The sequence below is a fragment of the Stenotrophomonas beteli genome (assembly GCF_001431665.1).
In the GTDB taxonomy this organism is placed as follows: Bacteria; Pseudomonadota; Gammaproteobacteria; order Xanthomonadales; family Xanthomonadaceae; genus Stenotrophomonas; species Stenotrophomonas beteli.
In genome coordinates this window covers 1-43,187 of record NZ_LLXV01000084.1, presented here as the reverse complement: position 1 = coordinate 43,187, position 43,187 = coordinate 1, and the positions used below count along the sequence as shown (strand labels likewise).

General features: G+C 67.2%; 44 protein-coding genes, 1 tRNA gene and 2 pseudogenes. 22 read left to right on the top strand and 25 right to left on the bottom strand.

The features are described from left to right. Nucleotides 1–199: 199 nt before the first annotated feature. A complete protein-coding gene (locus ARC23_RS19055) occupies nucleotides 200–1,093 on the bottom strand; it encodes a hypothetical protein (RefSeq protein ID WP_057498643.1) in 894 nt (297 codons plus the stop codon). A 492-nt stretch (nucleotides 1,094–1,585) separates the two neighbouring features. Here ARC23_RS19055 and ARC23_RS19050 point away from each other — a divergent pair, with 492 nt between their 5' ends. The 9 genes from ARC23_RS19050 (at nucleotide 1,586) to ARC23_RS19010 (ending at nucleotide 9,496) form a co-directional block, all read left to right on the top strand. Then, the gene (locus ARC23_RS19050; protein ID WP_057498642.1) at nucleotides 1,586–3,019 is read left to right on the top strand and encodes a Do family serine endopeptidase; all 1,434 of its coding nucleotides are present in this window, start codon (nucleotides 1,586–1,588) and stop codon (nucleotides 3,017–3,019) included. 101 nt (nucleotides 3,020–3,120) lie between these two features. Further along, nucleotides 3,121–3,486 carry a hypothetical protein gene (locus tag ARC23_RS19045; RefSeq protein ID WP_010486932.1) on the top strand — a complete coding sequence of 122 codons (366 nt, stop codon included), beginning with the start codon at nucleotides 3,121–3,123 and terminating at the stop codon, nucleotides 3,484–3,486. 8 nt (nucleotides 3,487–3,494) lie between these two features. Continuing rightward, nucleotides 3,495–3,965 (top strand): phage holin family protein, encoded by a 471-nt coding sequence (locus ARC23_RS19040; RefSeq protein WP_057498641.1) that lies wholly within the window; start codon nucleotides 3,495–3,497, stop codon nucleotides 3,963–3,965. Beyond that, nucleotides 3,962–4,417 (top strand): hypothetical protein, encoded by a 456-nt coding sequence (locus ARC23_RS19035; RefSeq protein ID WP_057498640.1) that lies wholly within the window; start codon nucleotides 3,962–3,964, stop codon nucleotides 4,415–4,417. The genes ARC23_RS19040 and ARC23_RS19035 overlap by 4 nt, the downstream gene beginning before the upstream one ends. A gap of 67 nt (nucleotides 4,418–4,484) precedes the next feature. Further along, the gene (locus ARC23_RS19030; RefSeq protein ID WP_057498639.1) at nucleotides 4,485–5,594 is read left to right on the top strand and encodes an AI-2E family transporter; all 1,110 of its coding nucleotides are present in this window, start codon (nucleotides 4,485–4,487) and stop codon (nucleotides 5,592–5,594) included. Nucleotides 5,595–5,625: 31 nt separating this feature from the next. Then, nucleotides 5,626–6,345, top strand: coding sequence for an HAD family hydrolase (locus ARC23_RS19025; protein ID WP_057498638.1), 720 nt, complete (start codon nucleotides 5,626–5,628; stop codon nucleotides 6,343–6,345). Nucleotides 6,346–6,348: 3 nt separating this feature from the next. Beyond that, a complete protein-coding gene (locus tag ARC23_RS19020; RefSeq protein ID WP_057498637.1) occupies nucleotides 6,349–7,716 on the top strand; it encodes a leucyl aminopeptidase family protein in 1,368 nt (455 codons plus the stop codon). A gap of 143 nt (nucleotides 7,717–7,859) precedes the next feature. Further along, a complete protein-coding gene (locus ARC23_RS19015) occupies nucleotides 7,860–8,963 on the top strand; it encodes a catalase family peroxidase (protein WP_057498636.1) in 1,104 nt (367 codons plus the stop codon). Next, nucleotides 8,960–9,496, top strand: a complete 537-nt coding sequence (locus ARC23_RS19010; RefSeq protein WP_057498635.1) for a cytochrome b — start codon at nucleotides 8,960–8,962, stop codon at nucleotides 9,494–9,496. Before ARC23_RS19015 ends, ARC23_RS19010 begins: the two co-directional genes overlap by 4 nt. Before the next feature lie 583 nt (nucleotides 9,497–10,079). Here ARC23_RS19010 and ARC23_RS19005 read toward each other — a convergent pair. From ARC23_RS19005 to ARC23_RS21330, 3 genes are read right to left on the bottom strand one after another with little or no spacing between them, the layout of a single operon-like run. Beyond that, nucleotides 10,080–10,682 carry a response regulator transcription factor gene (locus ARC23_RS19005; protein ID WP_025878350.1) on the bottom strand — a complete coding sequence of 201 codons (603 nt, stop codon included), beginning with the start codon at nucleotides 10,680–10,682 and terminating at the stop codon, nucleotides 10,080–10,082. Then, nucleotides 10,679–11,902 carry a sensor histidine kinase gene (locus tag ARC23_RS19000; RefSeq protein WP_057498634.1) on the bottom strand — a complete coding sequence of 408 codons (1,224 nt, stop codon included), beginning with the start codon at nucleotides 11,900–11,902 and terminating at the stop codon, nucleotides 10,679–10,681. The genes ARC23_RS19005 and ARC23_RS19000 overlap by 4 nt, the downstream gene beginning before the upstream one ends. After that, on the bottom strand, nucleotides 11,899–12,027 hold the full coding sequence (locus tag ARC23_RS21330; RefSeq protein WP_275044136.1) for a hypothetical protein: 129 nt from the start codon (nucleotides 12,025–12,027) through the stop codon (nucleotides 11,899–11,901). Before ARC23_RS21330 ends, ARC23_RS19000 begins: the two co-directional genes overlap by 4 nt. Before the next feature lie 202 nt (nucleotides 12,028–12,229). Between ARC23_RS21330 and ARC23_RS18995 the strand changes: the two genes are divergently transcribed. The 4 genes from ARC23_RS18995 to ARC23_RS18980 all read left to right on the top strand — a co-directional run bounded on the left by ARC23_RS18995 (nucleotide 12,230) and on the right by ARC23_RS18980 (nucleotide 16,770). After that, nucleotides 12,230–13,477: an efflux RND transporter periplasmic adaptor subunit gene (locus tag ARC23_RS18995; RefSeq protein WP_057498633.1), complete on the top strand. Its 1,248-nt coding sequence runs from the start codon at nucleotides 12,230–12,232 to the stop codon at nucleotides 13,475–13,477. A 102-nt stretch (nucleotides 13,478–13,579) separates the two neighbouring features. After that, the gene (locus ARC23_RS18990) at nucleotides 13,580–14,269 is read left to right on the top strand and encodes an ABC transporter ATP-binding protein (RefSeq protein ID WP_049435531.1); all 690 of its coding nucleotides are present in this window, start codon (nucleotides 13,580–13,582) and stop codon (nucleotides 14,267–14,269) included. Between the two features lie 14 nt (nucleotides 14,270–14,283). Further along, the gene (locus tag ARC23_RS18985) at nucleotides 14,284–15,441 is read left to right on the top strand and encodes an ABC transporter permease (RefSeq protein WP_057498632.1); all 1,158 of its coding nucleotides are present in this window, start codon (nucleotides 14,284–14,286) and stop codon (nucleotides 15,439–15,441) included. Nucleotides 15,442–15,453: 12 nt separating this feature from the next. Beyond that, nucleotides 15,454–16,770, top strand: a complete 1,317-nt coding sequence (locus ARC23_RS18980; RefSeq protein ID WP_057498631.1) for an ABC transporter permease — start codon at nucleotides 15,454–15,456, stop codon at nucleotides 16,768–16,770. A gap of 252 nt (nucleotides 16,771–17,022) precedes the next feature. Here ARC23_RS18980 and rarD read toward each other — a convergent pair whose 3' ends face one another. Both rarD and yedA read right to left on the bottom strand, forming a co-directional pair. Next, nucleotides 17,023–17,922, bottom strand: coding sequence for an EamA family transporter RarD (gene rarD, locus ARC23_RS18975; RefSeq protein WP_057498630.1), 900 nt, complete (start codon nucleotides 17,920–17,922; stop codon nucleotides 17,023–17,025). Beyond that, entirely contained in the window at nucleotides 17,919–18,824 is a 906-nt protein-coding gene (gene yedA / locus ARC23_RS18970; RefSeq protein ID WP_057498629.1) for a drug/metabolite exporter YedA, read from the bottom strand. The genes rarD and yedA overlap by 4 nt, the downstream gene beginning before the upstream one ends. Nucleotides 18,825–19,123: 299 nt before the next feature. On the opposite strand from yedA, the gene ARC23_RS18965 reads away from it, so the two are divergent. Further along, on the top strand, nucleotides 19,124–20,458 hold the full coding sequence (locus tag ARC23_RS18965) for an MFS transporter (RefSeq protein ID WP_057498628.1): 1,335 nt from the start codon (nucleotides 19,124–19,126) through the stop codon (nucleotides 20,456–20,458). Between the two features lie 67 nt (nucleotides 20,459–20,525). After that, nucleotides 20,526–20,825, top strand: coding sequence for a hypothetical protein (locus ARC23_RS18960; RefSeq protein WP_057498645.1), 300 nt, complete (start codon nucleotides 20,526–20,528; stop codon nucleotides 20,823–20,825). Between the two features lie 174 nt (nucleotides 20,826–20,999). Here ARC23_RS18960 and ARC23_RS18955 read toward each other — a convergent pair whose 3' ends face one another. The 4 genes from ARC23_RS18955 to ARC23_RS18940 form a co-directional block, all read right to left on the bottom strand. Next, nucleotides 21,000–22,652, bottom strand: a complete 1,653-nt coding sequence (locus ARC23_RS18955) for a M28 family metallopeptidase (protein WP_057498627.1) — start codon at nucleotides 22,650–22,652, stop codon at nucleotides 21,000–21,002. Between the two features lie 105 nt (nucleotides 22,653–22,757). Continuing rightward, nucleotides 22,758–23,690, bottom strand: coding sequence for an MBL fold metallo-hydrolase (locus ARC23_RS18950; RefSeq protein ID WP_057498626.1), 933 nt, complete (start codon nucleotides 23,688–23,690; stop codon nucleotides 22,758–22,760). 167 nt (nucleotides 23,691–23,857) lie between these two features. After that, a complete protein-coding gene (locus ARC23_RS18945) occupies nucleotides 23,858–24,154 on the bottom strand; it encodes a hypothetical protein (RefSeq protein WP_057498625.1) in 297 nt (98 codons plus the stop codon). Nucleotides 24,155–24,321: 167 nt separating this feature from the next. Continuing rightward, the gene (locus ARC23_RS18940) at nucleotides 24,322–25,617 is read right to left on the bottom strand and encodes a tryptophan--tRNA ligase (RefSeq protein WP_057498624.1); all 1,296 of its coding nucleotides are present in this window, start codon (nucleotides 25,615–25,617) and stop codon (nucleotides 24,322–24,324) included. 108 nt (nucleotides 25,618–25,725) lie between these two features. On the opposite strand from ARC23_RS18940, the gene ARC23_RS18935 reads away from it, so the two are divergent. Beyond that, nucleotides 25,726–26,523, top strand: a complete 798-nt coding sequence (locus ARC23_RS18935; RefSeq protein ID WP_057498623.1) for a hypothetical protein — start codon at nucleotides 25,726–25,728, stop codon at nucleotides 26,521–26,523. A gap of 86 nt (nucleotides 26,524–26,609) precedes the next feature. Here the strand turns inward: ARC23_RS18935 and ARC23_RS18930 are convergent, their stop codons facing one another. The 3 genes from ARC23_RS18930 to rocF form a co-directional block, all read right to left on the bottom strand. Then, nucleotides 26,610–26,831 (bottom strand): CsbD family protein, encoded by a 222-nt coding sequence (locus ARC23_RS18930; protein ID WP_004153772.1) that lies wholly within the window; start codon nucleotides 26,829–26,831, stop codon nucleotides 26,610–26,612. A 202-nt stretch (nucleotides 26,832–27,033) separates the two neighbouring features. Next, entirely contained in the window at nucleotides 27,034–27,171 is a 138-nt protein-coding gene (locus tag ARC23_RS18925; RefSeq protein ID WP_019661832.1) for an entericidin A/B family lipoprotein, read from the bottom strand. 162 nt (nucleotides 27,172–27,333) lie between these two features. Next, nucleotides 27,334–28,254: an arginase gene (rocF, locus tag ARC23_RS18920; protein ID WP_057498622.1), complete on the bottom strand. Its 921-nt coding sequence runs from the start codon at nucleotides 28,252–28,254 to the stop codon at nucleotides 27,334–27,336. A 273-nt stretch (nucleotides 28,255–28,527) separates the two neighbouring features. Here rocF and ARC23_RS18915 point away from each other — a divergent pair, with 273 nt between their 5' ends. Further along, nucleotides 28,528–28,977: a hypothetical protein gene (locus tag ARC23_RS18915; protein ID WP_057498621.1), complete on the top strand. Its 450-nt coding sequence runs from the start codon at nucleotides 28,528–28,530 to the stop codon at nucleotides 28,975–28,977. 72 nt (nucleotides 28,978–29,049) lie between these two features. Here ARC23_RS18915 and ARC23_RS18910 read toward each other — a convergent pair whose 3' ends face one another. Further along, the gene (locus ARC23_RS18910) at nucleotides 29,050–29,820 is read right to left on the bottom strand and encodes a DUF3011 domain-containing protein (protein ID WP_057498620.1); all 771 of its coding nucleotides are present in this window, start codon (nucleotides 29,818–29,820) and stop codon (nucleotides 29,050–29,052) included. A 597-nt stretch (nucleotides 29,821–30,417) separates the two neighbouring features. Here ARC23_RS18910 and ARC23_RS18905 point away from each other — a divergent pair. Continuing rightward, a pseudogene (locus tag ARC23_RS18905) lies at nucleotides 30,418–30,813 on the top strand (hypothetical protein); the annotation flags it as partial. A gap of 650 nt (nucleotides 30,814–31,463) precedes the next feature. On the opposite strand, the pseudogene ARC23_RS21260 reads toward ARC23_RS18905, so the two are convergent. From ARC23_RS21260 to birA, 7 genes and pseudogenes are all read right to left on the bottom strand, one after another. After that, a pseudogene (locus ARC23_RS21260) lies at nucleotides 31,464–31,697 on the bottom strand (addiction module antidote protein). 66 nt (nucleotides 31,698–31,763) lie between these two features. Continuing rightward, nucleotides 31,764–32,678 (bottom strand): hypothetical protein, encoded by a 915-nt coding sequence (locus ARC23_RS18895; protein ID WP_057498619.1) that lies wholly within the window; start codon nucleotides 32,676–32,678, stop codon nucleotides 31,764–31,766. Beyond that, entirely contained in the window at nucleotides 32,675–33,136 is a 462-nt protein-coding gene (locus tag ARC23_RS20935) for a DUF6932 family protein (protein WP_152985305.1), read from the bottom strand. The genes ARC23_RS18895 and ARC23_RS20935 overlap by 4 nt, the downstream gene beginning before the upstream one ends. A 301-nt stretch (nucleotides 33,137–33,437) precedes the next feature. Further along, nucleotides 33,438–33,513, bottom strand: a tRNA-Thr gene (locus ARC23_RS18890). 39 nt (nucleotides 33,514–33,552) lie between these two features. Continuing rightward, entirely contained in the window at nucleotides 33,553–34,413 is an 861-nt protein-coding gene (locus ARC23_RS18885) for an SPOR domain-containing protein (protein WP_057498618.1), read from the bottom strand. Between the two features lie 9 nt (nucleotides 34,414–34,422). Beyond that, nucleotides 34,423–35,154: a type III pantothenate kinase gene (locus ARC23_RS18880; RefSeq protein WP_057498617.1), complete on the bottom strand. Its 732-nt coding sequence runs from the start codon at nucleotides 35,152–35,154 to the stop codon at nucleotides 34,423–34,425. Further along, nucleotides 35,151–36,119, bottom strand: coding sequence for a bifunctional biotin--[acetyl-CoA-carboxylase] ligase/biotin operon repressor BirA (gene birA / locus ARC23_RS18875; RefSeq protein ID WP_057498616.1), 969 nt, complete (start codon nucleotides 36,117–36,119; stop codon nucleotides 35,151–35,153). The genes ARC23_RS18880 and birA overlap by 4 nt, the downstream gene beginning before the upstream one ends. A 144-nt stretch (nucleotides 36,120–36,263) precedes the next feature. Here birA and ARC23_RS18870 point away from each other — a divergent pair, with 144 nt between their 5' ends. After that, on the top strand, nucleotides 36,264–36,542 hold the full coding sequence (locus tag ARC23_RS18870; protein WP_057498615.1) for a hypothetical protein: 279 nt from the start codon (nucleotides 36,264–36,266) through the stop codon (nucleotides 36,540–36,542). After that, nucleotides 36,509–37,297 (top strand): M90 family metallopeptidase, encoded by a 789-nt coding sequence (locus ARC23_RS18865; RefSeq protein WP_203226380.1) that lies wholly within the window; start codon nucleotides 36,509–36,511, stop codon nucleotides 37,295–37,297. Before ARC23_RS18870 ends, ARC23_RS18865 begins: the two co-directional genes overlap by 34 nt. Before the next feature lie 145 nt (nucleotides 37,298–37,442). Here ARC23_RS18865 and ARC23_RS18860 read toward each other — a convergent pair whose 3' ends face one another. The 4 genes from ARC23_RS18860 to dusA all read right to left on the bottom strand — a co-directional run bounded on the left by ARC23_RS18860 (nucleotide 37,443) and on the right by dusA (nucleotide 41,268). After that, nucleotides 37,443–38,867: an ATP-binding protein gene (locus tag ARC23_RS18860; RefSeq protein WP_057498644.1), complete on the bottom strand. Its 1,425-nt coding sequence runs from the start codon at nucleotides 38,865–38,867 to the stop codon at nucleotides 37,443–37,445. 25 nt (nucleotides 38,868–38,892) lie between these two features. Further along, entirely contained in the window at nucleotides 38,893–39,576 is a 684-nt protein-coding gene (locus ARC23_RS18855; RefSeq protein ID WP_004136763.1) for a response regulator transcription factor, read from the bottom strand. A 73-nt stretch (nucleotides 39,577–39,649) separates the two neighbouring features. Continuing rightward, a complete protein-coding gene (locus ARC23_RS18850; RefSeq protein WP_057498613.1) occupies nucleotides 39,650–40,024 on the bottom strand; it encodes a hypothetical protein in 375 nt (124 codons plus the stop codon). Nucleotides 40,025–40,236: 212 nt separating this feature from the next. Then, nucleotides 40,237–41,268: a tRNA dihydrouridine(20/20a) synthase DusA gene (dusA, locus tag ARC23_RS18845; protein ID WP_057498612.1), complete on the bottom strand. Its 1,032-nt coding sequence runs from the start codon at nucleotides 41,266–41,268 to the stop codon at nucleotides 40,237–40,239. 333 nt (nucleotides 41,269–41,601) lie between these two features. Here dusA and ARC23_RS18840 point away from each other — a divergent pair, with 333 nt between their 5' ends. Both ARC23_RS18840 and ARC23_RS18835 read left to right on the top strand, forming a co-directional pair. After that, on the top strand, nucleotides 41,602–42,558 hold the full coding sequence (locus ARC23_RS18840) for a cation diffusion facilitator family transporter (protein ID WP_057498611.1): 957 nt from the start codon (nucleotides 41,602–41,604) through the stop codon (nucleotides 42,556–42,558). 111 nt (nucleotides 42,559–42,669) lie between these two features. Beyond that, complete coding sequence (locus tag ARC23_RS18835) at nucleotides 42,670–43,095, top strand: organic hydroperoxide resistance protein (protein ID WP_005411948.1); 426 nt, start codon at nucleotides 42,670–42,672, stop codon at nucleotides 43,093–43,095. Nucleotides 43,096–43,187 lie beyond the last annotated feature (92 nt).

Below are 43,187 nucleotides of genomic sequence, written 5' to 3'. Positions count from 1 at the left end.
AGGCGGATGCCCACGCCCAGCAGGGTGATCAGGGCCAGGCCGGCCAATGTGGACAGCACGCCCTGCCAGGAACTGAAGTCGATACCGCGCATGCCTGGGGCTCCGGCGGGAAGAACCTGCATCTTGCCCCAGACCACGCCCCAGAAATGCGAAAGGCCCCACCACCCGGTGGGTGGCAGGGCCTTCGGTCACGACGCGATTACTTGCGCTTGGCGACCTTGCGCACGGCCTTCTTGGCCGGCGCCTTCTTGGCGGCGACCTTCTTCAGCGGCGCAGCCTTCTTGGCGACCGTCTTGCGGGTGGCGGCAACCTTCTTGCCAACGGCCTTCTTGGCAACGGCGGTCTTCTTGCCGACAACCTTCTTGGCAGCGGCGGTCTTCTTGCCGACAACCTTCTTGGCGACGGTAGCCTTCTTGCCGACAACCTTCTTGGCAGCGGCAGTCTTCTTGGTGGCGACCTTCCTGGTGGCGGCAACCTTCTTGCCGACGACCTTCTTCGCAGCCACGGTCTTCTTGCCGGCGACCTTCTTGGCGGCGACGGCCTTCTTGGCCACGGCCTTCTTGGCGGTGGCGACCTTCTTGCCGACCACCTTCTTGGCGGCGGCGGCCTTCTTGGCAACGGTCTTCTTGGCGACGGCGGCCTTCTTGGTGGCAGCCTTCTTCACGGTGGCGACCTTCTTGCCGGCAGCCTTGGCAGCGCCCTTGGTGGTCTTCTTGGCAGCGGCGGCCTTCTTGGTCACGGCCTTGCCTGCAGCGGCCTTCTTCTTGGCCACTTCCTTCTTCAGGGCAGCGGCTTCAGCCTTGGCATTCTTCTTGGCGGTTTCCAGCTTCTTCTTCGCCGAGGCAACGGTCTTGCCGACCGACTTGGCAGCCTTCTCGGCCTTCTTGGCAACGGTCTTCTCGACCTTGGCCACGGCCTTCTTGGCCTTGGCAACGCGGGTACCGGCAGCCTTGGTGGCGCGCTTGACGGTCTTCTTGACCGACTTCACGGCGTCTTCGGCGGCGTGGGCGATGGTCTCGCCAACGTTGGTGGCGGCTTCTTTGACGTTCTCGACGGCGTCGGTCACGACCGACACACCATTACCGTTGCTCATGTTGCCCTCCTGGGGGCCTTAGGTATCAAAACGGGGCGATGCTATACCGACATTGACGATCGTGGAACGGGGCGTGCGCCGTCAATCGCATCTGTTGCGACGGCAATGGTGTAGCCGATTGCCTTCAGCGCGCTTGCAGGTGCGCAGGAAACCCCTTTTTTTCAGTGCTGCGCCGCACGCCAGGCACGACGGCAAAGGAGTGCCGCGTGCATCGGTACGGATATGGCCGCAGGTGCGCGTGGTGGTGTCCTGCGGCACCCGGTTGCGCGGAACTGCGCAAGTATCGGCCGATGCCGGCTGCGTTGGCGGCGTACCTGGACACTGCACGTCTGTCCTCCGCCGCTGTCGCCACCGGCGTTCGCGACGGCGCTTGGTGCCGGTGTCACGCATCCGACTTTCATGGCGCATTTATCCAGATCGCGACAGACTCATTCAGCTTGTTTTACCGTAGGGCCGATAGGCCCCTCCTTTCCCCCCTGCGAAACGACGCCCATGCGACCGCTACCCACCCTGCTCACGCTCGCAATCGCCGCCGCCTTCGGTGGCTTCGTTGCCACCGGCATCAATGCCCACCTGGACAATCGCGCCGATGCGGCGCCCCTGCCCGCGGTGCTGCCCACCACGGCGGCGCTGCCGGCCTCGGTAGCCGGGCAGGCGGTGCCGTCGCTGGCGCCGATGCTGGAAAAGGCGATGCCGGCGGTGGTCAGCGTCAACACCAAGCAGGTGGTGCGCGTGCGCAATCCGTTCTTCAACGACCCGTTCTTCCGCCGCCTGTTCCCGGATATCCCGCAGGAGCGCATCAACGAATCGCTTGGCTCGGGCGTGATCATCGATGCCCGCGAAGGCCTGGTGCTGACCAACCACCATGTCATCGACAACGCCGATGACGTGCAGGTGACGCTGGCCGACGGGCGCACGGTCAAGGCCGAGTTCCTCGGTTCGGACCGCGACACCGACATCGCGCTGATCCGCATCCCGGCGCAGAACCTGACCGACATCAAGCTCGGCAACAGCGACCAGCTGCGGGTAGGCGACTTCGTGGTGGCCATCGGCAACCCGTTCGGCTTCAGCCAGACGGTCACCTCGGGCATTGTCTCGGCAGTGGGCCGCAGCGGCATCCGCGGCCTGGGCTACCAGAACTTCATCCAGACCGATGCGTCGATCAACCCGGGCAACTCCGGTGGCGCGCTGGTCGACCTGCAGGGCCAGCTGGTGGGCATCAACACCGCCAGCTTCAATCCGCAGGGCAGCATGGCCGGCAACATCGGCCTGGGCCTGGCCATTCCCTCCAACCTGGCACGCAGCGTGGTCGACCAGCTGGTCAAGCACGGCGTGGTGGTGCGCGGCACGCTGGGCGTGGAAAGCCAGAACCTGACCGCGCAGATCGCGCAGGGCCTGGGCCTGGGCGAAACCCGTGGTGCACTGATCACCCGCGTGCTGGCCGGCTCGGCCGCCGCCGCCGCCGGCTTGAAGCCGGGCGACGTGGTGGTTGCGGCCAACGGCCAGCGCGTGGACAGCGCCGAGGCCCTGCACAACGTGGAAGGCCTGGCCGCGGTGGGCAGCGCGATGACGCTGGACGTACGCCGTGAAGGCAAGCCACTGCAGATCAAGGCGACACTGAAGGAGCAGGCGCGCGCGGTCAGCGGCGACAGCCTGGACCCGCGCCTGGGCGGCGCCACCTTCGTCGACCTGCCCGAGTCGCTCCGCCAGTCCGGCGCGGGCGGGGTGATGGTCAGCGAGGTCAAGCGCGGCAGCCGCGCGGCCAGCAACGGCCTGCAGCCGGGCGACATCATCACCGATGCCACCGTGGGTGAATTCGCTGATCTGGCCAGCTGGCGCGCCAACTTCCAGCAGCGCCCACCGACCCTGGTGCTGCGCATCCTGCGCAACAACGGCCAACAGCAGGGCCAGCTCGTGATGCGCTGATCGCTCTGCCGTAACACCCCCTATACCCCGGCAATGCTATTGCTGTCAGTCCAGGTCGGCACCGCCGACACCCGATCCCCCATCGCAACAGGAGTGATTCGATGAGCCCCACCAATACCGAGAACCTGAAGGAACACCTGGGTGAAGCCGGTTCCCACCTGAAGCAGGCTGCCAGTGCCGCCGGCGGTGCGATCAAGGGTGCGACCGGTGCAGCGACCGACGAGCTGCGCATCGGCAAGGCCAACGTCAAGGCTGAACTGTCCGACAGCGCCCTGTCCGGCCTGGCCGCCGCCGAGTTCGGCGGTGCCGCCGCCAAGGAACAGGTCGATGCTCTGATGGACAAGGGCAAGGACCTGATCGACAGCGCCGCCGAGCTGATCCGCGAGCGTCCGCTGGCGTCATTCGGTGTGGCCTTCGCTGCCGGCTGGATCATCGCCAAGCTGGCCCGCGGCAGCAGCGACAAGTAAGCGGCAGCGTGAGCGAAAACACCACGCAGGCACCTGATCCAGCGGCGACCCCGCCGCTGGATGAGAGCATCCGCCAGGTTGGCGCGGCCGGTCGTGCCGCCGCTGATTCGGCCAAGCACACCGTGCGTTCGCTGCGCCGGCTGGCATCTGCCGACTTCGCGCTGGCACGCAGTGCCTTCGGCCGTGCGCTGGCCTGGGCCGGTGTGGCCATCGTGTTCGGCGCCTCGGCCTGGCTGCTGATGGCCGCCACGCTCATCGCCCTGCTGCAGAGCTGGGGCCTGAGCTGGCTGCAGGCGCTGCTGATCACCTCCCTGCTGAGCCTGGCGGTCACCGGCTACGCGATCTGGCGGGTGTCCTACTTCTTCCACCACACCGGCATGCACGCCACCCGGCGGCAGCTGTCGCGCCTGGGCCTGTTCGACGAGCCCAGCGAAGACGATCCCGATGCCGAGGTGCAGCTGCCGGAGGGCAAGCCATGAAGTTCGGCGCGCTGCAACGGCGGGTGAAACGCTGCGAACAGGTGGTGACGGTTCGCCTGGGCGAAACCCAGGACCACTGGTCCACGCTCAGCCAGGTCTGGCGCCAGGGCTGGTCGCCGCTGCGCATCGTGGTGGTCGGCCTGGCCGGCGGCTTCATCGCCGGCAAGCTGGAAGTGCCGGGCAAGGTCAACGGTGCGCGCTGGCTGCAGATGGTCGGTTCGGTCTCCAACCTGTTCGCCAGCGCACAGGCGGCGTTTGCCACGGCGATGGCGGCACAGGCTGCGGCCACCGCCGACGATGCGGCCGAAGAAGCCGGCGATGCCAGCGAACAGGCGCAGGCGGCCGCATCGGCTTCGGCCGCACGCCCCGCGCCGGCAGCACAGCCCGCCGCGGAGCCGGAACTGCGCGAACCGCGGCCGGCCGAAGCGGCCACCGAGCTGTCCGAACGTTGATCCATGGAATCCGCCGCGCCGATCACGGCCGGCGGATAATGCGTTCCCCTTCCTGGTTGCCGCATCGATGAGCGAGTCCCTTCTGTCCCCCTCACCGGGCACCCCGGACGCACCCGAGGCGCCGCTACCGCCACCGTCGCGCCCGCGCGGGCCGATGTCGCTGGTGGTGCTGGCCACCCTTGCAGTGGGCTTCACCCTGTGGGCCGCACAGGACATCATCCTGCCGGTGCTGCTGGCGATGTTCTTTGCGCTGGTCGGCAACCCGATTCTTCGCCTGTTGCAGAAGCTGTGGATTCCACGGGCACTGGGCGCGCTGCTCATCCTGGGCGCCGGCCTGGGCGTGACCGGTGCGCTGGCGGTGCAGCTGATCGGCCCGGCAATGGACTGGGCACAGGAGGCACCGCAGCAGCTGCGCAAGGTGGCCCGCCAGGTGCAGGACCTGACCAAGCCGGTGCAGCAGGCCAACCAGGCCGCGGAGAACTTTGCCCGCGTGGCCGGCGGTGACAGCAACCGCAAGGTGCAGGTGATCCGTACCCAGCTGGACGATCCCTACCGCATGCTGACCCGTGCGCCACGGCTGGCCGCCTCGGTACTGGCCGTGGTACTGCTCACGCTGTTCTTCATGATCTACGGCCAGAGCCTGCAGCGCGCGGCGATCGCGTTGTTCCCGAATCGCCAGCAGCAGCGCTTCACCAGTGACATCCTGCGTTCGATCGAGCGCGAGGTCTCGCGCTATGTGCTGACCATCAGCGTGATCAACACGCTGGTGGGACTGGTGTTCTCCGGCGTGCTGATGCTGCTCGGCATCGGCCTGCAGGAGGCGTTGCTGTGGGGCACGGTGGCCGCGCTGCTGAACTTCGCGCCGTACGTGGGCCCGCTGATCGGCGTGGCGCTGATGCTGTTGATGGGCTTCGTCGAGTTCCGCGACCCGTTGCAGGCGCTGCTGCCAGCGGCCGCCTACCTGGGCCTGCACACCCTGGAAGGGCAGATGGTGACCCCGATCGTGCTGGGCCGGCGCATGAAGCTGTCGCCGCTGGTGCTGATCCTGGCGCTGATGGTGTTCGGCTGGGCCTGGGGCATGATCGGCCTGCTGCTGGCGGTACCCCTGCTGGTCTGCATCAAGCTGGTGCTGGCACGGCTGGACGGCATGCAGGGTTGGGCACGCCTGCTGGAATGAAAGCCCGCGCGGGCAGGGGTAGAATGGCGGGGTGAATTTCCCCGTCCAAGCCATCACCCTCGACCTTGACGACACGCTGTGGCCGTTCGCACCCATCGGCGCCCGCATCGAACAGGTCCTGCACGCCTGGATGTGCGAACACAGCCCCGCTACCGCCGCGATGTATCCGGTGGAGGCGATGCGCGAACTGCGCGAGCGGCTGTACCACGCCCATCCGCACCTCCACCACGACCTGAGCGCACTGCGCCGGTTGACCCTGCACGAAGCGCTGCACAGCAGTGGCGCCAGCCTCGATCTGCTGGAGCCTGCGTATGAAGTGTTCTACGCCGCGCGTAACCAGGTGGAGTGCTATCCCGATGCGATCGACGCGCTGGCGCGCATTGCCGCACGGGTACCGGTGGCGGCGCTGAGCAACGGCAACGCCGACCTGGAGCGGATCGGCCTGGCCCATCATTTCGCCTTCCAGCTGGGTTCGCGCGAACACGGCGCCGCCAAGCCCGAAGCCAGCATCTTCCACGCCGCATGCACCCGCCTGGGTGTGGCGCCGGCACAGGTGCTGCACGTCGGCGACCATGCCGACATGGACGTGGCCGGGGCGATTGCCGCCGGCCTGCGCGGCTGCTGGATCAACCGCGACGCCGCCACCTGGACCCATCCGCAGCTGCAGCCGGACCTGCAGTTCGACACCCTTACCGGCCTGGCCGACTGGTTGGATGCCAACCTCGACGCCGCCGCACCCCGGAGTACCTGACGCATGAGCGAGATCACTGGTTTCACCGCCGACGCCGCTGCGGCGCTGCCGTTGTACGTGCTGGACCGCGAGCAGTTCGCCGCCTGGAAGGACAGCCAGCCGGCTGCCACGCAGGCGTGGCTGGCATCGCAGGGCTTCAACGCCGGCGCCCACAGCGTGGCCCTGCTGCCGGGCGCCGATGGCCTGGCCGGTGCGGTGATGGGCGTGGGTGATCGTGCCGATGCCTACAGCTATGCGCATGCGCCGCACGCGCTGCCGGAAGGCAGCGTCTGGCAGCTGGCCAATGACCTGCCGGCCGCCGAACTGGCGCTGCTGCAGCTGGGCTGGGGCCTGGGCAGCTACCGCTTTGACCGCTATCGCAAGCGCAACCGCGCACCGGCGCAGCTGGTGGCCTCGCCGACCGGCGAAGTGGCCGACCTGATCGCCGCCAGCCTGCGCGTGCGCGACTGGGTCAACACCCCGACCGAAGACATGGGCCCGCAGCAGCTGGAAGACGCCGCGCGCGCGCTGGCCGATGCACATGGTGCGCAGTTCGAGGCGATTACCGGCGACGAACTGCTGAAGCAGAATTTCCCGGCCATCCACGCCGTGGGCCGCGCTTCGCATCGTGCGCCGCGCCTGGTCGTGCTGCGCTGGGGCAGGGAAACCGACCCGGCGCTGGTGCTGGTGGGCAAGGGCGTGTGCTTCGATACCGGCGGGCTGGACATCAAGCCGGCCGACGGCATGCGCAACATGAAGAAGGACATGGGCGGCGCCGCGCACGCGCTGGCCCTGGCCGGCTTGGTGATGGCGCGCGGGTTGCCGGTGCGGCTGACCCTGCTGGTGCCGGCGGTGGAAAACGCGATCGGTCCGGATGCGTTCCGCCCCGGCGAAGTGATCGCCACCCGCAAGGGGTTGAGTGTGGAGATCGACAACACCGATGCCGAAGGCCGCGTGATCCTGTGCGACGCGCTGACCTTCGCCGGCGAGCAGAAGCCGGACCTGGTGCTGGACTTCGCCACCCTCACCGGTGCCGCCCGCATCGCGCTGGGCCCGGATCTGCCGGCACTGTTCAGCAACGACGACACGGTGGCCCAGCAGTGGCTGCAGGCCGGCGACGCAACCCGCGACCCGGTCTGGCGCATGCCGCTGTGGCGCCCCTACCTGCGCTATCTGAGCAGCGGCATTGCCGACCTGGCCAATGCCGGTTCGCGCATGGCCGGCTCGGTCACCGCCGCGTTGTACCTGGAGCGCTTCCTGCAGGACGGCCAGCGCTGGGCGCACCTGGACGTATACGCCTGGAATGATGGCGAACGCCCGGGCCGTCCGGCCGGTGGCGAAGCGCTGGCGCTGCGCTCGGCGTGGGCGATGCTGAAGGCGCGTTACGCCTGAGGAAGGCGCCGGGCAAGGCCCGGCGCTACCCGCTCCGATGGGGCCGGGAAATCTGACGAAAAATTGAATTTCGGCCCCGGCCGGGTTCTGCGAGGATGTGTGGGTCGACCACCCACACGCTCCGTGAAGGCAGGAACCCGACCATGTCGCTCTTCCGCTACACCCGCGCTGGCCAGGCGCCGGGCGCACCACGCAAGCATTCCCCCCTGCTCTGGATCGCACTGATCGCACTCATTCTGGGTGCCGTCGCGCTGGCCTTCGCCTGGCTGGCCGGCTGGATCGGCAACCGCCTGACCGCGCAGCGCTTCACCGACACCATCGAGGCCACCGGCCCGGCCCATCCGGGCTTCCGACGCGCGCACAGCAAGGGCATCTGCGTGAGCGGCTGGTTCGAACCCAGCGCGCAGGCCCCCACCCTGTCCAGCGCGCGGGTGTTCTCGCAGGCCCGGGTGCCGGTGATGGGCCGCCTGTCGATCGGTGGTGGCGATCCCTATGGCGCCGACAACACCGCGCGCGTGCGCAGCCTCGCGGTGCAGATGGTCAGCGATGACGGCCAGGAATGGCGTATGGCGATGAACAGCTTCCCGTTCTTCGCCGTGCCCAACGCCGAGGCGTTCTTCGAGCAGACGCGCGCCTCCATTCCCGATCCGGCCACCGGCAAGCCCGACCCGCAGAAGATGGCAGCGGTGCTGGCCAGGTACCCGAGCGCACAGGCGTTCCAGCAGTGGGCGAAAACGGCGCCGTGGACCAGCAGCTGGGCCGACACCACCTTCAACAGCGTCAACAGTTTCTGGTTTACCAACGCGCAGGGCCAGAAGCGTGCCGTGCGCTGGCGCTGGCAGCCGCAGGCGGCGGTGGTGGAGATGGATGCGGAAACGCGCAAGCAGGCCAGCGTTGATCTCCTCAGCCAGGAACTGCAGCAGCGCCTGGCCAACGGCCCTGTGCGCTGGAACCTGGTCGTGACCACCGCCGAGCCCGGCGATGCCATCGATGATCCGTCGGTAGCGTGGCCCGAATCGCGTGAACAGGTGGTGGCCGGCGTGCTCAGCCTGGACCGCATGCAGTCGCAGGAAGAAGGCGCCTGCGGACAGATCAACTTCGATCCGCTGATCCTGCCCAGCGGCGTGCGCGGCAGCGACGATCCGATCCTGGCCGCACGCTCTGCCGTGTATTCGCAGTCCTTCAACCGCCGCGAACGCGAGCGCGCCAGCGGAAATGTCGAGCCACCGAAGGAGGCCGCACGATGAGCACCGGCAACGGCCACTTCAACCTGCTGGGGCGGGTGCTGCACTGGTCCATGGCGCTGATGATCATCGCCATGCTGTTCATCGGCGTGACCATGGTCGCATCGCTGCACCTGCGTCCCGTACTGATCGACCTGCACCGCCCGCTGGGCATCGCCATCGGCGTACTGGTGCTGCTGCGCCTGTACAACCGGCTGCGCCATCGTCCACCGCCGCTGCCGGCGGACCTGCCCGTGTGGCAGGTGATGGCAGCCAAGGCCTCGCACTGGATGCTGTATGCGCTGATGCTGGCGATGCCGTTGATCGGCTGGGCGATGCTGTCGGCCGGTGGGTACCCGATCGTGTTGTGGGCTGGATTCCACCTGCCGCCGATCGTGCCGCACACCCCGGCGCTGTATGCCGCGTTGCGCAATGCGCACAGCCTGTTGGCGTATGTGTTGTTCGCCACGGTGCTGATGCACGTGGGTGCGGCGCTGTTCCACCTGTGGGTGCGGCGCGATGGGGTGTTCCAGGCGATGGCGCGCGGGAAGGAGTGAAAGGGTTCGCCGGGCGTTCCCGGCGGATTGTTTTCCGCGACCGCGGGGGGGTGTCACTTTTCTTTTCGCGCGAAAAGAAAAGTAACCAAAAGAAACGCGCCGCCAGAGCGCGAGCCGGTGCTGCGCACCGGTGCCCTGTGCTTCTCGGTGAATCAGGGGACGGCGCCGAACTCGCTACGCTCAAACACCGGCGCCTCTGCGCCCCTGATTCCCCTGCGATGCTCGGCTCGCTAGAAGGCGGACCCAACGTCAAAGGCCACAGCTGCACCCAGTAGATCCACGCCATGCGTGGATGCTCTAGCTGTTGATCTTGCCCTTCCAGTCCGCCTTGAGCGAGCCGAGCACCGCAGGTCCGGCGAGGGCGAAGAGGCACCGCTGTCCTGTAGAGCCGACTGCTAGTCGGCTGGCTTCCCGTGCCGTCCCTCGACGGGCCGAGGAGCGCAGGGCACCGGCGTGCGAAGCGCTCTGGCGGAGCGTTTCTTTGGTTACTTTCTTTGCGCGCAAAGAAAGTGACACCTCTCCACAGGCGCGGAAATGATCCGCCGGGCAGCGCCCGGCGCTACCAGTGCGTCGGCGCACGCCGCTACAACCACCCCTTCTGCCGCGCCAGCCGGTACGCCTCGATCCGATTGGCCACACCCAGCTTGCCGATGCACTCGGACAGGTAATTACGCACCGTCCCGTGCGACAGCCCCAGCTGCTCGGCAATCTCGCTCGCGGTTCGGCCCTCCCCTGCCAGCCGCAGCACGCGGCGCTCGCGGTCGGTCAGCGGGTCGGCCTGCGACCACGCGTCCAGTGCCAGCTGCGGGTCGATCGCGCGGATGCCCTGCTTCACCTTGCGCAGGGCCTCAGCCAGATTCTCCGCCGGCGCATCCTTCAACAGGTACCCGAGCACGCCCGCTTCCAGCGCGCGGCGCAGGAAGCCGGCACGGGCGAAGGTGGTCACGATCACCACCTTGATCGGCAGTTCATGGCGCGCGATGCGCTGCGCCAGTTCCAGCCCGGACAGGCCCGGCATCTCGATGTCGGTGACCAGAATGTCCGGCTGCAACTGCTGCAGCATGCGCCAGGCGGCCTCGCCATCGGCAGCGCTGCCCAGCACCTCGATGTCCGGCTCCAGGCCCAGCAGCGCCGACAGTGCGCCACGTACCATCGCCTGGTCCTCAGCCAGCAGGATGCGGATCATGCGGCACCGCCCGGTGCCAGCGTCGGCGGCGTGCCCGGCGGCAGCGGTGTAGTCGCGGCAGCCAGTGGCACGCGCACGGTCAGTCGCGTGCCCTCGCCCTTTGCGGACTGCACCTGCAGGCTTCCGCCCAGGGCGGCCACGCGCTCGCGCATGCCGCTTAGCCCATTGCCCTCGGCCTGCACGCCACCACGACCATCGTCGCGGATCTGCATTGCCAGCATGCGTCCCTCCAGCATGAACTCCACCCGTGCCTGTGTCGCCTGTGCATGGCGCACGATATTGGTCGCGGCCTCGCGCAGCACCAGCGCCAGCCCGCGTTCGACATCCACCGGCATCGCCGGTGGCGGTGCGTATTGCAGGTGGACCTGCTGGCATTCCAGCAGCAGCCGCGCCGAGGCCAGCTCACCGGCCAGGTCACTGGCACGGATGCCGGTCACCGCACTGCGCACCTGCGCCAGTGCCTCGCGCGCGATGTCCTCGGCCTCGCCGATCTCCTGCCGTGCACGTGCGTCGCCGCGGTCGTGCAGCTTGCGCGCCAGCTCCAGCTTCAAGGTGATCAGCGACAGGGTATGGCCCAGCAGATCGTGCAGGTCGCGGCCGATGCGCTCGCGCTCGGCAGTGGTCGCCAGCCGCCGCACTTCGTCCTGCGACAGCTGCAATGCCGCATCCTTCTGCTGGTTGAGTGCTTCCACGTTCACGACCAGGCCGACGATATAGGACACGGCCGGGATCCAGACCAGGCTCTGCCACGGGTACTGGAACAGCAGCGCGAGGCTGCAGAACAGCAGGTTCAGGCCGGTGAGCTGCAGCAGATACTGCCACCAGCCACCACGCCCGCTCACCCGCAGCAGCACGCAGCCGAACACGAAGTAGGTCAGCCCGGATGGGTACCAGGGCAGCATTACCAGCGACATCGCGATCAGGCCCAGTGCATAGCGCGGGGCGTGATGGCGCGGCGCCACCATCACCTTGGCGTACAGCAGCAGGAACACCGGATAGCTGGCCAGCGTCAGCAGCAGCCAGCGCAGGGTGAAGCCATGGCCAAGCAAGGGCGTCAGGAAGATCCACACCGACCACAGCAGGTGGACTGCCTCGCTCCAGGGGGATTTTCCCCGGCGCAGCGTATCGGCCACCGCCGAGTCCGGCGCGGGGCGCAGCAGCGAGGCAAGCCATGTCGGCGGCACGGGCGGTTCCAGGCGGGGGCGATCGCCGCCGATCATGCCAGTTCAGCCGCCCGCGCGCAGGCGCCGCCGCCGGCCGGGCGGTGGCGGCGCAACCGAACGCAGATCGCGGTACGCTTGGCGGTGGCGCCGCGGCGGGCCAGCAAGGGGGCGATCGGATCCATCGGCGGTACCGGTAGCGGGGACGTTGCCATCCTGTGCCGCCGTGGTCACATTCGGCAGTTGCCGCCGTCAGTGACATCGGATGACAGCTGTCACTGCCGTCATCGCTGTGCCTGCCTGCATGCTGTGCCGCACGCTCCACCGCCGGAACCGCCGCCGTCCGCCCTTCCGGTCACACCCGCCCGAACGCCTGTGATGGAACGAATGAACGCTTCTGCCGAGCTGTTGAAGGAACTCCGTATCGAACGCAAGTCGCCGCCGCCCGCCTCCGGGGGCAGTGGCGGTGGACGCCGCTGGCTGTGGATCGTGATCCTGGTGATTGCGCTGCTGCTGGCCGCCGGCGCCTTCGCGCTGTTCGGCCGTACGCCGGCCGTGGAAGTGGAAACCGCGCCGGCGGTAGCCATCCAGCAGGGCAGCGCCAGCAGTTCGGTACTCGATGCCAGTGGCTATGTGGTCGCCCGGCGCATGGCCACGGTGTCGGCCAAGATCACCGGCAAGGTGCGCGAGGTAATGATCGAGGAAGGCATGCGGGTCGAGGCCGGCCAGGTGATGGCCACGCTGGACCCGATCGATGCCGATGCGCAGCGCAGCCTGTACGCCTCGCAGCTGCAGGCCGCGCGCAGCCAGGTGGCCGGGTTGGAGGCGCAGCAGCGGCAAGCCGCCGCCGAAGCCAGCCGCCTGCAGGCGCTGGTCGGCCAGCAGCTGGTGTCGCGCTCGCAGTACGACCAGGCCGTGGCCCAGCGCGACAGCCTGCGCGCGCAGCTGGACACCGCACAGCGCAACGTCAAGGTCGCCCACGACCAGCTGGCCATCGCCGACCTGGGCGTAGACAACAACGTGGTGCGCGCGCCGTTCTCCGGCGTGGTCACCGCCAAGGCCGCGCAGCCGGGCGAAATCGTATCGCCGCTGTCGGCCGGCGGCGGCTTCACCCGTACCGGCATCGGTACCATCGTCGACATGGATTCACTGGAAATCGAAGTGGAAGTGGGCGAGGCCTTCATCGGCCGCGTACAGCCGAAGATGCCGGTGGAAGCCACGCTCAACGCCTACCCGGAATGGAAGATTCCCGGCGAGGTCATCGCCATCATCCCCACCGCCGACCGCGGCAAGGCCACGGTGAAGGTGCGCGTGGCGCTGAAGGTGAAAGACCCGCGCATCGTGCCGGAGATGGGCGTGCGGGTCAGCTTCCTGGAACAGGCACAGCCGCAGGCCGCGGCCAAGCCGCAGGGCGTGCGCGTGCCGGGCGGCGCTGTGGTCCAGCGCGAGGGCGCCTCGGTGGCCTTCGTGCTGGGTGAGGAGAACCGCGTGCAGCAGCGCACGGTCGAGGCTGGCCAGGCGATGGGCAAGGACCGCCAGATCCTCAAGGGCGTGAGCGCAGGTGAATCGGTGGTGGTGAACCCGCCGGACACCCTGCGCGATGGCGCCAAGGTGCAACAGAAACAAGCGCAGTAACGGCCTGGCGCCCACGGGCGCCGCCGGCAGCACCGCTCGATGCACGCCTGTGGCCACCGCAGGTGTGCTTCCCCGTTTCCCGCCTTCCGTGGAGAACCCCCCATGTCGACCCTGGTTTCACTGCGCAACATCACCAAGACCTACCAGCGTGGCCCTGAGAAAGTGCAGGTGCTGCACGGCATCGACCTGGACATCGCCAGCGGCGACTTCGTTGCGCTGATGGGCCCGTCCGGCTCGGGCAAGACCACCCTGCTCAACCTGATCGGCGGCCTGGACAATCCCAGTGGCGGCGAAATCAGCATCGAAGGCGAGCGCATCGACCAGATGAGCGGTGGCCAGCTGTCGACCTGGCGCAGCCACCACGTCGGCTTCGTGTTCCAGTTCTACAACCTGATGCCGATGCTGACCGCGCAGAAGAACGTGGAGCTGCCGCTGCTGCTGACCCACCTCAGTGCTGCCCAGCGCAAGCGCAATGCCGAGATCGCGCTGACCCTGGTCGGCCTGGCCGACCGCCGCAGCCACCGCCCGAATGAACTGTCCGGCGGCCAGCAGCAGCGCGTGGCAATCGCCCGCGCGATCGTCTCCGACCCGACCTTCCTGATCTGCGATGAACCGACCGGCGACCTCGACCGCCAGTCCGCCGAGGAAATCCTCGGCCTGCTGCAGCAGCTCAACCGCGAGCACGGCAAGACGATCATCATGGTCACCCATGACCCGAAGGCGGCCGAGTACGCCACCCACACGGTGCACCTGGACAAGGGCGAGCTGGCCGACGCGCCGCTGGCTCACTGACGGAGGCCACGGCGATGAAATATTTCTCGTTGGTGTGGGCGCAGCTGTTCCGCAGCCGCACCCGCACCCTGCTGACCCTGCTGTCGGTGGTGGCCGCGTTCCTGCTGTTCGGCATGCTCGATTCGGTGCGGGTGGCGTTCGCTTCCGGCGGCAGCGTGGAAGGCGCCAACCGCCTGGTCGTGGCCTCGCGGTTGTCGATCACCCAGTCACTGCCGATCCGCCTGGAAACCCAGATCCGCCAAGTGGCCGGCGTACGCGACGTGGCCTACGGCATGTGGTTCGGTGGCATCTACCAGGACCCGAAGAACTTCTTCCCGAACTTCTCGGTCTCGCCCAACTACTTCGACGTGTACCGCGAACTGCAGATCGACCCGGCGCAGCTGGAAGACTGGAAGCAGACCCGCACCGGTGCCATCGTCGGCGAGACCCTGGCCAAGCAGTTCGGCTGGAAGATCGGCGACACCATCCCGCTGCAGGCCACGATCTTCCCGCGCGGCGGCAGCAACGACTGGCCGCTGGAGCTGAAGGGCATCTACCGCTCCAAGGACCGTGCGCTGGCCGCCAACGAAGAGCGCCAGTTGATGATGAACTGGAAGTACTTCGATGAATCCAACGACTACATCAAGAACCAGGTGAGCTGGTACACGGTGACGCTGGACAACGTGGACCACGCCTCGCGGGTGGCGCAGGCCATCGATGCGATCTCGGCCAACTCCGACCACGAGACCAAGACCCAGACCGAATCGGCGTTCCAGCAGGCCTTCGTCAAGCAGTTCGCCGACATCGGCATGATCGTCACCTCGATCATGGGCGCGGTGTTCTTCACCCTGCTGCTGCTGACCGGCAACACCATGGCGCAAGCCGTGCGCGAACGCGTGCCGGAGCTGGCCACGCTGAAGACGCTGGGCTTCAAGGACAGCACCGTACTGACCCTGGTGATGGTGGAATCGGTGCTGCTGATCGGCCTCGGCGGCCTGATCGGCATGGGCCTGGCATCACTGGTGCTGCCGGCCATCAGCCCGAAGAGCATGGGCATGCTGCCCCCACACGTACCGACCCCGACCTGGCTGATGGGGCTGGGCCTGATCGTGGTGATCGGCATCATCGTCGGCCTGCTGCCGGCGCTGCGTGCCAAGCGCCTGAAGATCGTCGACGCACTGGCCGGCCGCTGAGGAGACCTGCAGATGAACAAGTTCAAGAAGTGGGCCGGCAACGCGTTGACCGTGCTGCTGCTGGTCATCGGCCTGGTGTTGTGGATCGGCCTGCCGTGGATCGGCGTGCTGGCCGTGGCCGTGCTGGTGGCGCTGTGGCTGCTGCTGACCCGCGGCGGGCGGCTGGCACTGGCGGCCACCCGTATCGGTGTGGCCAGCCTGCCGCAGCGCTGGGGTGCATCGTCGGTCATCGTGGTCGGCATCGCCGGCGTGGTCGGCGTGCTGGTGGCGATGCTGGCGATGGGCGAAGGCTTCCAGGCCACGCTCAACAATACCGGTGATGACACCACCGCGATCGTGCTGCGCGGTGGCTCGCAGGCCGAGACCAACTCGGTCATCACCCGCGAACAGGTGCCGATGCTGTCCACCCTGCCCGGCATCAGCCGCGACGCGCAGGGCCGTCCACTGCTGTCGCCGGAACTGTCGCAGGTGGTCAACCTGGTGTCGAAGTCCGATGGCACCGACGTCAACGCGCAGTTCCGCGGCGTCGGCCCGCAGGCGTGGGCAGTGCATGACCGGGTCAAGATCGTCGAAGGCCGCAGGTTCGGCACCGGCCTGCGCGAGATCGTGGTCGGCCAGGGCGCCAAGGGCCAGTTCCGCGACCTGGAGGTGGGCAGGACGCTGACCCTGGGCAACCAGACCTGGACCGTGGTGGGCGTGTTCGCCACTGGCGATGCGCATGACTCGGAACTGTGGACCGACGCCGACACGCTGGCCACCACCTACCAGCGCAGTGCCTGGCAGTCGATCACCGTACGCACCGAAGGCAAGCCGGGCTTCGAACAGTTCAAGGCCGCCGTGGCAGCCGACCCGCGCCTGAAGCTGGACGTGGAAACCACCCGTGCTTACTACGGCAAGCAGGGCGGCGGCCTGACCAAGCTGATCGACATCCTCGGCAAGGTGATCGGCACGATCATGGCGGTGGGTGCAGTGTTCGGCGCGCTCAACACGATGTATGCCGCCGTCGCCACACGTGCGCGCGAAATTGCCACCATGCGCGCGATCGGCTTCCGCGGCCTGCCGGTGGTGACTGCGGTGATGCTGGAGACGATGCTGCTGGCGCTGCTCGGCGGCCTGCTCGGCTGCGCGGTGGCGTGGTTGCTGTTCAACGGCTACAGCGTATCCACCATCGGCAGCAACTTCAGCGCGGTGGTGTTCAAGTTCCACGTGTCACCGGAACTGCTGTGGACCGGCCTGAAATGGGCGCTGGGCATCGGCCTGGTCGGTGGCCTGTTCCCGGCATTGCGCGCGGCGCGCCTGCCGATCACCACGGCGCTGCGCGAGACCTGAGCGCCGGCTTCGCAGCGGCAGACCCGCAAGGACGGAGCGAAGGCTCCGTCCTTTTTTCTGTCATGCGTCTGTGGATTGTTGGACGCGATTCATCTTGCTGGCACGCTGCCGGACCGTTGCCAAGGGAAACCCTCTAGAATCGCGCGCGCATCATCTGCAACCGCGTTCCCGTTACGGCCATCTCTCTCCTGGCCGTGGATGGAAGCAGAACGGCGCCCTTCGGGGCGCCGTTCTTTTTGGGCCCCGCGCCGGTCAGCGCTTCGCCGCGCGCATCGCGCGCAGGTTGTCGCTGACGAACAGGATCAGGCCGGCCCAGATCGCGGCAAAGCCGATCGCCTTGCCGGTATCGAAGGCTTCATGGAAGAAGAACATGCCCAGCAGCAGCTGCAGGCTCGGTGCGATGTACTGCAGGATGCCGACCAGCGACAGCGGAATGCGCTTCACGCCGTAGGCAAAGCCGATCAACGGCACGGCGGTGACCACGCCACCGAAGATCAGCAGCAGGTCGTTGCGCCAGCCCCAGCCATGGAAGAATGCGCCGCCATGGCCGTTCTCCGCCCAGATCGCGAAGGCCAGCGCCGGCAGGAACAGGTACAGGCTTTCCACGCCCAGTCCGGCCACCGGGTCGACCGAGACCAGCTTGCGCAGCAGACCATACAGGCCGAACGAACAGGCCAGGCCCAGCGCGATCCACGGCGGCGTGCCCGCGTCGATGGTCAGCCAGGCCACGCCCACGGCCGCCATCGCCACCGCCACCCACTGCAGGCGGCGCAGGCGTTCCTTCAGCACCAGCACGCCCAGCAGTACGTTCACCAGCGGGTTGATGAAGTAGCCCAAGCTGGTCTCGATCACATGGCCGGCGTTGACCGCCCAGATGTACAGGCCCCAGTTGAAGGCGATGGTCAGGCTCGAGACCAGCAGGATCGGCAGCGCGCGCGGCTGCGCGGCGATCTTCCGCCACCAGCCCAGGCGCGCACTGAGCAGCAGCCAGCCCAGCACCAGCACCGTGCTCCAGATGATGCGGTGAGCGATGATCTGGAACGAAGGCACCTCGTTGAGCAGGTGCCAGTACACCGGCACCAGCCCCCAGATGACGAAGGTGGAGGCCGTGACCAGCAGGCCCCGGCGCTGTTCTTTCTCGTCCATGCTCATTGCTTGCGCGTCCTTGCCATCGTCAACACCACCACGCCCAGCAGGATCACCGCCATCGCCAGCAGGTCGCGCCAGCCGAAGCGCTCACCGTTGAGCAGCGCACCCAACAGCACCGCGATCACCGGATTGACGTACGCATAGCTGCCGGCCAGCGCCGGGCGCACGTTCTGCAGCAGCCACACGTAGGCGGTGAAGGCGACGATGGAGCCGAACACGCACAGGTAGGCCATCGCCAGCAGGCCGCCGGTATCGGGCAGCGTGGTCGGGCGCTCGCCAACGGCCAGGCCGATCAGCACCAGCAGCACGCCGCCGCAGATCATCTGCCCGGCCGCCGTCATGAACGGGCCCGGCAGGTCCAGCCCGCGAGCCCACACCGAGCCGAAGGCCCAGCCAACCGGCGCGATCAGCAGAAGCACCAGTCCGGTCGGCGAAGCGGTCAGGCTGCTGCCGGCATTGAGCCAGACCACGCCGAGGAAACCAATGGCGATGCCCAGCCATTCACCGCGGCTGGCGTGCTGGCCGCGCAACGCCGAGAACAGCGCCATCCACAACGGCACCGAGGCCACGGCGGTCGCCGCCAGGCCCGAGGACACCTCGCGTTCGGCCAGCACCACCATGCCGTTGCCCAGCACCAGCATGGTCACGCCCATGATCAGCAGGTTGCGCCACTGCCGCAGGCTCGGCTTCGGCAGCTTCCAGAACAGGCGCAGCGCCGCGTACATCACCCCGCCGGCGATGATGAACCGGCTGCCGGAGACCATCGTCAGCGGCAGCGCACCGCCGTGCAGGGCCTTGGCGATGCCCAGGTAGGTCGAACCCCAGACCACATAGACCAGCAGCAATGCCAGCGCGACAAGGCCACCCCGGGGGGCAGCCGCAGACGGAGAAGAGGGAGCCGACATGACGCACCAGCAGACGGGGGAAACCGATTCTAGAGCCTTCTACAGCGGGAAATCACCCCGGTTTGCGACAACCTGCCGGTGCCCGCCGAGGCCCTCGCGATCACAACGGATACGACGATTTAGTTATGGTCCGCAGGCGTGGCCTGGTCCACCCTGTGCGGTCCCATGCCCTGCCCGCCCTCCCGGCACCCGGCGTTGACGTGGGATGCAGTACCTAGGAGGCTGGCCCGCAGCGCCCTGCGCACGCCTGGCACCGATCTTTCCCGCACGGAAGCGCCGCATCGAGGATTCCCACCCAGATGAGCACCACGTCCCAAACCGCTGCTCCCAGCACCGACGGCGCCGCGCTGCGCCGCTCGATCTCCAATACCCTCAAAGGCTCCGCCGGCAATCTGGTGGAGTGGTATGACGTCTACGTGTACTCGGTGTTCGCCGTGTACTTCGAGTCGCAGTTCTTCTCGCCCGACGACAAGAACTCCACGATGTATGTGTGGGCGATCTTCGCTGCCACCTTCCTGATGCGCCCGATCGGCGCCTGGTTCTTCGGCCGCTTCGCCGACCGCCATGGCCGCCGCCTGGCGCTGACCGTTTCGGTGACGGTGATGGCGCTGTGCTCGTTCCTGATCGCCATCACCCCCACCGCCGCCAGCATCGGCATCTGGGCGGCGGTCATCCTGCTGTTCGCGCGCCTGCTGCAGGGCTTCGCCACCGGTGGTGAATATGGCGCCAGCGCCACCTACATGTCCGAGGCCGCCATTCCCGGCCGTCGCGGCTTCCTGTCCTCGTTCCACTACGTCACCCTGGTCGGCGGCCACGTGCTGGCCCAGCTGACCCTGCTGCTGATGCTGACCTTCTGGGGCAAGCCGGAGATCTCCGAGTGGGGCTGGCGCATCGCCTTCGGCATCGGTGGCATCGCCGCAGTGGTGGTGTTCTGGCTGCGTCGTGGCATGGACGAGTCGCTGTCGGAGTCGTCCATCGAAGCCGCACGCGAGGGCAAGGCGCAGAAGTCCGGCTCGATGTACGAGCTGTTCGTGCACCAGTGGCGGCCGCTGCTGCTGTGCTTCCTGATCACCGCCGGTGGCACCATCGCCTTCTACACCTACTCGGTGAACGGCCCGAAGATGATCCAGAGCGCCTTTGCCGGCAACGACCCGATGACCGGCACCCTGATCAACCTGGGCGTGCTGGCCTTCCTGATGGTGCTGCAGCCGGTGGGCGGCTGGCTGTCGGACATCATCGGCCGCAAGACCCTGCTGGTGTTCTTCGGCGTTGGCGGCGTGCTGTACAGCTGGTACCTGATCACCCAGCTGCCGCACCAGCATGACGCCACCCTGGCCTTCCTGACCCTGGCACTGGGGTTCGTCATCCTCACCGGCTACACCTCGATCAACGCGGTGGTGAAGGCCGAACTGTTCCCCACCCATGTGCGCGCTCTGGGCGTGGGCCTGGGCTATGCGCTGGCCAACTCGCTGTTTGGCGGCACCGCGCCGCTGCTGTACCAGGGCGCGCTGAAGACCGGCCATGTGGACTGGTTCGCCATCTACGTCACCGCGACAATCGCGGTATCGTTGGTGGTCTATGTGTTCTTCCTCACCAACAAGGGCCCGAACTGGCTCGACGGCACCCGCAAGTAAGGATGCCGTAGTGATCGCGGCCACCGGTGCAATGCCGGTGGCCGCTGCGTCTCCCGCCGCGCCACTGATGTGGATCGCGGCGACGCTGGCCGCAGCCACGGCGCTGGCCTGGCTGCTGCGCCGTCCCAATGCGCAGGTCGCGTGGCCACGCATCGGATTCGGGATCGCCCTGCTGGTGGTCTGCGGCGCGCTGGCGCTTCAACTGGCAATGGACCTGGGCAGCGGACACAGCTCGCTTCAGCTGCGCTGGAGCTCCCGCCCGGGGCCCCTGCATGACGCCGGCATGCGCACGACGTTGGCGTGCTACCTGGCTGCGCTCGCAGCGGCCGGCTGGGGCGCGTGGGCGTTGCTGCGCCGGCGCCGGTAGTGCCGGCCGCTGGCCGGCAATCGGCAATCGGCAATCGGCAATCGGCAATCGGTAGAGTCGACTGTTAGTCGACTGCTCTCTCTGCCGGCACCCAAAAAACCGCGCTGCGCGCGATAGCCGATGAGCAGTCGACTCTACCCCGGCGGAATGACATGACGCCGCCGGTCCCGATCCTCAGCGGCGGGCGGCTTCGCTCTTGTCGCGCGCGCCGCGGAATTCCGATTCCTTTTCCCACGTCGGCCAGCGGCGGCTGTTGGCCAGCTCCGCGCCCAGGTCGTAGACCAGCAGAGTATCGGCGGCGTGACCGCTCGGATCCCAGCTCGGCGTCCAGGCATCGCAGGCCTGGTGGTAGCAATCGGCGAAGTACTTCTCGCGCAGCGCGCGGCCGGCCTCAACCCCACCGTCCCGCTTGTCCAGGCCCGGGCCGATGGTGATCGCCGGCACGCCCAGGCGGGCGAAGGCGAAGTGGTCGGCACGGTAGAAGAAACCGGCTTCCAGGTTCGGGTCCGGGCTGTAGCTGCGGCCACGGGCCTTGGCCACGCGCTCCAGATCGCCTTCCAGCGAGACCCGGCCCTTGCCCCACGACGCGATGTCGCGGGTCGGGCCATCCGGGCTGAACATTTCGATGTTCAGCACCGCGGCGGTCTTGTCCAGCGGCGCCAGCGGGTGCGCAGCGTAATAGCTGGCGCCCAGCAGGCCCTTCTCTTCGGCAGTGAGCGCCACGAAGTACAGCGTGCGCTGCGGCTGCGGGCCCGCGGCGAACACGCGGCCCAGTTCCAGCACCGTGGCCACGCCAGTGGCGTTGTCGATCGCACCACGGCGGATGCGGTCACCCTTGGCGTCGGGCTGGCCGATACCGAACGCATCCCAGTGCGCGGAGAAAATCACGGCCTCGTCGGCGTGTTCACCACCGGGCAGCTTGGCCACCACGTTGCGGGTCACCACCTGCTCGCGCTTGAGCGCGAACTCCACGCTCAGCCTGGCGTTGTCCAGTGCCACCGGGTGGAAGTCGGCGCGCATTGCCTTGCGCTTCTCGGCATCGAAATCCAGGCCGGCGTCGGCGAAGATCGCCTCGGCCAGCTCGCGCTGCATCCAGCCGCGCAGCGGCGTGTGCTGGGCCATCGCATCGGCCTGGCCGCGCTCGATGTCGAACAGCGGCGAGGTGCCCGAGCTCTTCACCGTGGCCCAGCCGTAGGCCGCCGGCGCGGTCTCGTGCACGATCAGCACGCCTTCGGCACCACGGCGTGCGGCTTCCTCGAACTTGTAGGTCCAGCGACCGTAGTAGGTCACCGCCTTGCCGTCGAACGCGCCCGGTGCATCGGCCTCGAAATCGGCATCGTTGATCAGCACCACGGCGATCTTGCCGTGCAGGTCGACGTCCTTGTAGTCGTTCCAGTGGCGTTCCGGCGCGTCGATGCCGTAACCAACGAACACCAGCGGCGCATCCTTGATCTGCACGCGCTTGCGTGGCTGCAGGCTCTGCAGGGTCACGTCCACGCCATTGGCCAGCGCGCGCCTGCCCTGCTTCAGCGACAGGCTGGCCTTGGCCGGGCCGTCCAGCTGTGCACGCACCAGCGGCACCGGCTGCACCCAGCTGCCATCCACGCCCCCCGGCTGCAGGCCGTAGCTGCGGAACTGCTCGATCAGGTACTGCACCGTGCGCTCTTCGCCGGCCGTGGCCGGCGCGCGGCCCTCGAATTCATCCGAGGCCAGCACCCGCACGTGGCGCGACAGTGCCTGCGGATCGATGCCGCCACCCGGCAGGTCGTTGGCCGCATGGGCCAGGCCCCCGACAAACAGGCAGGACGACAGCAGCAACACGCGCATCGGATTCACGGCAGTACCACGGCTAGCTTGGAAGTCACCAGAGTGTAACGTGGTCATGACATCGCGGCGCGGCCCGGGCCTGCGTCATCCCCGCATGGCGTGGCTCTACCTGCTCATGCGATCCAGCCAGCAGGCCAGGCCCTGTGCATTGAGCTCGATGTCCATCGCCAGCACTTCGGTCACCGCCGCGTGGTCCAGCGCACAGCCGTGCTGCTGCGCACGTTCCAGGTACAGCGCCTGCAATGCGGCCAGCAGGCAGCGGTGGCGGTCCGGGCGACCATCGCACTGGCGGCCGATGGTGGCCATCGCGTCGATCTGCTCGAACAGGTCCCCGGCCAGTTTCTCCACCTGCTCCACGCGCCCATAGTGGGTCAGGTACATCGCCTGCGGCGCGTAATCGAGCATGCGCCGGATCGAGGCCTTCATCGCCTCCGGGTCGAACTGCACCGGCGAGGAGGTGGGGAAGATGAAAGCGCCCTGCGCACTGTCCAGCTCGCGGTAGGAAATGCCGAAGGTATCGCCGGTGAACCAACTGCGGCTGCGCGCGTCCCACACGCAGTAGTGGTGCAGCGCATGGCCCGGCGTGTGCAGCAGTAACAGCTCGCGGCCGGCCAGGTCGATGCGGTGGCCGTCTTCGGCCACCACCACGCGCTGTCCGGCAATCGGCTCGATGCGGCCATAGCTGCGCGCGATTTCCTCGGCGCCGTACACCGCCGTCGCACCGGCGATCAGCCGGGTGGGGTCGATCATGTGCGGTGCACCGCGCGGGTGCAGCACCGCCTTCGCGTTGGGCAGCTGCTGCATCAGCAGGCCGGCACCGCCGGCGTGGTCCAGGTGCACGTGCGTGAGCAGCAGCCAGTCCACCGCGTCAACGGCCAGACCCGCGTTGGCCAGCGCCTGCAGCATCGCCGGCACCGACAGGCCGGTGCCGCAGTCGACGAACGCGGCGCGGCCGTTCTCAACGATCAGATAGGCCGCGTCGAAGTCGGGGCGCTGGAAGCCGGTATCGATGGTATGGATGCTGGGGTCGGCGGTCATCGGCACGCACCTGGCAGGAACGGGAACGGACACCCATGGTAGGCGTGCAGGCGGCGCGGGTTCGATGCGGCTTTGGTCGGAGGCCAGATTCTGCAGAGCCGAGCCCATGCTCGGCTGCCTTTCTGCCAGGCATCAGTCGAGCATGGCTCGACTCTACAAAGGCGGGGTTACCGGTCCAGCCAGCGCGGCCGCAGCAGCAACGCCAGCACCAGCACCGCCAGGAACGCGCCGTAGGCATACAGCACCGCCAGCACCTGCGGCCAGATCGGGCCGGCGCCGGGCTGTGCCATGCCCAGGCGATACCCCCACAGCATCGAGACGATGCTCAGGGCGAAGGCCAGCAGCAGGGTGGCGCTGTCGAACAGGCGCCGGCGCGCAGTACGCGGCTGGCGCGGGAACAGCCAGTACAGGCTGCCCAGCAGCAGGAACCAGGGCAGGAACAGCAGCAGCGACAACCAGGCCATCGCAGACTCCATGTCATCGCGGACATCATGCCATGGGTGGCGGGCTCCCCTGTAGAGCCGAGCCCATGCTCGGCTGACGGAAAACAGCCGAGCGTGGGCTCGGCTCTACAGAGGCGGAGCAAAGTCGAGCATGGCTCGACTCTGCATGGGCCACACAGCCCCGGCGGTCAGGCCGCTTCGCGCAGCACAGCCAGCGCGGCCAGTACCGCATCCACATCGGCCTCCAGCTTGAACAGCTCGCTCTGCAGCTGGTCGCCCTGCTCGGCCTGCTTGATCACCGCGATCAACTGCCCCGCGTCACGCGGCGAATCAAAGCCTTCGCTCTGGATCAGCAGCGTGCCGTCGCCGGCGGTCAGCTTGAAGTAGAAACGGCCGTCCTTCTCGCGGTACTGCTTGAACTGCGGCGGCGCCACGCGGGCCACGCCGGCATCCTCGCTGGCGATGTCGCCTGCGCTGGACAGGTCGCGCAGGCCCACCGCATGGCGCAGCTCGTCCAGCAGCGGCGCTGCCAGCTGCTCGCGCAGCTGCTGGCCACGCCGCTTGAGCAGCGCTTCGATCTTCTCCGGCTCGGCCATCAGTGCGTTATAGCGCTCGCGCAACGGCGACAGCTCGCTGTCGATGCGCTCGAACAGCTGCTGCTTGGCGTCGCCCCAGCTGATGCCGGCAGCGAACGCCTTGGCGAACTCTGCGGTCTGTTCCGGGGTGGCGAACGCCTGGTACATCTGGAACAGCGCCGAGCCTTCGGTGTCCTTCGGCTCACCCGGCGCGCGCGAGTCGGTCAGGATCGAGAACACCAGCTTCTTCAGCTCCTCGCGCGGCACGAACAGCGGAATGGTGTTGTGGTAGCTCTTGCTCATCTTGCGGCCATCCAGGCCCGCCAGCGTCGCCACCTGCTCGTCGATCACCACATCCGGCAGCGGGAAGTACTCCTTGCCGTACACGTGGTTGAAGCGCTGGGCGAAATCGCGCGCCATCTCGATGTGCTGGATCTGGTCACGGCCCACCGGTACCTGGTTGGCCTTGAAGATCAGGATGTCGGCGGCCATCAGCACCGGGTACATGAACAGGCCGGCGCTGACGCCTGCGTCCTCGTCCACACCTTCCTCGCGGTTCTTGTCCACTGCCGCCTTGTAGGCGTGCGCGCGGTTGAGGATGCCCTTGCTGGCGATGGCGGTCAGGAACCACATCAGCTCGGTGGTCTCGCGGATGTCGCTCTGGCGGTAGAACCACACGTGTTCCGGGTCCAGGCCGCAGGCCAGCCAGCTGGCGGCGATCTCCAGGGTCGCGCGCTGGGTGCGCTGCGGGTCCTGGGACTTGATCAGGCTGTGCAGGTCGGCCAGGAAGAAGAAGCTCTCGATCCCCGGCGCGCGGCTGGCGGCGATGGCCGGACGGATGGCGCCAACGTAGTTGCCCAGGTGGGGCGTGCCGGAGGGGGTGATGCCGGTAAGGACTCGGGTCGTCATGACTGCGTGGGGTAACCTTCGATGAACGGGGCCAGTTTACCTTGCACGCCACCAACCCCGTCAGGGCCGGCGGCGCGTTCATTCACGCAACCCCGCTGGAGACGCCCGATGAAACGCCTGCTGCCCCTGCTGCTGATCCTGCCCCTGGCCGGCTTCCGCCCGGCACCGCCGCCGCCGGCCTACGAGGGCGGCCCGGTGCGCATGACCCTGGTCGACCGCGACCGCGGCACCGAACTGCGCAGCTACCCCGCCGACGGCCAGCGCTGGGTGGCCGGTGAGCGCGGCCACCGCTACGCCGTGCGCCTGTACAACGACAGCCCGCGCCGGGTGCTGGTGGTGCTGTCGGTGGACGGCATCAACGCCATCTCCGGCGAAGATGCCGATCCCTCGCAGACCGGCTACGTGCTCAACCCCGGGCAGCGCGCCGACATCACCGGCTGGCGCAAGAGCCAGGACGAGGTGGCGCAGTTCGTGTTCAGCAGCCCCAGCGGCAGCTATGCCAGCCGCACCGGCCGCCCGGACAACATCGGCGTGGTTGGCGTGGCGGTGTTCGAGGAGGCGCGTCGCTGGTACCCGCAGCCGATCCTGCGACGTGGCGTGCCGCTGCCAGCGCCGGCTGCACAGGCCGAAGCGGCCGCTGATGCCAGCGCCAGCCGCATCGAGGGCTACGCCAGCAAGTCGCCGGCGCCAGCGCTGGGCACCGGCCACGGTGCGCGCGAGCAGTCCTCGGTGCGCGATACCGACTTCGAACGGGCCAGCCGCAGCCCGGCGCAGGTGCTGCAGCTGCGCTACGACAGCGCCCGCAACCTGCGCGCGCGCGGCATCCTGGTCGATGCGCCCTCGCGCCTGCCGAGGGAACCGCAGGCCTTCCCCAACCGCTACGTGCCGGACCCGCCGGCACGCTGATCGCCCGGCCCGGCCCGGCCCGGACAACACAACGCCCGCAACCTTACGGTGCGGGCGTCGTGCTGTGGGGGGGAAACGGTCAACACTTACTTGTAGTCCGGATAGTCCTTGCTCACCGCATCCTGGAACTCACGGACTTCCTTCTCGGCGCGGTCCTTGGCCCAGCCATAACGTTCCTGCAGGCGGCCGGCCAAGTATTCGGCATTGCCTTCGGCCACATCGAAATCGTCGTTGGTCAGATCGCCCCACTTGGCCTGGGCCTTGCCCTTCAGCTGCGACCACTTGCCGGAAATGATGTCTTTGTTCATTGCTGGGAGTCCTTGGTTGCAACGGCGTTCTTACCGTGGTTCCAGCTTCGCGCAGTGGCCGTTGAGTACCGGTCAACCGGCAATGAAATGCGCGCTCACCTGCTTGAATGGTTCACTCCGCTTGCACAGCCGTGGGTGGCAGCGCGCATGAAAAAAGGCCGGGGAGGTCCCCGGCCTTTCTCTTTTTCGTTCCGCGCCGGGCTTAGTTGCCCTTGGCGGCATCCTCAACCTTCTCACCGGCCTTCTGCACGTCCTTGCCGGCACCGGCCACGGTGTTGCAACCGGCCAGCAGGGCCACCGAGAACATCGACAACAGCATCAGGGCAACTACGCGCTTCATGGGCTTCTCCTTGGGTTTGCCGCTACACCGCTTCATTCGCGGATGGGATTCTTTCGCTCAGCGGGAGAAGGCCAACGCCCACCGCCGCCGCGTGAAGTGCAATCTGGCGGCAGGGGCGTGGAGCGGGTGTGAACGGATCAGCAATCCGTTCAGGCGGTTGCCTCAGTCGCGCATCAGGGTGGACTTGCCGAACAGGCTTTCGACCAGGTCCACGGCCAGCTCGGCGGTGGCATTCTGCTTGTCCAGCAAGGGGTTGAGCTCGACGATATCCAGCGAACCCATGCACCCGGTGTCGGCGATCATCTCCATCACCAGCTGCGCCTCGCGGTAGTTGACCCCGCCCGGCACGGTGGTGCCCACGCCCGGGGCGATGCTCGGGTCGAGGAAGTCCACATCGAAGCTGACATGCAGGTGGGTGTTCTCGTCGATGCCGGCCAGCGCCGCCTCCACCGCGCGCTTCATGCCGTTCTCGTCGATGTAGCGCATGTCATAGACATCCACCTTGTGGGTCTTGATCAGGCGCTTTTCTTCCGGGTCGACCGAGCGGATGCCGATCTGGTGCATCTGCGCCGGGGTAATCGCCGGTGCGCTGCCGCCCAGGCGGGTCAGTGCGTCCGGGCCGAGGCCGCACAGGCAGGCCACCGGCATGCCGTGGATGTTGCCCGACGGGGTGACATCGCTGGTGTTGAAGTCCGAGTGCGCATCCAGCCACAGCACGCGCAGGGTCTTGCCCTGCTCGCGGCACCAGCGCGCGACGGCGGTGATCGAACCGATGCCCAGGCAATGGTCGCCACCGAGCATGATCGGCATGCGCCCGGCCTGCAGCTCGGCGTAGCTGGCTTCCATCAGCGCACGGTTCCACGCCACCACTTCATCCAGATGGCGATAGCCCTCCACCGGTGCGGTCCACGGGTTGCGCGGGCCATCCAGGTTGCCCACGTCACGCACGTCCACACCGCGCGCTTCCAGCGCCTCCGGCAGGCCTGCCACACGCAGCGCCTCCGGCCCCAGCCGTGCACCGCGATGGCCCGCACCGACATCGGTGGGAACGCCAATCAGCGATACGGAAATGGGATGGGCCATGGGTGCCTCCTGCGGGGGAAAAAGAAGCACAGTCTAGCCAGAGCTGTGTGACACCACTCGCGGCGGTGCAGCAGGGCGAGGTTCAGATCGCCAGGACCGGGTGGCCCTTTCCGGTCAGGCATTCCAGCGCTGGGTCGTCAGTCATTCAACCTTCCGCGACCCCCTTCACATCCCGGTCGGTTTCGCCTCTTACGCAGGGCTGTGTTTGTGCCCACGCTGCGTCGGCACCCTGAAGGTGCCGCATCACTTACTCAATCATGGAGCACCACGCGCATGAAACATGCACTCAATGGACTTGCGGTACTGGCAATTACCCTGGGCGGACTGTTCCCCGCCGTTGCCAGTGCACCCTCGCAACGCATCACGCATACGGTGACCTCCGATGCGTATCCCATGCAGACGGCGGGCGCACGCCAGGTACTCGACTGGGTGGCGCAGCGCGTAAAGCCGTCGTTCGCCCCGCAGGGCTACGGCAACGTACAGGTGGAACGGCGGGCATTCTCCGTAGGCCGCACGTCTGCACGCTCGGACGAATCGATTCCCGGAAAGCTGCCGGGGCAGGGCATTCCCGGTGAAATCTACAGGGTGGAAAACCTGCTTCCCGACGGCTCGCTGCAGACGTGGGAATTCACCTGGGTGGAACCCTCATCCGGCCATGGCGGTGGTTGGGAAGTCACCGCCTACACGTACAAGAAGGGCAACGACCCGGTAAACCCGCAGTAGCCGGAAAGGGGCAACGCGCACTGCCTTGCCCCGCTCCGGGCACACAGCCAACGGTGAACATGCCGCGGCACCTCAACCGCCGCGGCGGCGCACCGGGGTGACGCTCTGCACCTGGCCGTTGTTGCGCATCATGCACAGGAAGCGGCCATCGGGGTAATCGATGATCAGTTCCTGGTAATCGCTGCCCACCGGCATCTGGGTCACCAGCGTGCCCTGCGCGCCCTTGCGCATGTTGCAGGCGCCCAGTGCGGTATCGCCTGCCGGCGCGGGGGTAGTCACCGAGGACACATTGCGGAACACCGCGCGGCAGCCGCCATTGACCCACACCGAATGCCGCGACAGGCCCCAGTTCCTGCCTTCCTCGCAACGGGTACGGCTGAGCTGGCGCACGATTTCCACGTTGCCACGGGTATTCAGATCGCACGACACCTGCTGCTGGCCGGTGGATTCGCAGGTGACTTCGCGCGGCAGCGCGGCATCCCCGGCGGCACCGTCGCGAGGGCGCTCGCCGTTTGCGGCGGGCGCAGGCGTGCCGCTGGCACTGACCTGGCAGATGCCATTGGCGCCGCCTCGGCCGGTATAGCTGACCTGCGGCGTGCCGTCATCGTTGCGGCTGATCGACAGGGTGATGCCGCTGTTGGCATCGCGTGCTTCGAAATAGCGGTCGTTGAAGCGCTTCAGCGCCGTCTCGCGGCCCTGCACGTAGACCGGCCCGCCTTCGTCGGCGTGCACATCGATGCCGCCCGGGCAGCTGGCGTTGAAGAACGGTACCGCGGCCAGGGCCGGGGCCACGAAAACGGTGGAAAGCAGGGCGACGGTAAGCGGCAGGGCGTGGCGATGCATGGGCGGATCCCGAAGCGGCCGAAGTGGGCGTATGGCGGCAGTATGCGGTGGGGCGTTGCTCGCTGTCCGTGAGGAATATCAAGATCCGGACGGCGCGCGTTGTGGGCTTCAGGTTTGATATCGTGGCCTCGGCGTCTTGCCGGGCCCGTTAAGCCAGCTTTACTTCGCACGCCGAAGCAGACCGTGTCCCCACGAGGGCGCGGCCCTGATTGCCGATGATGGCGGCACTGCGCGATATGTCGCTTCTGGCATTGCGATGCTCGAAACGGGCCAAACGCGATAGTTCATTTTTCCTTTCAGATCACCCGATGCCATCGAAACAAACGACTGGCAGGCGGTGATTTGGCGTGCGCATGATGAATCGCCGCCTGCAAAGGTGGTCGGGTCTTCCAAGCCCGTGTAATCGAAGCTGTATACGCTTGCCAGCCGGCGTCGTCCTCCCAAGAGCGGCGTCGGCTGGCAATCCGTTCGCCGATCGACGGCGGGCGGTGCGTGGGGGCCTTGTGCCCGCCGGCTCATCGATTCCCGGTCTTGGAAGCCACGCATCGCCCGCCACCCTATCGTGGCGGCGCCTCTGTGCCTGACGAGGATGCCCGCATGTCCAAGACCCTCTATCCGTATCTGACTGCCACGCTCGGCGACGCCGCCCTACGCTTGCCACCCGAACTGGCGCAGCCGCTGGAAGCCGCTTTCGCCGCCGCCAACGAGGCGCCCGCGCCGATCGATCTGCCCGGATGCCTGCAGCGCATCCGCGCCGGAGATGCTGCCGACGGACAGCCATGGCAGGGGCCATCCAACACGCCCGGCCACGCCGTGGCCGCCGCGCGCAGGGACCGCGCCGCGGTTGGCCTGGTGTCGCTGCTGGAGCTGTACCACGCCAATGAGCGCGTACGCGTGGATGGGGAAGAGAAAGACGATATTGGCGACGGTGCACGCGAGGGATTGATGCTGGCCTGCCGGGGGCTGGCGGAGTATGTGGCGTTGCAGGTGCGGGGGCTCAGTAATGCGGGACGGTGGAGTTCCAACGCACAGCTTCAACGCGTCGCTACCCCGGCTATCGAATCAGGCTGACCCACTCCTGAAATGAGCACACCCCATCCAAACCTGAAACCTGCTTTCTGTTGAGCTGCGGCTGGACGAAGTGGATTCGCGCGGTGGCGCTGTTGCCGAGATGATTGCCTCCACTGCACGCCCCATGGCGCTTCCCATAAGCCCTGAACTCAAGTGGTACAGCTTCGTGTTGAATGACCGCGCCGTCACCCGCATCACGCCTGGAACGCGGGCACACTGCACGATCTCATTCTTCAACCATGCCGGTGCAAAAAGAGGTATTCCGCTGTGGCCCGGTGGCCGCCGTCGGAGACGGGTCGGCAACAAGAAAGTTGATCCGCATCATTCGGCTTGATTGAACTGATCGCAGCGGACTTCTTGAGGCGGCAGCGATTGACGCGTAATGCACTGATACGCCCCGTGACGCGCAAGCTGCCTTGAACTGGCATTACCGGACGACTCCTCCTTTGCTGCGTCATTGAGTTGACTCACCAGCTTGGGACGAAAAAACCGCCAAAAGGCGGTTTTTTCATGTTCATACCGCCGTCTTTACCGCCGGCACCGTGGCAACGCGTCAAGGTCGGCGCATGTACTTATGCTGCGCTGGCAGGCAGGCGCACACCCAGCGCGCGGGTCACCTTCAGGATGGTGGCGAAATCGGGGCTGCGCTCACCGGACAGTGCGCGATACAGACTCTCGCGCGAGAGGCCCGCCGTACGTGCAACCTTGCTCATGCCCTGAGCACGGGCGATATCGCCGAGTGCCTTGGCAATGAATGCAGAATCGCCGTCACTTTCAGCGATTCAGACGTCTAGATAGGCGGCCATCTCTTCTGGCGTCCGAAGATGCTCGGCCACATCAAGTGCATTGAGTTCGATCAATGGCTCTTGCAACTACTGAACTTCCATGAGCTGTCGCTTGTAGATGTCTTTTTTCTGAACTGAATCCCAGTAGCGAGCGGTCTGAACCTGGATTGTGGCCAACGAGGTGATGGTCAAACGTTGCACCTGCTCCGTGAGCTTCAGTGGAAAGCGGACTACGACCTTTCCATCATCAGTTCGCAGCTCCAACCTTCCCGTGTCGGTGATGCCTGCAACCCTTCCAGTAATGGTCTCCTGATACCGATCTGGTTCGCGAATGGTATCCAGCAACATGCGAATGCGGACGATCTCATCGGGGCGCCCTTCCCAGAACTGTCGACCACGAGGGGACTGCCACGAAAACTGCGCAGCGAAGCCTCCTTGATCCAGCTCTTTCATGAACTCACCGAGCTGGTGCGCTGACCTGCCACCCACTGCGTCCACAGCATCATAGAACTCGTCTTGATGCGCGTTAAGCAAGAGAAAGATCTGGGTAAGCGTCGCCTGCAGCAGGCTTTCGCCCGTCAGGTCGGGCATGCCATTGCCAGTAACGAATATGCGAGTTGACCCGTGACCAATTCCGGCCAGCTTTAGATTTAGAGCACTGACAACATCGGCTCCCGCACCTCTCGCAGCGTCACTGCCATAGCGGAGTCGATGTGCGGCGAGTTTCCACGCCTTCGACAATGGGTCCATTGCACGAATGAACCAATCGAGGGAAATGCTGCCATTTGCCTTCGGCCCCAAAAGTCTTAGATCAACAAGCTCTCCCGCGTCTTCGGCAGCTTCAAGCATCAGTTGGTGAGTCACAGCACGCGCTGCGTCTTCCTGATTCTTGGCCGCAATCCGTAGAAAGAAGTCTTCGGGAGATGATTGAGCACGGTCTGCCGACTCCTTGGCAAACTTGGAGAGCGCGTCAGCGTGTTCTCTCAGGAACTTGCTCGTCATAGGTTCACCTCTGCAAAACCCTTGGCCGTCACCCGGTCATGACCGAATCCCAGTACGCCCCGCCAGTATGCCTCCTGATGGAATGCTCCCTCAGGCGGCGTTGCGACAATGTAGAGGTCGAGTCCATACAGGTTCTCTGCCGTCGCTCTGTCCAACAAACTCTGTACCTGATGCTGGTGCGCAAGAGTAACGCTTGCCGGAGACGCCCACGCGGGATCCCACAGGACACAATCGATATCTCCGGGATTTGGCTTTTCCGTCAGGAAGGAACCATCCAGCCACAGTGTTCCGCCTAGGCCGCAAGCCTGAAGTTCTCCGGCCCACGTGGTGAGTTTTTGGAAAAGCTCTTCTCGCCGCGCGTCCCCGGTAAAAGGAGCCACAGCGAGGGCATGCAATGTGGGCAAGGTCAAATTGTGCATGCCCGGAGCAAGCAGCGCCGGGAAGTCAGGTTTCGCCATTCATCCCCCTGTCCAGTCCTTCCTGAACTAGCTAAACGAACATTACCTAGCTGAACGGTATTGTCGAGTCGGTTCCACTCCTATGGCTCTGCTCCGACCCAAGTGTGGCGACGATATCCCACCTCAAGCCAAAATGTGAGGTTGGGAAACGACACATGACACCGAGTGAGGAGTGACGGTTTATCGAGCCGCTCGGCGCGACGCTAGTCCCGCTGCAAAGAGAACATCTGAAACAGCGGGAGGGGCAGGAGGGGCGCTGAATGCTTCGCCCTATTCCGAGGATGCGTGAGCAGATACGTAGTGGTGCCGCTTATCCGAATCGAACGGATGACCTACTGTTTACAAGACAGTTGCTCTACCAACTGAGCTAAAGCGGCATGGTGGTGCACAGGCGGCAGCGCCGCGGTCAGGGGATTCTAGCGCAACCGCGTGCAATCCAGCGACCGGCTCTGTGCCGCCCCGCTGCGCTGCTGGGCCTGGGCCGGCTGCGTGCCTGCCGCCAGCTGCCCTTCCAGCCACCATTGGCCGGTGTCGCCGCTGGCGACCAGGCGCGGCTGGAAGCCGGCGGCCTGCACCGCCGCCATGCGCCGCTCGGCGCCTTCGCGGTTGCGGTACTGGCCCAGCGCCACGGCGTTGGCCTCCTCGCCCTGGCTGATGATGTAGTAGTCGCTCAGGCCGGCGGCGACGATGCGTTTCACGGTGGCCTGGGCTTCTTCGCGGTTGGCGGCGGCCGGCAGCATCACCCGGTAGCGGGCACTGCCGCTGGCAGCGGGTTGTTCGCGCAGGCGCGTCTGGCTGAGCAGCGTGCCCGCCTTGCCCTGCGCGCTGCTCGCGGCGGCGCGGTCGGCGAACGGGCCCAGCGCGACGCAGCGCGGCGGCTCGGCGGCTGCGGGCGGGGTTGCGGTCTTTTCCGGGGCCGGTACGGGCGCCGCCACTGGCTTGGCGGCGCCAGCAACCGATGCGGCGGCAGGCGCGGCTTCGGCCACCTGCGACTTGGCAATGTCCGGCTTGGCCGGCACGGCCGGCGCGGGTGCAGGCGTCGCAGCCACTGCGGTCTTCGCGGCCGGTTCGCGCTCCATCAGCGGTGCGGTCGGGGCGGCGGCGGTGGCCTCAGCTGCGGCATTGGCGTCCACGCCACCGGGCACCCAGCGCAGCTCGGCCACGCCGGGCGCTTGCGGCGGCGGCGCGGGTTTCTGCGGTGCATCGCGCAACAGCCACCAGCAGGCGACGCCAAGATTGAGGATGGCCAGTACGACGATCAGGGCACGGGTCAGCATGCGCGGATACTAGCCTGCGGGCTGGTGTACCGCCCAGCGGGCGAGGCCATCCAGCACCAGCGAGGGGTGGTAATCAGCGCCCGGCAGCAGCGGCATCAGCGCCGGTGCGCCGCCACCGTGCACCAGCAACGACGGTGCCACGCCCAGCAGCGTGTGCGCGTGCTGTGCGCTGCGTTCAATCAGCGCCACGGCGGCGCCGTCGCAGCCGGACGCCAGCGCATCGGCGGTGTCGTTGGCGAATTCGCTGTAATCGCCACCGGTCGCGGGCAGCTGCACGGCACGGGCGTGCAGTGCTTCGCGCATGGTGGTGGGCGATGCGGAGATGCGGCCACCGTGGTGCTGGCCGTCGGCATCGAGCAGATCAATGGTCAGTGCGGTGCCCACGCCGACCACCAGCACCGGGCGCTGCGCCTTGGCCGCGGCCAGCAGGGCCAGGAAGCGGTCGACGCCGAACTTTTCCGGCTTGGCATAGGCAATGCGCACGCCAGCGCATTCGGCGCGGGTGCGCACCACGTGCACGTGTTCGAAGCGGCGCTGCAGCTGATCCAGCATGGCGCTGGTCAGCGACGGTGCGGCCACGCTGGCCACGAACGCGGTGCGGCCGCTGGGCAGGCTGTGCGGCGGCTGCCCGGCCATGCCTTCGGCGCCATGCGCCCAGGCCTGCACGTCACCGGCACGGTCACCCTGCAGCGGCGCGAACTTGAAGCGCGAGTTGCCGAGGTCGAACAACCAATCGCTCATGCCGTCCTCACGCTGACTTCGCCGGCGTGCAGCAGGCGCTCGCGGCCATCAATGCGCACGCGCAAGGCGCCGTCATCGGCCAGGCCCAGCGCGGTGCCATGCTGCCACTGCCCTTCCAGCTCCACCCGCACTTCGCGGCCGGCCAGCATGTCGAAGGCGGCGTAGCGCGGCAGGAACGGAGCAAGTCCCTCGCGATCGAATTCCTCCAGCGCCGGCAACAGGCGCGCCAGCACGGCGGCAACGACCACGTTGCGGTCCACTGGCTTGCCGGCCAGCGTGTCCAGATCCACCCACGGCTGGGTGATCTGTTCGGCAAACGAGGGCGGCATGTGCGTGTTGATGCCGATGCCGATGACCGCGCGCGCCGGGCCGGCATATTCACCACCGCCCTCGGCCAGCAGGCCGACCAGCTTGCGCTTGCCATCGACGATCAGGTCGTTCGGCCACTTCAGCTGCGCCTGGGTAAACCCGAGGTCGTGCAGGGCTTCGGCCACGGCGATGCCGGCCACCAGGCTCAGCCCAGCCAGGCGGCCCAGGCCGCCGGAGAACAGGCGCAGCACCGACAGGTAGACATGGGCGGCCAGTGGCGAGGCCCAGGTGCGGCCCCGGCGGCCGCGGCCACCGGTCTGGCGCTCGGCCAGCAGGACACTGACCCCGCGCTGGGGCGCGCTGCAGCGCAGCAATTCGGCATTGGTCGAGTCCACCGTCCAGGCCACCTGCAGGTCGTGCAGCAGCGGCAGCACCTCGGCCGGCAGGCCGGCGCGGATCGCGTCCGGATCCAGCAGATCGACCGGGCGGGTCAGGCCGTAGCCCTCACCGGCGCGGCCCTCGATCTCCACGCCGGCGGCCCTAAGCCCTTGAATACGCTTCCAAATGGCCGCCCGGGTCTGGCCCAGCTCACGGGCCAGGGCGTCGCCGGACAGACGACCGGCAGCGAGTTTGGCCAGCAATTGGCGATCGTCCACGGCAGCTTCCACGAAGTCAGGGTGGAATTATGCGGGAAAGCCGCCAGCGACGCCCGCCACGCTGGGTTCTGCGGGGGCTTCCAACGGAGCGCCGGGTTCGGGCTAGAATCGGGAACTCACCCTCCCTTAACGTGGATGTCGTCAATGCGCCGTTATGCCCATTGCCTGATCCTGCTGACGATGCCCTTCGCGGCGTCTGCAACGGCAGCGCTGGACGACAGCCGCGGAGCGTGTGTGTCCTCCAACGGCGACGCGGCCTCGCAGCGTGCACCGACCGCCACCGCCTCGGCCGCCCCGCCCAAGCCGGCCGCGGTACGCCCGGCCGCCAACACCAGCAACGGCGGCGGTGGCAGCGACGATGACGTGCTGCAGCGCATCCGCGCGCCGAAGTGGCACAGCTACCTGCCGGGAATGTTCCGCTGATCAAGTCGTTGCTGCAGTGGCTGCGGCCCGCGCCGCAGCCGATTGACGATGCGCTTTGGGATGACGCCTGCCGCCGCGCGGCCTGGCTGCACGGCCTCGACGATGCACGCCGCGCGCGCCTGCGCACGCTGGCCACACGCTTCCTGCATGAGAAGACCCTCACTCCGATCGGCGAGTTGCAGCTGCAGCCTGCCGATGGCGTGCTGCTGGCCGCGCTGTGCTGCCTGCCGCTGCTGGAGTTCGGCGAGGTGGGCCTGCAGGGCTGGTCGCAGCTGATCATCTATCCCGATGCGTTCCGCGTGCACCGCAGCCACCTGGATGCGGCCGGCGTGCTGCACGAATGGGATGACGAGCTGATTGGCGAGTCGTGGGACAGCGGTCCGCTGATCCTGTCCTGGGCCGATGTGCAGGCCGACCTGGCCGCGCCGCACGAGGGCTACTGCGTGGCGGTGCATGAGATGGTGCACAAGCTGGATGCGCTCGATGGCGCGATGGACGGCACGCCGCCGCTGCCGCGCGAATGGCAGCGCGAGTGGGCAGCCACCTTCCAGCGTGCCTACGACGCCTTCTGCGAGCAGGTGGATGCCGGCGAGGAAACGTTGATCGATCCGTATGCGGCCGAAGCACCGGAAGAGTTCTTCGCGGTGGCCAGCGAGTACCACTTCTCCGCGCCGGATCTGCTGCAGCAGGCGTTGCCGGAAGTGGCCGCGCAGCTGCGGCGGTTGTATGGCGAGCCGCCGGTGATGGTCGGCTGACTCATTACCTCGGCTTCTGTAGAGCCTAGCCATGCTCGGCTGCTTCTTGAGGAGCAGTCGAGCATGGCTCGACGCTACAAGACCCAGTCGAGCATGGCTCGACGCTACAAAACCCAGTCGAGCGTGGCTCGACGCTACGCACGGATTACGGCCCCGGCGGCAACCGCACTTCGAAACGGGCGCCGCCCAGTTCGCTGGAACGGCCCACGGCCAGTTCACCGCGGTAATCCTTGATCAGGTCCTGCACGATCGACAGGCCGATGCCATGGCCCTGCACACGCTCGTCGCCACGCACGCCACGCTGCAGTACCTTGCCGATGTCGTCCGGGGCGATGCCGGGGCCATCGTCGTCCACCGCCAGCAGCAGGCCCGCGCGACGGGCGTTCGGTGCCGGCAGCGGCTGCGCGGTCAGCAGCACGCGGCGCTTGGCCCACTTGAAGGCATTTTCCAGCAGGTTGCCCAGCAGCTCCTGCAGGTCACCCGGTTCGCCGTGGAAGCGCGCGGCCGGGTCGATGTCGAATTCGCACAGCACGCCCTTGGCCGCATACACCTTCTCCAGGCCACGCACGATTTCCTCGGCGTTGGATTCGATCGGCAACGGCGCGGAGAACAGCTTGTGGCCCGATGACGCAGCACGTGCCAGCTGGTAGGAGACCAGGTTGTTCATGCGTTGCAGCTGCACATCCAGTTCCTCGCGCAGCGCGCCATCGCCGGCACCACTGTCCATCTGCGTGCGCAGCACCGCAATGGGGGTCTTCAGGCTGTGCGCGAGGTCGGCCAGGGTGTTGCGCTGGCGTTCGAGATTCTCGCGCTCGCTTTCGATGAAGGCGTTGATGCTGTCGGTCAGCGGCTCCAGCTCGCGCGGGTGGCGCTCGCTCATGCGCTCGGTCTCACCGCGCTGCACCTTGGTCAGCTCGGTGATCACCCGGCGCAGCGGACGCAGGCTCCACTGCAGGATGACGGTCTGCAGCAACAGCAGGATCAGGCCGATGCCGCCCAGATAGAACCAGACGCGCCCGCGGAACACACGCAGCTGCGCACCCAGTGCACGCGAGTCTTCCATCACGTAGATGGTGTACGGGAATTCGGTGGCCGGATCGGCGTCGGCATCCCAGACCAGGCCCAGGCCATAGCGGTACACCGAGCCCTGACTGCCGTCGATCTGGATCATCGGCAGCGGGCCTTCGAACACTTCCTGGCGCGGCGCCAGCAGGCCGCCGCCGGCGGTGGGCAGCATCGGGCCTTCGGCCGACATCGAATTGCCCTTGCCGTGCGGCATCACCACCTGCAGGTACAGGCCGCTGCCCGGCACGTCGAAGCGCGAATCCGGCGGCTGCTCGCGGATGTACAGCGAGCGGTCGCGGGTGAAATCGATGCCGGCCGCATAGGCGGTGGCGTAGTTCTTCAGGCGCTCACGCAGGTTCGCCTTGGCCGTATCGGCGAAGGCGGCGTCAAGCGCATAACCGGCCAGCGCCAGGAACGCGACCAGGCCCACGGACGCGGCAAGCATCTGGCGCGCCTGCAGGGAGCGCGGCCGCCAGCGTCGGAAGAACCACAGACGGCCGGACATCATGGTGTCGCCAGGCGGAGCCGGCTCAGCCCTCGTTGCGCGGGATCGCGAAACGGTAGCCGCGGCCGCGCACGGTCTCGATCGGCTTCAGTTCGCCATCCGGGTCCAGCTTCTTGCGCAGGCGGCCGATGAACACTTCCAGCACGTTCGAGTCGCGGTCGAAGTCCTGCTGGTAGATGTGCTCGGTGAGGTCGGCCTTGGAGACCAGTTCACCGGCATGCATCATCAGGTACTCCAGCACCTTGTACTCGTAGCTGGTCAGGTCGACATTGCTGCCGGCCACGCTGACCGTCTGCGCCGCCAGGTCCAGGGCAACCGGGCCGCATTCCAGGGTCGGCTTGCTCCAGCCGGCGGCCCGACGCAGCAGCGCGTTGACGCGCGCCAGCAGCTCTTCAACGTGGAACGGCTTGACCAGGTAATCGTCGGCGCCCTGCTTCAGGCCCTCGACCTTGTCCTGCCAGCTCGAACGCGCGGTCAGGATCAGCACCGGGAACTTCTTGCCTTCGTCACGCAGGGCCTTGATCAGCTCCATGCCCGACATCTTGGGCAGGCCGAGGTCGATGATGCCGACATCGAACGGAACTTCGCGCCCCATGTAGAGGCCTTCCTCGCCGTCCTGCGCAGCATCGACGGCAAAGCCTTCGCGCTTGAGCCGGGCTGCCAGGGTCTCACGCAGCGGGGCTTCGTCTTCGACCAGAAGGATACGCATGAACTCTCCCTAGTGTCCTGGGTGTGGCCCGGAGGCCTGTGGGGTACGGGTTGATAGCGACAACTATCCCTGTTCAGGGGTTATCGCCGCGTAGTGATGACATATCCGACCGCGGCGTGCGCGGCTGTGAACGCGACGGGGCGGGGTCGTCCATGTAGCGGACCCGGCCCCGGTCGTCCATGTATTTCACCCGGTTGATGTCACGCCCATCGAACGGCACGCGCTCGGCGCCGAGGATGTGGCCGCCGGTGGTGCGCTGCACGCGGCGCACGGCATCGGACAGCGAGCGCTCGTCGCCACGGCCGCCGCGCTCGCCCCGCTCCATCATCTCCGCGCGCCCCTGATCGCCACGCGGCGGCTGTTGCGCCAGCGCCGAAGACAGCGGCGCAGCCGCCAGCACCACGCAGGTGGCCAGGGCGATGCGGCAATGGAAGGGAGCGGAAGACATCGATGCGATCCTAGCCGAGCACGGCGATTCGTTCAAAAGTCGTAAATCCGGGAGCCGGGTGCGCGACCCGGCCTTTACAATTCCTTTGCAAATTCTTGGTTTAGGGCAGTGAATCCGATCTGAACTTTTCCGGGTGATCCCACGAGCTGTTCATCTAGGTGAACATTCGGGACGAAAGCTCGGGCCTTGTCAAGTCAGGAATGTGACGGACATCACGCTGCAGCACGATCGGCGTCGCGTTCGGTCACCGCCAGCGCCTGCTCGACCAGGGTCCAGTCAGCACCCGGTCGGTGTGCGCCCTCGCTCAACACCTGGCGGAAGGCGCGGCCACCGGGCTGGCCATGGAACAGGCCCAGCAGGTGGCGAGTGATGTGCTTGAGCGCCAGGCCTTCGGCCAGCCGCGCTTCCACGTAGGGGCGCAGCGCGCGCAACAGGTCGCCACGCGCCTGCAGCGGGGCGCCGGTGTGCAGCGCCTCCAGCTGATGCAGCAGGTAGGGGTCGTGGTAGGCCGCGCGGCCCAGCATCACGCCATCGACATGCGCGGCCTGCGCCTGCACCGCCTCGATGCTGGCCAGGCCGCCGTTGATCACCACCGGCAGCGCCGGGCGCTCCTGCTTCAGGCGGTAGGCCCAGTCGTACTTCAGCGGGGGAACCTCGCGGTTCTCCTTCGGCGACAGGCCCTTCAGCCACGCGTTGCGCGCATGCACCACCACCATCGCCGCACCGGCGGCAACCTGGCGATCGACGAAGGCGGCGAACACCTCGTAATCGTTGTCTTCGTCCACACCCAGGCGGCACTTCACCGTCACCGGGATATCCACCGCATCGACCATCGCCGCCACGCACTCGGCCACCAGCACCGGCTCGCGCATCAGGCAGGCACCGAAGCGCCCGGCCTGCACGCGGTCGGACGGGCAGCCGCAGTTGAGGTTCACTTCGTCGTAGCCCCACTCGGCGGCGATGCGCGCAGCCTGCGCCAGCAGCGCCGGATCGCTGCCACCGAGCTGCAGCGCCAGCGGCTGTTCGCTGCGGTCGAAGCCGAGCAGGCGCTCGCGGTCGCCGTGGATGACCGCGTTGGCGTGCACCATTTCCGTGTACAGGCGCGCGCCCGGCGCCAGCACGCGGTGGAACACGCGGCAATGGCGGTCGGTCCAGTCCATCATGGGGGCAACGGACAGGCGCAGGGAATCGGCGTAACGGGCGGTGGCGGACGTCATCGGAGTGTTGATCGTGGAGACTGGCATTGCCAGTGAGATCAATAGTTTACACCGCTCGGCTGAATGCGCCCGGTCAACCGCGCGATGAGCGCCCGTTGGGCCCGGTTACGGCTGGCGGGCTGGGCGGCGGCGGCGGACGCTCGCTGCCCTTTGGGGAGCCTGGGGGTGCAAGCCGACAAGCAACCCGCTGGCACCGCCTGATCGCTGCCGCTGCGCCCGCCAGGCATGGCCCGGCGTCACCCGCATGCACTACGCAATCAATGCCCCGCCTTTGCCACCCACCCGTTCGATCAGCGTCTGGCCGGCCGCATCGGCAGGCCGCCGCGGCTTCGGAGCATACCGCCGCTCTACAATCGGGCCATGGCCACCCACCGTCCGCCGTTCTTCGATCCCGCCACCGAACAGGGCGTGCTGCGCCTGTCAATCGCCGCCTCGCTGCTGCTGGCCGCCGCCGCAGTGATGTTCGGCCTGCTGGCCAATTCCTCGCTGATCATCTTCGACGGCATCTACGGCCTGATCGACGTGGTGATGACCTGGCTGTCACTGCTGGTGGCGCGGCTGATTGCGCTGTCCACGCAGACCGATGCGCTGCAATCGCGGCTCAACCAGCGCTTCACCATGGGCTTCTGGCACCTGGAGCCGATCGTGCTGGGGGTGAGCGGCACGCTGATGATCGGCGCGGCGCTGTATGCGCTGGTCAATGCGGTGGATGCGCTGATGTCCGGTGGCCGCCACATCGCGCTCGGCCCGGCCATTGCCTTCGCTGGGCTGTCGATCGTGGGCGAAGGCACACTGGCCTGGTTCATCCTGCGCGCCAACCGCCGCATCGGTTCGGAGTTCGTCGCGCTGGACGCGAAGAACTGGGTGATCGCCGCCAGCATGTCGGCCTGCTACCTGCTGGCCTTCCTCGGCGGTGTACTGGTGCAGGGCACCTCGTTGGCGTGGATCGGGCCGTACATCGACCCGGCCATCCTCGCCTTTGTCTGCGTGCTGGTGATGATCGCCCCGCTCGGCACCGTGCGCCGGGCGCTGGCCGGCATCCTGCTGGTCACCCCGCCGGAACTGCAGGCGCACGTGGATGCGGTGGCACGCGGCATTGTTGCCAAGCACGGCTTCGTCGAGCACCGCAGCTACGTGGCGCAGGTGGGGCGAGGCGAGCAGATCGAGCTGTTCTTCGTGGTGCCGGAAAACGACCCGCCGCGGCCGCTGGTGGAATGGGACCAGTTGCGCGACGAGATCGGCGATGCGCTGGGCGAGGCCTCGCCGGACCGCTGGCTGACCATCATGTTCACCACCGACCGCGAGTGGACGATCTAGGTCAGCCGGACGATGGATCAAATTTTGCAGACGGAATGTCACCCAACGTACGCGGAAAGCGGGCAAAGTAGTCTCCATCGCAACACCCACCCACTGACCAGGAGCATCCCGATGTCCATCGAAAAGGTTCTGTACACCGCCCAGGCCACCTCCACCGGCGGCCGTGAAGGTCGTTCCGTCTCCTCCGACAACGTGCTGGACATCCAGCTGTCGACCCCGCGCGAGCTGGGCGGCGCCGGTGGCCCGGGTACCAACCCGGAGCAGCTGTTCGCTGCCGGCTACTCGGCCTGCTTCCTGGGCGCACTGAAGTTCGTGGCCGGCCAGGCCAAGGTCGCGCTGCCGGCCGACACCACCGTCACCGGCAAGGTCGGCATCGGCCAGATCCCGACCGGTTTCGGCATTGAAGCCGAGCTGACCATCAACGTGCCGGGCGTGCCGCGCGAGCAGGTGGAAGAACTGGTGCAGAAGGCACACATCGTGTGCCCGTACTCGAATGCCACCCGCGGCAACATCGACGTGACGCTGGTCGTGGCCTGATGCGGCGCCGGGGTCGGATTCCTTTGCCACCGGCAACGGGCTCTGACCCCATCCCAGGCCCGCACGGCTATATGGGGTCAGATCCCTTTCGC

Excerpts from the sequence above, each read along its gene's own strand:
- ARC23_RS18960 (WP_057498645.1), top strand. The coding sequence starts at position 20,526 with ATGTGGATCGCGGCGACGCTGGCCGCAGCCACGGCGCTGGCCTGGCTG.
- ARC23_RS18860 (WP_057498644.1), bottom strand. The coding sequence starts at position 38,867 with ATGTCCGGCCGTCTGTGGTTCTTCCGACGCTGGCGGCCGCGCTCCCTG.
- ARC23_RS18850 (WP_057498613.1), bottom strand. The coding sequence starts at position 40,024 with ATGTCTTCCGCTCCCTTCCATTGCCGCATCGCCCTGGCCACCTGCGTG.
- ARC23_RS21330 (WP_275044136.1), bottom strand. The coding sequence starts at position 12,027 with ATGGATCCGATCGCCCCCTTGCTGGCCCGCCGCGGCGCCACCGCCAAG.
- ARC23_RS18895 (WP_057498619.1), bottom strand. The coding sequence starts at position 32,678 with ATGACGAGCAAGTTCCTGAGAGAACACGCTGACGCGCTCTCCAAGTTT.
- rarD (WP_057498630.1), bottom strand. The coding sequence starts at position 17,922 with ATGAGCATGGACGAGAAAGAACAGCGCCGGGGCCTGCTGGTCACGGCC.
- ARC23_RS18840 (WP_057498611.1), top strand. The coding sequence starts at position 41,602 with ATGGCCACCCACCGTCCGCCGTTCTTCGATCCCGCCACCGAACAGGGC.
- ARC23_RS18870 (WP_057498615.1), top strand. The coding sequence starts at position 36,264 with ATGCGCCGTTATGCCCATTGCCTGATCCTGCTGACGATGCCCTTCGCG.
- yedA (WP_057498629.1), bottom strand. The coding sequence starts at position 18,824 with ATGTCGGCTCCCTCTTCTCCGTCTGCGGCTGCCCCCCGGGGTGGCCTT.
- ARC23_RS18950 (WP_057498626.1), bottom strand. The coding sequence starts at position 23,690 with ATGACCGCCGACCCCAGCATCCATACCATCGATACCGGCTTCCAGCGC.
- ARC23_RS19035 (WP_057498640.1), top strand. The coding sequence starts at position 3,962 with ATGAAGTTCGGCGCGCTGCAACGGCGGGTGAAACGCTGCGAACAGGTG.
- ARC23_RS18990 (WP_049435531.1), top strand. The coding sequence starts at position 13,580 with ATGTCGACCCTGGTTTCACTGCGCAACATCACCAAGACCTACCAGCGT.
- ARC23_RS20935 (WP_152985305.1), bottom strand. The coding sequence starts at position 33,136 with ATGGCGAAACCTGACTTCCCGGCGCTGCTTGCTCCGGGCATGCACAAT.
- ARC23_RS19015 (WP_057498636.1), top strand. The coding sequence starts at position 7,860 with ATGTCGCTCTTCCGCTACACCCGCGCTGGCCAGGCGCCGGGCGCACCA.
- ARC23_RS18835 (WP_005411948.1), top strand. The coding sequence starts at position 42,670 with ATGTCCATCGAAAAGGTTCTGTACACCGCCCAGGCCACCTCCACCGGC.
- ARC23_RS18925 (WP_019661832.1), bottom strand. The coding sequence starts at position 27,171 with ATGAAGCGCGTAGTTGCCCTGATGCTGTTGTCGATGTTCTCGGTGGCC.
- ARC23_RS18855 (WP_004136763.1), bottom strand. The coding sequence starts at position 39,576 with ATGCGTATCCTTCTGGTCGAAGACGAAGCCCCGCTGCGTGAGACCCTG.
- ARC23_RS18945 (WP_057498625.1), bottom strand. The coding sequence starts at position 24,154 with ATGGCCTGGTTGTCGCTGCTGCTGTTCCTGCCCTGGTTCCTGCTGCTG.
- ARC23_RS19005 (WP_025878350.1), bottom strand. The coding sequence starts at position 10,682 with ATGATCCGCATCCTGCTGGCTGAGGACCAGGCGATGGTACGTGGCGCA.
- ARC23_RS18995 (WP_057498633.1), top strand. The coding sequence starts at position 12,230 with ATGAACGCTTCTGCCGAGCTGTTGAAGGAACTCCGTATCGAACGCAAG.
- ARC23_RS18885 (WP_057498618.1), bottom strand. The coding sequence starts at position 34,413 with ATGCTGACCCGTGCCCTGATCGTCGTACTGGCCATCCTCAATCTTGGC.
- ARC23_RS19000 (WP_057498634.1), bottom strand. The coding sequence starts at position 11,902 with ATGATCGGCGGCGATCGCCCCCGCCTGGAACCGCCCGTGCCGCCGACA.
- rocF (WP_057498622.1), bottom strand. The coding sequence starts at position 28,254 with ATGGCCCATCCCATTTCCGTATCGCTGATTGGCGTTCCCACCGATGTC.
- ARC23_RS18880 (WP_057498617.1), bottom strand. The coding sequence starts at position 35,154 with ATGAGCGATTGGTTGTTCGACCTCGGCAACTCGCGCTTCAAGTTCGCG.
- ARC23_RS19055 (WP_057498643.1), bottom strand. The coding sequence starts at position 1,093 with ATGAGCAACGGTAATGGTGTGTCGGTCGTGACCGACGCCGTCGAGAAC.
- ARC23_RS18930 (WP_004153772.1), bottom strand. The coding sequence starts at position 26,831 with ATGAACAAAGACATCATTTCCGGCAAGTGGTCGCAGCTGAAGGGCAAG.
- ARC23_RS18915 (WP_057498621.1), top strand. The coding sequence starts at position 28,528 with ATGAAACATGCACTCAATGGACTTGCGGTACTGGCAATTACCCTGGGC.
- ARC23_RS18985 (WP_057498632.1), top strand. The coding sequence starts at position 14,284 with ATGAAATATTTCTCGTTGGTGTGGGCGCAGCTGTTCCGCAGCCGCACC.
- ARC23_RS18965 (WP_057498628.1), top strand. The coding sequence starts at position 19,124 with ATGAGCACCACGTCCCAAACCGCTGCTCCCAGCACCGACGGCGCCGCG.
- ARC23_RS18935 (WP_057498623.1), top strand. The coding sequence starts at position 25,726 with ATGAAACGCCTGCTGCCCCTGCTGCTGATCCTGCCCCTGGCCGGCTTC.
- ARC23_RS18955 (WP_057498627.1), bottom strand. The coding sequence starts at position 22,652 with ATGCGCGTGTTGCTGCTGTCGTCCTGCCTGTTTGTCGGGGGCCTGGCC.
- ARC23_RS19045 (WP_010486932.1), top strand. The coding sequence starts at position 3,121 with ATGAGCCCCACCAATACCGAGAACCTGAAGGAACACCTGGGTGAAGCC.
- ARC23_RS19020 (WP_057498637.1), top strand. The coding sequence starts at position 6,349 with ATGAGCGAGATCACTGGTTTCACCGCCGACGCCGCTGCGGCGCTGCCG.
- ARC23_RS18940 (WP_057498624.1), bottom strand. The coding sequence starts at position 25,617 with ATGACGACCCGAGTCCTTACCGGCATCACCCCCTCCGGCACGCCCCAC.
- ARC23_RS19050 (WP_057498642.1), top strand. The coding sequence starts at position 1,586 with ATGCGACCGCTACCCACCCTGCTCACGCTCGCAATCGCCGCCGCCTTC.
- dusA (WP_057498612.1), bottom strand. The coding sequence starts at position 41,268 with ATGCCAGTCTCCACGATCAACACTCCGATGACGTCCGCCACCGCCCGT.
- ARC23_RS19010 (WP_057498635.1), top strand. The coding sequence starts at position 8,960 with ATGAGCACCGGCAACGGCCACTTCAACCTGCTGGGGCGGGTGCTGCAC.
- ARC23_RS19030 (WP_057498639.1), top strand. The coding sequence starts at position 4,485 with ATGAGCGAGTCCCTTCTGTCCCCCTCACCGGGCACCCCGGACGCACCC.
- ARC23_RS18910 (WP_057498620.1), bottom strand. The coding sequence starts at position 29,820 with ATGCATCGCCACGCCCTGCCGCTTACCGTCGCCCTGCTTTCCACCGTT.
- ARC23_RS18980 (WP_057498631.1), top strand. The coding sequence starts at position 15,454 with ATGAACAAGTTCAAGAAGTGGGCCGGCAACGCGTTGACCGTGCTGCTG.